The sequence below is a fragment of the Sphaerotilus hippei genome (genome assembly GCF_003201595.1).
Classification (GTDB): Bacteria; Pseudomonadota; Gammaproteobacteria; order Burkholderiales; family Burkholderiaceae_C; genus Sphaerotilus; species Sphaerotilus hippei.
On record NZ_QJJS01000003.1, the window covers coordinates 218,063 to 275,733 of the forward strand.

At 69.5% G+C, this 57,671-nt stretch carries 47 protein-coding genes and 2 tRNA genes (2 of these 49 running past the window's edge); 27 read left to right on the plus strand and 22 right to left on the minus strand.

Going from position 1 to position 57,671, the window contains the following annotated elements:
* From C7444_RS04735 to C7444_RS04765, 7 genes are all read left to right on the plus strand, one after another.
* Positions 1-958: the 3' portion of an aspartate aminotransferase family protein gene (locus C7444_RS04735; RefSeq protein WP_110399679.1), read on the plus strand. It extends 452 nt beyond the left edge of the window; 958 of the gene's 1,410 nt are visible here — the last part of the coding sequence; its start codon lies beyond the left edge, outside the window; the stop codon is at positions 956-958.
* A gap of 28 nt (positions 959-986) precedes the next feature.
* Positions 987-2,486, plus strand: coding sequence for an aldehyde dehydrogenase (locus tag C7444_RS04740; RefSeq protein ID WP_110399680.1), 1,500 nt, complete (start codon positions 987-989; stop codon positions 2,484-2,486).
* Positions 2,487-2,624: 138 nt separating this feature from the next.
* Entirely contained in the window at positions 2,625-3,752 is a 1,128-nt protein-coding gene (locus tag C7444_RS04745; protein WP_110399681.1) for a polyamine ABC transporter substrate-binding protein, read from the plus strand.
* Between the two features lie 30 nt (positions 3,753-3,782).
* On the plus strand, positions 3,783-4,883 hold the full coding sequence (locus C7444_RS04750) for an ABC transporter ATP-binding protein (RefSeq protein ID WP_110399682.1): 1,101 nt from the start codon (positions 3,783-3,785) through the stop codon (positions 4,881-4,883).
* Between the two features lie 10 nt (positions 4,884-4,893).
* Positions 4,894-5,829, plus strand: coding sequence for an ABC transporter permease (locus C7444_RS04755; RefSeq protein ID WP_110399683.1), 936 nt, complete (start codon positions 4,894-4,896; stop codon positions 5,827-5,829).
* Positions 5,826-6,665, plus strand: coding sequence for an ABC transporter permease subunit (locus tag C7444_RS04760; protein WP_110399684.1), 840 nt, complete (start codon positions 5,826-5,828; stop codon positions 6,663-6,665). Before C7444_RS04755 ends, C7444_RS04760 begins: the two co-directional genes overlap by 4 nt.
* Before the next feature lie 132 nt (positions 6,666-6,797).
* Positions 6,798-7,844: a glycosyltransferase family 2 protein gene (locus tag C7444_RS04765; protein ID WP_245909411.1), complete on the plus strand. Its 1,047-nt coding sequence runs from the start codon at positions 6,798-6,800 to the stop codon at positions 7,842-7,844.
* Here C7444_RS04765 and C7444_RS04770 read toward each other — a convergent pair.
* On the minus strand, positions 7,807-8,211 hold the full coding sequence (locus C7444_RS04770; protein WP_110399686.1) for a GtrA family protein: 405 nt from the start codon (positions 8,209-8,211) through the stop codon (positions 7,807-7,809). The two genes, C7444_RS04765 and C7444_RS04770, sit on opposite strands and share 38 nt — an antisense overlap.
* Between C7444_RS04770 and C7444_RS04775 the strand changes: the two genes are divergently transcribed.
* Complete coding sequence (locus C7444_RS04775) at positions 8,210-9,085, plus strand: ChbG/HpnK family deacetylase (RefSeq protein ID WP_110399687.1); 876 nt, start codon at positions 8,210-8,212, stop codon at positions 9,083-9,085. The two genes, C7444_RS04770 and C7444_RS04775, sit on opposite strands and share 2 nt — an antisense overlap.
* Here the strand turns inward: C7444_RS04775 and C7444_RS04780 are convergent.
* The gene (locus C7444_RS04780) at positions 9,045-10,640 is read right to left on the minus strand and encodes a glycosyltransferase family 39 protein (protein WP_110399688.1); all 1,596 of its coding nucleotides are present in this window, start codon (positions 10,638-10,640) and stop codon (positions 9,045-9,047) included. The two genes, C7444_RS04775 and C7444_RS04780, sit on opposite strands and share 41 nt — an antisense overlap.
* Before the next feature lie 57 nt (positions 10,641-10,697).
* On the opposite strand from C7444_RS04780, the gene C7444_RS04785 reads away from it, so the two are divergent.
* Entirely contained in the window at positions 10,698-11,597 is a 900-nt protein-coding gene (locus C7444_RS04785; protein WP_110399689.1) for a DMT family transporter, read from the plus strand.
* Positions 11,598-11,641: 44 nt separating this feature from the next.
* On the opposite strand, the gene dusA is transcribed toward C7444_RS04785, so the two are convergent.
* The 5 genes from dusA to acpS all read right to left on the minus strand — a co-directional run bounded on the left by dusA (position 11,642) and on the right by acpS (position 18,170).
* Positions 11,642-12,601 (minus strand): tRNA dihydrouridine(20/20a) synthase DusA, encoded by a 960-nt coding sequence (gene dusA / locus C7444_RS04790; protein ID WP_110399796.1) that lies wholly within the window; start codon positions 12,599-12,601, stop codon positions 11,642-11,644.
* A 100-nt stretch (positions 12,602-12,701) separates the two neighbouring features.
* Positions 12,702-14,723: an alpha/beta hydrolase family protein gene (locus C7444_RS04795; RefSeq protein WP_110399690.1), complete on the minus strand. Its 2,022-nt coding sequence runs from the start codon at positions 14,721-14,723 to the stop codon at positions 12,702-12,704.
* Positions 14,720-17,380, minus strand: coding sequence for a glycosyl hydrolase 2 galactose-binding domain-containing protein (locus C7444_RS04800; protein ID WP_110399691.1), 2,661 nt, complete (start codon positions 17,378-17,380; stop codon positions 14,720-14,722). The genes C7444_RS04795 and C7444_RS04800 overlap by 4 nt, the downstream gene beginning before the upstream one ends.
* Before the next feature lie 11 nt (positions 17,381-17,391).
* The gene (locus tag C7444_RS04805; RefSeq protein WP_110399692.1) at positions 17,392-17,658 is read right to left on the minus strand and encodes an acyl carrier protein; all 267 of its coding nucleotides are present in this window, start codon (positions 17,656-17,658) and stop codon (positions 17,392-17,394) included.
* A complete protein-coding gene (gene acpS, locus C7444_RS04810) occupies positions 17,655-18,170 on the minus strand; it encodes a holo-ACP synthase (RefSeq protein WP_110399693.1) in 516 nt (171 codons plus the stop codon). The genes C7444_RS04805 and acpS overlap by 4 nt, the downstream gene beginning before the upstream one ends.
* A gap of 209 nt (positions 18,171-18,379) precedes the next feature.
* On the opposite strand from acpS, the gene C7444_RS04815 reads away from it, so the two are divergent.
* The 3 genes from C7444_RS04815 to C7444_RS04825 all read left to right on the plus strand — a co-directional run bounded on the left by C7444_RS04815 (position 18,380) and on the right by C7444_RS04825 (position 21,579).
* Positions 18,380-19,558: an acyl-CoA dehydrogenase family protein gene (locus C7444_RS04815; RefSeq protein ID WP_110399694.1), complete on the plus strand. Its 1,179-nt coding sequence runs from the start codon at positions 18,380-18,382 to the stop codon at positions 19,556-19,558.
* A 67-nt stretch (positions 19,559-19,625) separates the two neighbouring features.
* Positions 19,626-20,546: an amino acid--[acyl-carrier-protein] ligase gene (locus C7444_RS04820; protein ID WP_110399695.1), complete on the plus strand. Its 921-nt coding sequence runs from the start codon at positions 19,626-19,628 to the stop codon at positions 20,544-20,546.
* Positions 20,547-20,553: 7 nt separating this feature from the next.
* Positions 20,554-21,579, plus strand: coding sequence for a DUF1839 family protein (locus C7444_RS04825; RefSeq protein ID WP_110399696.1), 1,026 nt, complete (start codon positions 20,554-20,556; stop codon positions 21,577-21,579).
* 9 nt (positions 21,580-21,588) lie between these two features.
* Here the strand turns inward: C7444_RS04825 and C7444_RS04830 are convergent, their stop codons facing one another.
* The 8 genes from C7444_RS04830 to rimP all read right to left on the minus strand — a co-directional run bounded on the left by C7444_RS04830 (position 21,589) and on the right by rimP (position 32,245).
* The gene (locus C7444_RS04830; RefSeq protein WP_110399697.1) at positions 21,589-22,713 is read right to left on the minus strand and encodes an enoyl-CoA hydratase/isomerase family protein; all 1,125 of its coding nucleotides are present in this window, start codon (positions 22,711-22,713) and stop codon (positions 21,589-21,591) included.
* A gap of 44 nt (positions 22,714-22,757) precedes the next feature.
* Complete coding sequence (locus C7444_RS04835) at positions 22,758-23,684, minus strand: DMT family transporter (RefSeq protein ID WP_110399698.1); 927 nt, start codon at positions 23,682-23,684, stop codon at positions 22,758-22,760.
* Positions 23,685-23,787: 103 nt separating this feature from the next.
* Positions 23,788-25,617, minus strand: a complete 1,830-nt coding sequence (gene typA, locus C7444_RS04840) for a translational GTPase TypA (protein WP_110399699.1) — start codon at positions 25,615-25,617, stop codon at positions 23,788-23,790.
* 63 nt (positions 25,618-25,680) lie between these two features.
* Complete coding sequence (gene truB / locus C7444_RS04845) at positions 25,681-26,703, minus strand: tRNA pseudouridine(55) synthase TruB (protein WP_110399700.1); 1,023 nt, start codon at positions 26,701-26,703, stop codon at positions 25,681-25,683.
* Positions 26,704-26,715: 12 nt separating this feature from the next.
* A complete protein-coding gene (gene rbfA, locus C7444_RS04850) occupies positions 26,716-27,087 on the minus strand; it encodes a 30S ribosome-binding factor RbfA (protein ID WP_110399701.1) in 372 nt (123 codons plus the stop codon).
* A gap of 84 nt (positions 27,088-27,171) precedes the next feature.
* The gene (infB, locus tag C7444_RS04855; RefSeq protein ID WP_110399702.1) at positions 27,172-30,147 is read right to left on the minus strand and encodes a translation initiation factor IF-2; all 2,976 of its coding nucleotides are present in this window, start codon (positions 30,145-30,147) and stop codon (positions 27,172-27,174) included.
* A gap of 50 nt (positions 30,148-30,197) precedes the next feature.
* Positions 30,198-31,676, minus strand: coding sequence for a transcription termination factor NusA (gene nusA / locus C7444_RS04860; protein ID WP_110399703.1), 1,479 nt, complete (start codon positions 31,674-31,676; stop codon positions 30,198-30,200).
* The gene (gene rimP / locus C7444_RS04865) at positions 31,673-32,245 is read right to left on the minus strand and encodes a ribosome maturation factor RimP (protein WP_110399704.1); all 573 of its coding nucleotides are present in this window, start codon (positions 32,243-32,245) and stop codon (positions 31,673-31,675) included. Before rimP ends, nusA begins: the two co-directional genes overlap by 4 nt.
* A 399-nt stretch (positions 32,246-32,644) precedes the next feature.
* Here rimP and fabI point away from each other — a divergent pair, with 399 nt between their 5' ends.
* From fabI to C7444_RS04905, 8 genes are all read left to right on the plus strand, one after another.
* Positions 32,645-33,442 (plus strand): enoyl-ACP reductase FabI, encoded by a 798-nt coding sequence (fabI, locus tag C7444_RS04870; protein ID WP_110399705.1) that lies wholly within the window; start codon positions 32,645-32,647, stop codon positions 33,440-33,442.
* 26 nt (positions 33,443-33,468) lie between these two features.
* A complete protein-coding gene (locus tag C7444_RS04875; RefSeq protein ID WP_110399706.1) occupies positions 33,469-34,164 on the plus strand; it encodes a response regulator transcription factor in 696 nt (231 codons plus the stop codon).
* 22 nt (positions 34,165-34,186) lie between these two features.
* Positions 34,187-35,632: a sensor histidine kinase gene (locus tag C7444_RS04880; protein ID WP_110399707.1), complete on the plus strand. Its 1,446-nt coding sequence runs from the start codon at positions 34,187-34,189 to the stop codon at positions 35,630-35,632.
* A 113-nt stretch (positions 35,633-35,745) separates the two neighbouring features.
* Positions 35,746-37,011 carry an ABC transporter substrate-binding protein gene (locus tag C7444_RS04885; RefSeq protein ID WP_110399797.1) on the plus strand — a complete coding sequence of 422 codons (1,266 nt, stop codon included), beginning with the start codon at positions 35,746-35,748 and terminating at the stop codon, positions 37,009-37,011.
* Between the two features lie 67 nt (positions 37,012-37,078).
* Positions 37,079-37,963, plus strand: a complete 885-nt coding sequence (locus C7444_RS04890) for a carbohydrate ABC transporter permease (protein ID WP_110399708.1) — start codon at positions 37,079-37,081, stop codon at positions 37,961-37,963.
* A gap of 19 nt (positions 37,964-37,982) precedes the next feature.
* Positions 37,983-38,831, plus strand: coding sequence for a carbohydrate ABC transporter permease (locus C7444_RS04895; RefSeq protein ID WP_110399709.1), 849 nt, complete (start codon positions 37,983-37,985; stop codon positions 38,829-38,831).
* A gap of 24 nt (positions 38,832-38,855) precedes the next feature.
* Positions 38,856-39,926: an ABC transporter ATP-binding protein gene (locus tag C7444_RS04900; RefSeq protein WP_110399710.1), complete on the plus strand. Its 1,071-nt coding sequence runs from the start codon at positions 38,856-38,858 to the stop codon at positions 39,924-39,926.
* A 124-nt stretch (positions 39,927-40,050) separates the two neighbouring features.
* Positions 40,051-41,028: a glucokinase gene (locus C7444_RS04905; RefSeq protein ID WP_110399711.1), complete on the plus strand. Its 978-nt coding sequence runs from the start codon at positions 40,051-40,053 to the stop codon at positions 41,026-41,028.
* 42 nt (positions 41,029-41,070) lie between these two features.
* On the opposite strand, the gene ligA is transcribed toward C7444_RS04905, so the two are convergent.
* The 3 genes from ligA to smc form a co-directional block, all read right to left on the minus strand.
* A complete protein-coding gene (gene ligA / locus C7444_RS04910; protein WP_170130632.1) occupies positions 41,071-43,272 on the minus strand; it encodes an NAD-dependent DNA ligase LigA in 2,202 nt (733 codons plus the stop codon).
* 5 nt (positions 43,273-43,277) lie between these two features.
* A complete protein-coding gene (locus tag C7444_RS04915; protein WP_110399712.1) occupies positions 43,278-44,408 on the minus strand; it encodes a cell division protein ZipA C-terminal FtsZ-binding domain-containing protein in 1,131 nt (376 codons plus the stop codon).
* Between the two features lie 105 nt (positions 44,409-44,513).
* Positions 44,514-48,026, minus strand: coding sequence for a chromosome segregation protein SMC (smc, locus tag C7444_RS04920; RefSeq protein ID WP_110399713.1), 3,513 nt, complete (start codon positions 48,024-48,026; stop codon positions 44,514-44,516).
* Between the two features lie 220 nt (positions 48,027-48,246).
* Here smc and dapC point away from each other — a divergent pair, with 220 nt between their 5' ends.
* The 5 genes from dapC to prmB are packed head-to-tail and all read left to right on the plus strand — an operon-like array spanning position 48,247 to position 53,706.
* Positions 48,247-49,470 (plus strand): succinyldiaminopimelate transaminase, encoded by a 1,224-nt coding sequence (dapC, locus tag C7444_RS04925; protein WP_110399714.1) that lies wholly within the window; start codon positions 48,247-48,249, stop codon positions 49,468-49,470.
* 55 nt (positions 49,471-49,525) lie between these two features.
* Entirely contained in the window at positions 49,526-50,359 is an 834-nt protein-coding gene (gene dapD / locus C7444_RS04930; RefSeq protein WP_110399715.1) for a 2,3,4,5-tetrahydropyridine-2,6-dicarboxylate N-succinyltransferase, read from the plus strand.
* Between the two features lie 55 nt (positions 50,360-50,414).
* Positions 50,415-51,662, plus strand: a complete 1,248-nt coding sequence (locus tag C7444_RS04935) for a PilT/PilU family type 4a pilus ATPase (RefSeq protein WP_110399716.1) — start codon at positions 50,415-50,417, stop codon at positions 51,660-51,662.
* An 11-nt stretch (positions 51,663-51,673) separates the two neighbouring features.
* On the plus strand, positions 51,674-52,822 hold the full coding sequence (dapE, locus tag C7444_RS04940) for a succinyl-diaminopimelate desuccinylase (protein WP_110399717.1): 1,149 nt from the start codon (positions 51,674-51,676) through the stop codon (positions 52,820-52,822).
* Positions 52,819-53,706 carry a 50S ribosomal protein L3 N(5)-glutamine methyltransferase gene (gene prmB, locus C7444_RS04945; RefSeq protein ID WP_110399718.1) on the plus strand — a complete coding sequence of 296 codons (888 nt, stop codon included), beginning with the start codon at positions 52,819-52,821 and terminating at the stop codon, positions 53,704-53,706. The genes dapE and prmB overlap by 4 nt, the downstream gene beginning before the upstream one ends.
* A gap of 158 nt (positions 53,707-53,864) precedes the next feature.
* Here the strand turns inward: prmB and C7444_RS04950 are convergent, their stop codons facing one another.
* The 4 genes from C7444_RS04950 to C7444_RS04965 all read right to left on the minus strand — a co-directional run bounded on the left by C7444_RS04950 (position 53,865) and on the right by C7444_RS04965 (position 55,999).
* Positions 53,865-54,653, minus strand: coding sequence for an AcrVA2 family anti-CRISPR protein (locus C7444_RS04950; protein ID WP_146219351.1), 789 nt, complete (start codon positions 54,651-54,653; stop codon positions 53,865-53,867).
* 58 nt (positions 54,654-54,711) lie between these two features.
* A tRNA-Arg gene (locus C7444_RS04955) sits at positions 54,712-54,788 on the minus strand.
* 121 nt (positions 54,789-54,909) lie between these two features.
* Positions 54,910-54,986: transfer RNA gene (locus tag C7444_RS04960), tRNA-Pro, on the minus strand.
* A gap of 62 nt (positions 54,987-55,048) precedes the next feature.
* Complete coding sequence (locus C7444_RS04965; RefSeq protein ID WP_110399720.1) at positions 55,049-55,999, minus strand: carbohydrate kinase family protein; 951 nt, start codon at positions 55,997-55,999, stop codon at positions 55,049-55,051.
* Between the two features lie 302 nt (positions 56,000-56,301).
* Here C7444_RS04965 and C7444_RS04970 point away from each other — a divergent pair, with 302 nt between their 5' ends.
* Positions 56,302-57,306, plus strand: coding sequence for a sugar ABC transporter substrate-binding protein (locus tag C7444_RS04970; protein WP_110399721.1), 1,005 nt, complete (start codon positions 56,302-56,304; stop codon positions 57,304-57,306).
* 170 nt (positions 57,307-57,476) lie between these two features.
* Positions 57,477-57,671 carry the 5' portion of an ABC transporter permease gene (locus tag C7444_RS04975; protein WP_110399722.1) on the plus strand. It continues 765 nt past the right edge of the window, so 195 of the gene's 960 nt are visible here — the first part of the coding sequence; its start codon is at positions 57,477-57,479; its stop codon lies off the right edge, out of view.

The window sequence follows — 57,671 nt, forward strand, 5'->3', positions numbered from 1 at the left end:
CCGCAACAACGCCTACCACGGCTCGACGATGGCGGGCGCCTCGCTGGGCGGCATGAAGTCGATGCACGCCCAGGGCGGCCTGCCCATTCCCGGCATCGTGCACATCGACCAGCCTTATCTGGCGGCCTACCGCCGCCAGCGGCCGGCGGCGGCCGGTCTCGACGAGGAGGAGTTCGGCCTGATCGCCGCCCGCTGGCTCGAGAAGAAGGTGCTCGAGCTCGGGCCGCACCGGGTGGCGGCCTTCATCGGCGAGCCGGTGCAGGGGGCGGGTGGCGTGATCGTGCCCCCGGCGAGCTACTGGCCCGAGATCCAGCGCATCTGCGACCGCTACGACATCCTGCTGGTGTCCGACGAGGTCATCACCGGCTTCGGCCGCACCGGCCACTGGTTCGGCTGCGAGACCCAGGGCTTCCGCCCGGACCTGATGACCTTCGCCAAGGGCGTGACCAGCGGCTACATCCCGCTGGGCGGCGTGATGGTGGGCGAGCGGGTGGCGCGCACGCTGATCGAGCTGGGTGGCGAGTTCGAGCACGGCTACACCTACTCGGGTCATCCGGTGGCCTGCGCGGTGGCCGTCGCCAACCTCCAGCTGATCCGCGAGCAGCGGCTGGTCGAGCGGGTGCACGACGATGTCGGCCCCTACCTGGCCGAGCAGTTCGCCACGCTGGCCGGGCACCCGCTGGTCGGTGACGTGCAGACCAGCGGCCTGATGGGCGCGCTGCTGCTGGTGCGGGAGGCCGCCGGCCAGAGCCCGTTCCGGCCGGACCAGCCGGTGGGCATGGTCTGCCGGGGCCACTGCTTCGCCCAGGGGCTGATCATGCGTGCGGTCGGCGACCGCATGATCGTCGCCCCGCCGCTGATCATCAGCCGGGCCCAGATCGACGAGATGATGGCGCTGATCCGGCACTGCCTGGACCTGACGCTGGCTGACGTCCACAGCCGGGGCTGGCTCGCCTGAGCACGCCGCCCCAGAGGAGAGAGAACCCATGAGCAGCAGCACCCCCGTCGACTGGCACGCCCGGGCGGCCCGCCTCGAGATCGACGCCCGGGCCTTCATCGACGGCCGGCGGGTCGATGCGGCCGACGGCCGGACCTTCGACAAGCACTCGCCGGTCGACCACCGCCGCCTGGCCTCGGTCGCCCGCGGCCAGGCCGAGGACATCGACCGCGCCGTGCGCGCGGCCCGGGCCGCCTTCGACGACGGCCGCTGGGCGCGCCGCACCCCGGCCGCCCGCAAGAAGATCCTGCAGCGCTTCGCCGAGCTGATCCTTTCTGCCCGCGACGAGCTGGCGCTGCTGGAGACGCTGGACATGGGCAAGCCCATCCAGCACGCGCTGTCGGTGGACGTGCCCGCGACCGCACGCTGCATCGCCTGGTACGCGGAGGCGCTCGACAAGGTCTATGGCGAGATCGCCCCCACCGGCCCCCAGGCGCTGGCGCTGATCAGCCGCGAGCCCATGGGCGTGATCGGCGTGATCGTGCCCTGGAACTACCCGATGATCATGGCTGCCTGGAAGCTCGGCCCGGCGCTGGCCACCGGCAATTCGGTGGTGCTCAAGCCCAGCGAGAAGTCCCCGCTGACCGCGCTGCGCCTGGCCGAGCTGGCACTGCAGGCCGGCGTGCCCGCCGGGGTGTTCAACGTGGTGCCGGGCCATGGCCACGAGGCCGGCGAGGCGCTGGCGCTGCACATGGACGTCGACGCGATCGGCTTCACCGGCTCGACCCGGGTGGGGCGGCACATGCTCGAGTGCGCCGGGCGCTCCAACCTCAAGCGCGTCTACAACGAGCTGGGCGGCAAGTCGGCCGTGCTCGTCTTTCCCGACCACCGGGATCCGGCGCTGGCCGCGCGCACCGTGGCGGGCAGCATGTTCTTCAACCAGGGCGAGTCCTGCAACGCACCGTCGCGGGTGCTGGTGCACGAGGACATCGCCGATGACTTCGTGCGCGAGCTGGTCGCCCAGGCGCCCCGCCACGCGCCGGGCGATCCGCTGGATCCGGCCACCGTGATGGGCGCGCTGGTCGACGAGGGGCAGCTGCGCACGGTGCTGGGCTACATCGAGTCGGCCCGCGCCGAAGGCGCGCACTGCGCCGTCGGCGGGCAGCAGGTGCGCATCGACAGCGGCGGCCCCTACGTCGAGCCGACCGTCTTCGATCGGGTCACCCCGGTGATGACCATCGCCCGCGAGGAGATCTTCGGCCCGGTGCTGTCGGTGCTGCGCTTCGCCAGCGAGCAGCAGGCGCTGGCGCTGGCCAACGCCAGCGCCTACGGCCTGCAGGCCAGCGTCTGGACCCACGACCTGAACCGGGCGCACCGCGTGGCACGTGGCTTGCGTGCCGGGACGGTGCACGTCAACCAGTACGACGAGGACGACATCACCGTGCCGTTCGGCGGCTACAAGCAGAGCGGCAACGGGCGCGACAAGTCGCTGCACGCGCTGGACAAGTACACCGAGCTGAAGACGACCTGGCTGCGCCTGGACGACTGAAACCGGATCTTGTGCGCTGTCGCATCGATGTGCTGGTGACTGGCACCATAATTCGCGCCGCCAAGGTGCATCCGCCACGGTGGGCGGGCGCATCGGGTCTGGCTGGAATTCCCCCTTTTTCCTGAAGCAGGAGCACTCATGAAACTGTTGTCGTTGCGGCCCTCCAAGGCGCTGAACCTCGTGGTGGCCGCGATCGCGGCCTTCGGCCCGGCCGCGGTGCAGGCCGAGGAAGAGAAGGTGCTGAACGTGTACAACTGGGCGGACTACATCGCCGAGGACACGATCAAGAACTTCGAGAAGGAGACCGGCATCAAGGTCCGCTACGACAACTTCGACAGCAACGAGGCGCTGCACGCCAAGCTGGTGGCCGGCCGCACGGGCTACGACGTGGTCGTGCCGGGCTCGCACTTCGCCAAGCAGCAGATCGAGGCCGGCCTGCTGATGAAGCTCGACAAGAGCAAGCTGCCCAACCTGAAGAACCTCGACCCCGCCATCCAGGCCCAGCTGGCCAAGATGGACCCGGGCAACGAGCACATCGTCGACTGGATGTGGGGCTACACCACGGTGGGCATCAACGTCGAGCGCGTCAAGAAGGCCCTGGGCGACAAGCCGCTGCCCGACAACGCCTGGGACCTGGTCTTCAAGCCCGAGTACGCGAGCAAGCTCAAGGGCTGCGGCGTGTCCTTCCTCGACACCGCCTCCGAGATCATGCCGATCGCGCTGAAGTACATCGGCAAGGATCCGCACAGCAAGAGCGCCGACGACTACAAGGCCGCCGGCGAGATGCTCAAGGGCATCCGCCCCTACGTGACCCGCTTCTCGGGTTCGGGCTCGGACTACATCGACCAGATGGCCAAGGGCCAGCTGTGCGCGGTGGTGGGCTGGTCGGGCGACATCATGATCGCCAAGGACAAGTCGGCCAAGGCCAAGAAGCCCCAGCAGCTCGAGGTGCTGCTGCCCAAGATGGGCGGCCTGCTGTTCTTCGACGTGATGGCCATCCCGGCGGATGCCAAGCACCCCGAGAACGCGCACAAGTGGATCAACTACATCATGAAGCCCGAGGTGCACGCCTCGCTGACCAACTCGGTCTTCTACGCCAACCCGAACAAGGAAGCGCTGAAGTTCGTCAAGCCCGAGCTGGCCAAGGACCGCGCGGTGTTCCCGGACGCGGCCGGCCTCGCCAGCATGATCCCGCCCGGCACGCCCGACCAGGCCACCCGCAAGCTGCTGACCCGCACCTTCACCAACTTCAAGGCCGGCCGCTGAGCTGACGGCAACGGGAAAGAGAACGCGCACATGAACAAGGCTCTGGAGGATGGTGCCTTCCTGCGGATCGAATCCGTGGTGAAGGAGTTTGGCGATTTCCGGGCGGTCGATCAGGTCAGCCTGAACGTCGCCAAGGGAGAGATCTTCGCCCTGCTGGGATCGTCGGGGTGTGGCAAGAGCACGCTGCTGCGCATGCTCGCCGGCTTCGAGACCCCCACCTCCGGGCGCATCGTGCTCAACGGCGCCGACCTCGCCGGCAAGCCGCCGTACGAACGGCCGGTGAACATGATGTTCCAGTCGTACGCGCTCTTTCCCCACCTGACGGTGTGGGACAACATCGCCTTCGGCCTGCGACGCGACGGCCTGCCCAGGGCCGAGATCGCGCAGCGGGTCGAGGAGATGCTGCGCCTGACGCAGCTGACGAAGTTCGGCCAGCGCAAGCCGCACCAGCTCTCGGGCGGCCAGCAGCAGCGGGTCGCGCTGGCCCGCAGCCTGGCCAAGCGTCCGCAGCTGCTGCTGCTCGACGAGCCGCTGGGCGCGCTCGACAAGAAGCTTCGCGAGGCCACGCAGATCGAGCTGGTCAACATCATCGAGCAGGTCGGCGTGACCTGCGTGATGGTGACGCACGACCAGGAGGAGGCGATGACCATGGCCTCGCGCATCGCGGTGATGAGCGAGGGCCGCTTCGTGCAGGTCGGCAGCCCGGCCGACATCTACGAGACGCCGACCACCTGCTTCGTGGCCGACTTCATCGGCAACGTCAACCTCACCCCCGGGCGCATCACGGTCGACGAGGCCGACCATGTGCACATCGAGTGCGCCGACTTCACCCACTACGTGGGCCACGGCGTGACCGGCTACCTCGGCCAGGCCGTGACGGTGGCCGTGCGGCCCGAGAAGATCTCGCTGAGCGCGGACCAGCCGCCCGGGCCGATGAATCAGGTGCAGGGCACGGTCAAGGAGATGTCCTACTTCGGCGACACCACGCTGTATCACCTCGAGCTGGCCAGCGGTGCGCGCCTCAAGGTCACCTTCGAGAACGACACCCGCAACCACGAAGGGGCGCCGACCTGGGGCGACCGGGTCTGGGCGCACTGGCTGCCGTCGTCCCAGGTCGTGCTGACGCAGTGAGGAGGCCGTGATGAGCCTGACCTCCCGACTGGCCGCCCTGCGCGGGCTGTTCTCCGGACGCAGCCTGCTGATCGGCACGCCCTACCTGTGGCTGCTGCTGTTCTTCCTGCTGCCCTTCCTGATCGTGCTGCGCATCAGCTTCGCGGAGATGGACGGCGCCCGCGTGAGCGACCTGTTCACCTACGCGAACAACGAGCTGTTCATGAAGCTCAAGCTTCAGAACTTCGCGACCATCTTCCAGGACGACCTCTACTGGAGCACCTACGCCCAGTCGCTGATGTATGCGGGCGCGACGACGCTGGTGTGCCTGTTCATCGGTTACCCGTTCGCCTACTTCATGGCCCGCTCGCCCTCGTCGGTGCAGCCGCTGCTGCTGATGGGGGTGATGCTGCCGTTCTGGACCAGCTTCCTGCTGCGGGTCTACGCCTGGAAAGGGCTGCTCGATGCCGACACCGGCTGGGTCGGCCTGTTCCTGAAGGCGCTGCACCTCGACCAGCTGCTGCTGGCCGTGGGGCTGATCCCGGCCGAAGGCCAGTTCATGTACAGCCCCTTCTCCCTGCTGCTGGGCATGGTCTACACCTACCTGCCCTTCATGATCCTGCCGCTGTTCGGCACGCTGTCCAAGCTCGACCTGCGGCTGCTGGAGGCGGCCCAGGACCTGGGCGCGACCCCCTGGCAGGCGTTCTGGCGGGTCACGGTGCCGCTGTCGCGCGGGGGCATCGTCGCCGGCGCCATGCTGGTGTTCATCCCCTGCGTGGGCGAGTACGTGATCCCTGAACTGCTGGGCGGCCCCGAGACGCTGATGATCGGCCGCGTGCTCTGGGACGAGTTCTTCGCCAACAACGACTGGCCGATGGCCTCGAGCGTCGCGGTGGTCATGGTGCTGCTCATCATCGTGCCGCTGGCGATCTTCAACCGCAACCAGTCCAAGGGAGCCGGCCAGTGATCGCCACCCCCGTCGCACGCTGGACCAGCCGGATCTGGCTGAGCCTGGGCTTCCTGTTCCTCTACCTGCCCATCATCGCGCTGGTGGTCTACAGCTTCACCGACTCGCCGGTGCCCAACGTCTGGGCCGGCTTCTCGCTGCGCTGGTATGGCGAGCTGATGGGCGACGAGGACATCCGCCAGGCGCTGTGGCTGTCGCTGCAGGTGGCCGCCGCGTCGGCGACCGGCTCGGTCGTGCTGGGCACGCTGGCGGCGCTGACGCTGGAGCGCCATCCCCGCTTTCGCGGCCGCACGCTGTTCTCCGGCATGGTCAACGCGCCGCTGGTGATGCCCGAGGTCATCGTCGGCCTGTCGCTGCTGCTGATGCTGGTGGCGATGCAGCGCGTCTTCGGCGTGCCCGAGCGCGGGCTGGTGACGATCTGGATCGGCCACATGCTGGTGGGCATGGCCTATGCCACCGTGGTGATCTCGGCCCGGCTGCGTGACCTGAACCCGCAATTCGAGGAAGCCGCCCAGGACCTGGGCGCCCGGCCGGCGCAGGTCTTCTTCCTGGTGACGCTGCCGATGATCGCCCAGTCGCTGCTGGCCGCTTGGCTGCTGACCTTCACGCTGTCGCTGGACGACGTGGTGATGTCGGCCTTCCTGTCCGGCCCGGGCTCGACCACGCTGCCGCTGGTGATCTTCTCGCGCGCCCGGCTGGGGCTGGATCCGACGGTCAACGCGCTGGCCACCGTCGTGATCGCGGTCGTGGCCGTGTTCGTGGTGCTGTCGAGCTACCTGATCGCACGGCGCGAACGCCGGCTCTGGAAAGAGCAGCAGGCCGCGAGCAAGGGCTGACCCACCCTGTTCTGGTAACCGGTCATTTACAAAGCGTGGATTTGTTGTCCAATGCGGGGCCTCGTGTCCCGCTTTGCATGACCGCAAGGTGGCGGACACGAAGGGTTGATGTGTGTTCCCCCCATCCACGACGTGAAGCCTGTGACCGCGAATCCGGATTTTTCCCATGCCGCCCTGGACGAGGAGCAGGCGCGTCGCTGTCGCAGCATCAGCGTGGTCGTGCCCTGCTACAACGAGGCGGCCAACCTCGACCGCCTGCTGCCGCGCCTGATCACCGCCCTGGTCGCGCTCGGGCTGCAGTGGGAGATCCTGCTGATCGACGACGGCAGCCGCGACGACACGGCCCGCGAGCTGACGCGCTGGTCGCAGCGGGTGCCGGGGGTGCGTGCGCTGCTGCTGTCGCGCAACTTCGGCAAGGAGGCGGCGCTGAGCGCGGGCCTGGACCACACCGCCGGCGACGTGGTGGTGCTGATGGATGCCGACCTCCAGCACGAGCCCGAGCTGATCGCGCCGATGCTGCTGCGCTGGCAGGCGGGCATCGACGTGGTCTACGCCCGTCGCAAGGACCGCTCGGACGAGCCGCTCTACAAGCGTGCGTTCACGCGCCTGTTCTACCGGCTGCTCAATGCCACCAGCCGGCGGGTCCACGTGCCGGCCGATGCCGGTGATTTCCGCCTGATGGACCACAAGGTGGTGATGGCGCTGCGGGCCCTGCCCGAGCACAACCGTTTCCTCAAGGGCATGTACGCCTGGGTCGGCTTCCGCTCGGAGGAGCTGCCCTACATGCCTGCCGCACGCACGGCCGGGCGCAGCAGCTACAACCTGCACAACCTCATCAGCCTGTCGCTCAACGGCATGACGTCCTTCACCACCTGGCCGCTGCGGGCTTCGAGCGTGCTGGGCATGGTGATGGCGGCGCTGGGTTTCCTCTACGGGCTCTACCTGATCGTGAGCTACCGGCTGTTCGGCAGCCAGGTGTCGGGCTGGACGACGATCATGGTCTCGCTGATGCTGTTCTGCGGCGTGCAGCTGGTGAGCCTGGGCATCGTCGGCGAGTACCTCGCCCGGGTCTACGAGGAGGTCAAGCGCCGGCCGCTCTACGTCGTGCGCGACAGCCTGGGCCAGGGCCTGGGCAGCGCGGTCACGTCGACGCCCGGAACGCCCACCAGCGGCTCATGACGAAGGTGAACCCCGCCACCAGCACCAGCACCACGGCCAGTGCCAGGTCGTAGCGCACGCCCGGCCACTGCAGCGCGGTGGCATAAGCCGCCTCGTTGAGCAGGAAGCCGGTGGCCGAGACCAGCAGGAAACGTGGCAGCGCCGACCGGCTCGAGCGCTGCCCCCGCGTGGCGGAAAACGTCCAGCGCCGGTGGCCGCCATACGAGACCCCGAAGGCGATCGACCAGCCCAGCACGTTGGCCAGCAGCGGCCGCAGCCCGGCCTGTTCCACCGCCAGCTTCACCACCCCCCAGTGCACCAGCGCCGCCGTGCAGCCGACCACCACGAAGCGCAGCAGCTGCGCCTTGCCCTGACCTGTCTTTTCCATGACCGACATCCTAGCCTCGACGCCCTCCGGCGCCCCTGCGCGCCGCCTCGCCGTGTGCGTGGACGACTACGGCCTGCATGAGGGCATCGACGAGGCCTCGATCGTGCTGGCCCGGCAGGGTCGCGTCAGCGCGATCAGCGTGATGAGCCAGGGGTGCACCTGGCCGGACAGCGCCGCGGCGCTGCGGGCGGTGCACGATCCGGCCCGGCTCGACGTGGGCCTGCACCTGAACCTGACCGAGGCGATGCCCGGCGTGGCCGCCGAGCCGCTGCCCCGGGTCATCCTGCGCAGCCACCTGGGCCTGGGCTCGCTCGACGCGCTGCGCGCGACGGTGCGCCGGCAGCTCGATCGCTTCGAGGATGCCTGGGGGGCGCCACCGGCCCATGTCGACGGGCACCAGCATGTGCACCAGCTGCCCCGGGTGCGTTCGGTGCTGTTCGACGAACTGCAGCGGCGCTACCCCGGGCAGCGCCCCTGGCTGCGTGCCAGCCGGCGGCCGCCGGCCTCGGCCGACCTGCCCGAGCGGCGCAAGGCCGGCATCATCTCGGCCCTGGGCGCGGGCGCGCTGCAGCGCCGGGCCGACCACGAAGGCTGGCCGTGCAACCGGGCCCTGCTGGGGGTGTACGGCTTCGATGCCGATGCCGCGACCTACCGCAGGCTGCTGCAGCGCTGGTGCGCCGCCGCGCAGGACGGCGACCTGCTGATGTGCCATCCCGCGACCCGGACGCCAGCCGATGACGTCATCGGCGAGGCCCGCCGCACCGAGTTCTCGGTCTGGAACGCCGCGGCGACCCCGGCCGATCTGGCGCACTGGGGCATCGTGGTCGAGCCGCTCAGCCGGGTGCTGGCCACGCCTCGCAGCCCTGGGGCATGACGATGAGCCAGTGCAGCGTGTCCAGCGGCCGACGGGCCTGGGAGGGCACCTCGAAGGTGATGGCGCCGCGCACGCCGGCCTCGCCGGTCCAGCGATCCGCCGCCGGCGGTGAGCCCAGGCGCACGAGCACATGGCCCTGCTCGCGCATCGTGCGCGCCTCCAGCCAGGGCGTGTGTTCCAGGGCCTCGTCGACGATGGCCGCGTGCTGGTCACCGTAGATCGACACCAGGCCGGCCTCGAAGCCCGGCCCCCGCACCAGCCGCAGCGGGCAGTCACCGGCCTGCTCACGCCAGGCGGCCTCGACGGCGCGTGCGATGGTGCGCCCCGGATGGAACTGATCGACCCGCGTGCGGTCCGAGTGCACCCGTGACGTCCAGAGCGGCGCGCTGTAGCTCAGTGCCCACAGCAGGTGCAGGCCCAGTGCCACGCCCACCCAGCGACCCCAGCGGACGGACACCGGCGAGCGCCAGCGTGCGGCCACCAGCAGGCACAGGAACTGGAAAGTCTGGATGCCCCAGTGGTCCTGCAGCCGCAGGCCGCCCACCAGCGCGGTGATCAGCACCCCCAGCACCGGCATGCCGACCAGGCCGATCAACCAGGCGCGCAGCAGCGCCGGCCGGTCCGCCGGCGCCAGCGGCGTGGCCCCCGCCACGGGCTGCCGCCGCCACCACAGCGCCATGATCAGCAGGAGCAGCAGCGCGGGAGCCATCATGCGCAGCTGCAGCACGAGGAACTGCAGCACGCTGCCCACCCGCTGCCCGAAGCTCAGCACCACCCCGGACTGGGTCGCGTAGGTCAGCGTCGTCCACTGGTGGTGCGCCACCCACAGCACATGGGGCGCGAAGCTCAGCAGGCACAGGCCCACCGCCAGCAGCGCGCCCCGCCGCTGGGGGGCTGAACGCCATGCGCCGCTCAGGCCCACGGCCACGAGCACCCCGGCCAGCGGCAGCGCCGCCTGGTACTTCGACAGCATCGCCGCCCCGGCCGCCAGGCCGACCAGCACCCACCGCGCCAGCACGGCCCTGGGCCGGGTCTCGTCACAGGCTCGCAGGGCGAGCCAGGCCACCAGCGCCACCGTCAGGATCAGCACCGAGTTGTGGTTGAACAGCTGCGCCTTGCTGGCAAAGCCCTGCTGCAGGCCGCACAGCAGCACCGCCAGGGCCGCCCGCTCCGGACCCAGCAGGCGCACGCCGACCCGCCAGGTCAGCAGCAGCGTCAAGGCCACGCAGGTCGCGCCCAGCACCGAGGGCCAGGCCGGCTGCAGGCCGAACAGCGTGATCAGCCCGGCGAGCAGCCAGGTCGGCAGCGGCGGGTGCTTGGCATAGCCCCACTGCACCTGCTGGGCCCAGGTGAACTGCTCGAAGTGGTCACCGTACTGGGCCGAGTTGACCCCCAGCGCCACGGCGAGCCAGCCCAGCACGATCAGCGCGGCCAGCAGCGGCGGGTGGCTCAGGCGATGAGCGAGCCATGCCGGCGTGGCGCGTGCGGCCGGCTGCGCCTGCAGATCCGGCACCGGCGTGGCCGCGCCGAGCATGCCGAAACGACTACCATTCATCCATCGATCCCCGGGTTCATCTTCACATTGCACAACACTCGATTCTCCGATGTTCACATGACGCCGTGGCTCGCCTACCTCTGCCTCGGGGGGAGCATGGCGCTGGTGGGCAGTTATGTGGGCCTGTCCAAGCTGCTGGTGGGCGTGTTCCCGGTCTTCCTGCTGGCGGGGCTGCGTTTCCTGATCGCCGCGGTGGCGATGGCCGGCTGGGTCCGTCGGCCTGCCGACGAGGCCGCGCTGGGCCGCGGCGACCACGCCCTGGTGTTCCTCGAGAGCTTCCTGGGCAACTTCCTGTTCTCGATCTGCATGCTCTACGGCGTGCAGATGAGCACCGCGCTGGCCGCTGGCGTGATCATGGCGGCGCTGCCCGGCGCGGTGGCGCTGCTGTCACGGCTGGTGCTGGGCGAGCGGCTGGAGGGGCGTGTGCTGGCGGGCATCGGCTGCGCCGTGGCCGGCATCGCGCTGGTGTCCTGGAGCCGCCACCAGCCGGGGGCCGAGGTGCTCGCGCCCGCCGAGGCCCGTCAGGCGCTGCTGGGCAACCTGCTGCTGATCGGCGCGGTGTTCTGCGAGGCCAGTTATGTCGTGATCGGCAAGCGGCTCACCGGCAAGCTCGGCCCGCGGCGCATCAGCTCGCTGGTCAATCTGTGGGGGCTGGCGCTGGTCGCGCCGCTGGCGCTCTGGCAGGCCGTGAGCTTCGATTTCCCGGCCGTGCCGCTGCCCACCTGGACGCTGCTGGTGTTCTACGCGCTGGCGGCCAGCATGATCACCGTCTGGCTGTGGATGACCGGGCTGCGCCAGGTGCCGGCGGCCCGGGCGGGGGTGTTCACCGTGCTGCTGCCGGTGTCGGCGGCGCTGGTCGGCGTGCTGCTGCTGGGCGAGCGCTTCTCGGCAGCGCAGGCCATGGCCTTCGGCCTGGCGATGCTGGGCATCGTGCTGGCCACCTGGCCGCGGCGCTGAACGGGGCACGTCGCGGGGTCGGGCTCAGGCGGGCTCAGGCGGGATCAAGCGGCCTCGGCGGTGCCGGTCCGCGCCAGGCGCAATGCCTCGAACTCGGCGGCCAGCTCGATCGGCGAGCGCTCGCGGTGGCGGTGGTCGGACCAGAACTGGCGCCAGGCCCGCGCGCCGCGCACGCCGTTCCACAACCCCAGCGCATGGCGCATGGCCGTGGGCCACGGGCGCCCGGTGCGGTGCACCGCCTCGAGGTGCTGCACCCAGGCGGCCTGGACCTGCTCGCGATCGATCGCGGGGCCCGGCACGCCGAAGAAACGCCCATCCCAGGCCGCCATCTGCCAGGGCTCGTGGTAGGCCTGTCGACCGACCATCACCCCGTCGACATGCTGCAGATGCAGCGCGATCTCGTCATCGCCGCGGATGCCGCCGTTGAGCACGATGGTGAGCTGCGGGAAATCCCGCTTGAGCCGATGGACCAGCTCGTGGCGCAGCGGCGGGATGTCGCGGTTCTCCTTCGGGCTCAGGCCCTGGAGCCAGGCGTTGCGGGCATGCACGATGAAGACCTCGCAGCCGGCCTCGGCCACCGTGCCGACGAAGTCGCGCACGAAGTCGTAGCGCTCCTCCCGGTCGATGCCGATGCGGTGCTTGACCGTCACCGGCAGGTCGACCGCGTCGCGCATGGCCTTGACGCCGTCGGCCACCAGTGCCGGCTCGGCCATCAGGCAGGCGCCGAACGCGCCCTTCTGCACCCGCTCGCTCGGGCAGCCGCAGTTGAGGTTGACCTCGTCGTAGCCCCAGCGCTGCGCCAGGCGCGCGCAGGCGGCCAGGTCGGCTGGCTCGCTGCCGCCCAGCTGCAGCGCCACGGGGTGCTCGACCGCGTCGAAATCGAGGTGGCGCCCCTGGTCGCCATGCAGCAGCGCGCCGGTGGTCACCATCTCGGTGTAGAGCCGGGTGTGGCGGGTCAGCAGGCGGTGGAAGACCCGGCAGTTCCGATCGGTCCAGTCGAGCATCGGCGCCACGGACAGGCGCCACGGGGACGGGCCGGCCGCCGCCGGGGTGACGGACGCGGCCGTCGGCACAGGGGAATCGTTGAGATCGTTCACCCGCCGATTATCCCGTCCGCTGCAGCCAGCTCTGCACCACCGCGACCAGCTGTTCACGCCGCTCGCGGCGGGTGAAGGTGTGGTCGGCGTCGGTGATGTGCTGGATCTCGAGCCGGCCGAGCCGCTCGAGCGCACGCACCCGCGAGCCGGCCTGCGCGCGCAGCAGGGCCTCGCCCGGGTCGCCGACCGAGAAGACGAAGCGCAGCCGGATGTGGGCGGTGGCGATCGCCTCGAGCCGGCGCCCCAGGTCACGCGAGGAGGTCAGCCCGACGCGGCGCCCGGCGTCGCGCAGCAGGCCGCCGGTGGCCTGGCCCATCTGGCGGCCCAGCACCCGCAGCGGATTGAGCAGGTTGACCTCACCCTGCAGCAGGCGTCGCCACAGCGCTCCGGACCGCCAGAGGCTGCGGTAGCGCTGCATCTCGCCGGCGGCCTGGTGGTCCGACAGGCCGCTGCCCGGCTGCCAGCGGTGGGCATCGCGGAACACCAGCGGGTTGATCGCCAGCACGCCGCTGACCGCGGGCAGCGAGGCCCCGCGCGGATGCACGACCGCATGGGTCCAGCCCGACAGCAGCGCGTGGTAGGCGCCGGAGCACAGGCCGACCAGCTCGACCCGATGCCCGCCGGTGCGCTGGCGCAGGAAATCGACCGCCGAGCGGATCTGCTCGGAGGCCCGTGCCATGTAGACCACCTGCTGGGGCGAGCCGGGCAAGGGCGCGCTCTCGCCCAGCCCGGCCAGGTCGATGCGCAGCACCGTGTGGCCCTGGCGGGCCAGCCGCCGCGCCAGCAGCACGTTCAGGCGCGACGGCCCGGTGTGGCGGGTGGCCCCGGCGTTGAGCAGCAGCACCGCCTGGGGCTGGTGCGCCTTGTGCATCGCGGCCCAGTCCTTCGGTCGTGAGTCGACCACCGGGTGGTCAAACGGTTCGCTGACGACACCAAACAGCACGTGGGCACCGTACTGCAGTCGCACCGCCCGCTCGATGACCTCGCCCATGATGACGGGCTGGGCCTCGCGGGTCAGCGACAGGTCGGCCGCCATCGGAGGCACACGCCGCGCCGGGTCGCGGGGGGGCGTGCGGCCAGCCTTCCGGCTGCGCTCGCGCGCGGTGCAGCACAGGATCGACAGGCGCTGCAGCCACTGCACGCTGGCCCGGCTCCACAGCGCCGGGAACTGGCTCTGGTGCGGGTCCTGCATCATCTCCACGTAACCGGGCAGGCGCAGGTGGTCGACCTGGACCCCGGCCTGCCGCAGCGAGTCGGCCCAGGCGCCGACGCCCTGCGGATCGTCGAGGTCGTTGCGCTCGAGCACCAGCCAGTGACCGACCTTGGTGTCGCGCTCGCGCCGCAGATCGGTGCGCGACAGCAAGGTGGCGGCATCGGCCGACAGCAGCAGCCCGCCTGCCTCGAAATGCGAGCTGGCCGACGGATCGGCCAGGCCGGCGTCCCCGGCCGCGGCCAGCAGGCGCAGCTCGCGCAGGTAGTTGCGGCCCGACAGCACCGGCATCCAGGTGACGACCGCCAGCACGTCGTCGCGTTGCGCCGCCGCCTGCACCGCCAGCAGCGCGCCGGCACGCAGGCCCATCAGCACCACGCGCTCGGTGCCGGCGAGGTCGCACAGCCCGTCGGCGGCCCGGTGCACGCTGCGGGCCCAGCGGCCCAGGGTGTCGGGATCGAACTCGTCCCCACCCGAATCGCCGCAGCCCGGGTAGTCGAAGCGCAGCGTCGGGATGCCGGCCTCGGCCAGCTGGGTGGCCAGCACGCGCAGGCTGGCGTGGCTGCATTCCTCCTCGCGACCGAGCGCGTTGCAGATCAGCACGCCGAACGGTGGCTCGTCGATGTCGGCACGGGCCGACGGATGCCACCAGCCGCTGATGCGCTCCTGCCCGAAGCCGTCCTGAGGCCCCAGGCACACCGGCCCGGGCTGGGTCGCGCCCGGGCCTTCATCGTGGCCGTCGAGCGTGGGATGGATGAAGTCCAGCAGGCTGTCCGAAGGATCTTCGTGCTGCCAGACCACGTCCGGATCGTGGGTCATGTGCCCCCCTTGATGACGACAGGGCCGCTCAGGCCGGGCGCCAGCGCACAGCCCCGCAGCGGCGGGATGCGCTTCGAAGGCGCCAGGTCGATCGCGCGCAGCCGCACCGCACGCGTCTCGCCGGGCGCCAGATGGAAAAATTCGTCGTCGGCCACCCAGCCCGGCACGTCGAAATGGACCGCCGGACACAAGGTCTCGGCCCGCAGCGTCACCTCGGCCACGCCATGGCCGAGCGCCTGCGCGTCGGCCTGCAGCTGCGCGGCTTCCCGGCCCGGCCGCAGCAGCCCGCCCGGGAAGTGCCAGTGTTCGGAGAGGGTCCGGCCGTCGGCGCCGAGCAGCCGGGCGCTCACCGCCTCATGCCCGCGGGGGCCGAAGCGGTGGGCCCAGGTCAGGTCGATCCAGCGGTCCAGGCTGGCGGCCACCGGGATCGCTGCGTGACCATGGGCCGCAAGCTCCAGGTCGATGCCCAGCGACTCGAGCGCCGAGCGCTGGCGCCAGACGTCCAGCCGCAGCCGCGCCTGCAGCGGCTGCGGCCCTTCATTGATCACATGGGCGACCAGTCCGCTGTGGCCTTCGTCGGCCAGCAGCACGGCCTGCGGCTGCAGCACCCGGCGCAGCGCATGGCAGACCGACTTCGGCAGGCCGCGGTCATCGAGCAGGCCCCAGCCGGCGCCCGGGCGCAGGTCGCGCAGCCACCACACCAGCGCGCCGCGGCAGGCGCTGCCTGGCAGGCGCCATTCGGCCATCGCCGCGGCCATGACCTCGGCCGTCGTGATGCGCGACAGCATCAGGTAGCGGTCGTGGTCGCTGTAGCGCAGCGTGCGGGCCGACTCGCCCGACAGCAGCTCGAGGTAATGGTCCCGCACGTCGTCGAAGTCCCAGCCGGCGCCCAGGTCGCGGGGTGAGCCTTCCTTCCAGGCGGGATGGGTCACGCGCACCCCGGTGCCCCCGCGCAGGCGCGACAGCGTCGCCGCCGGCGGCACGTTGGCGAATGCCAGGCACTCGGTGGCAAAACGGGGCGCCAGCCGGCGAGCATCCTCCAGCGGACGCAGGTAGGCCCCGACCGCGTAGGCGCTGGTCGTGCCCGAATCGGGGGCGTGGGGAAAGGCGCCGCCATGGGCGCTCGAGGGCCAGTACGGCGTGCCGGGCAGCACCTCGCCGACCAGCGCCGGCAGGGTCTCGTGGAACAGCGCGGGCTCCCAGTCGGCGCGGGGCGCACCCCACATCGCCGCCTGCTGGCCGACCTCCGAATTGCCGCAGACCAGCACCACGCAGGGGTGGGACTGCCAGTGGCCCAGCTGCTGGCGCGCCTCGGTCTCGACGCTGCGCCGCCAGGCCTCGTCGTCGTGCGGGAAATCCATGTTCGCGAACATGAACTCCTGCCAGACCATCAGCCCGGCCCGGTCGCAGGCGGCGTGGAAGGACGCCTCCTCGTAGACCATCGTGCCGGCCACCCGCACCATGTTCATGCCGGTGGCGCAGACCTGCGCCACCGCCGCCTCATGCTGGTCGGGCGTGGCCCGCAGGCCGACGACATCGAGCGGCGTCCAGCAGGCGCCGCGGCAGAAGACCGGCTGCCCGTTGATGCGCACGCGGAAATCGCCGCCGTCGGTGTCCACCTCCACGCGGCGGAAACCGATGCAGCCCAGGTCGGTGAACGTGACCTGCATGCCGTCGTCGAGTCGCAGCGTCGCCCGGTAGAGCGCCGGCTCGCCGTGGGTGTGAGGCCACCACGGATCGACCACCGGCAGCCGCAGCCGGGTGCGCCAGCACGCGCGGCCCGCCTCGGGTTGCAGCAGCACGCGGGCCACCGGATCCTCCTCGACGAGGGTGTGGCGCTCGCGCGTCAGCAGCAGCTCCACCACCGGGGGCGGAGCGGCACGCAGGTCCGCGCCGCCGGCCTGCAGCGGCACCTCGATGTCCAGCCGACCTTCGGCACCGTCCAGCCAGGCCTGCAGCCGGGCCGGGCCGACCTGCCAGCCGGGCGAGGCGCCCGGCAGCACCAGCCGCACGTCCCGCCAGGCGCCGACCGGCGCGGCCGGGGGTGACCAGCCGGGCGTGCGCCCGAGCACGCTCGTGCGCCACCAGCGCAGCTGCTGGTGCTCGATCATCGGGGCACGCCAGCGCGGCCGCGGCCGGCGCTGCTGCAGCGCCGCGTCCAGCGAACGGGCGACGATCACCAGCCGATGCCGACCCGGGGTCAGCCCGTCCAGCGGCACGGCGTGGGCGACGAACATGTTGCGGCTGTCGAGCAGTCGCCGCCCGTCGAGCCAGACCTCGGCCAGCGTGGCCAGGCCGTCGAGCTCGAGCCGCGCCCCCCCGGCCCCCGCGAGCTCGTCGGCCCGCAGGAACAGGTCGAGCGCCATCCACCAGTCGGCGGCGTCCAGCGCATTGCCCAGCGCCGCGCCGGCCACAGGGGCCGCCGTCATGCGCTGCGCGACCACGCTCCAGTCGGCGCCGGCCGGGGCCAGCCCGCGCAGCATGGCCGCCACCGTGCCCAGGCGATCGACGGCCTGCCAGCCGGTGGCCGGCAGCTCGTCCGGGCCGGCCCACTGCCCGGGCGCCGAGGCGATCAGGCGCCAGGGCGAAGGCTCGCCGTGCTCGTCGACCGAGCCCGGCATCAGGGAAGGCGCCCGCAGCGCCGATGGCTCGCTCACCCGCAGATCCGTCAGGCCGCCTGCAGTTCGAGCACGGCGCCACGGATGGCGGCGATGCTGGCGAACACCGCCCGGTTGAGCATGCTGTCCGGGAACTCGAGGTCAAAACGGCCCTCGAGGGCCAGCATCACGTTGACGCTCGCGTGCGAGCTCATGCCGGCCTGGTAGAGATCGGCGTCGGCGTCGAGCTCGAGCGCGTCCACGCTCAGGCGCGCGTGGGCCTTGAGCACCTCGCGGATGTCGGCGTCGATCGGGGTGTGGTCCTGGACCTGGGTCATCGTGTCGTGCTCTTGAAAAGGGAATGGGAAGGATCGGGGCAACACAGCAGTGTCACGCAGGCCAGCGCGAACGGGCCGTCGTGACTGAGGCTGAGCGAGCAGCTGTACACGCCCAGCGCACGCGCACGCTGCTGCGCGTTGTCATGCAGAGTCAATATCGGCTGTCCGAGCGCATCCCTGACCACCTCGATGGAGGTCCAGGACACCCCCAGATGGGTGAGCCCGAGCGCCTTGATCGCCGCCTCCTTGGCCGCGAAACGGGCGGCCAGCCGGGCCGCCTGCAGATCGACATCCGGTGTGCTCAGGGCATAGTCGATCTCCTGCGGCGTGTAGACCCGGCGCAGGTAACGTTCGCGATTTCCCCCCAAGGCCTGGGCAATGTCGGCCACTCCGGCCAGATCCACGCCGGTGCGCAGCACGGGCAGCAGCAGCTGACGGCGCGGCACACCGGCAGTCGCGGGCGCTCGGGGCCGGACGGTGGCACGTGGCCACAGTGGTCGAAAACGTTGCATCGGGTTGATCTGGACAGGAGTTTGGTTCCGGCTCTGCCGTTATTATTACAAAGCGTTACTTCAGCAGTCGATTGTCTCGTCAACTTGGACCGATTCGGTGTCCGCACCGCATTTTCAGGCCTTCATTGCTCGCTTCAACTGCCGAAGGAAGTGTCATTGCATGTTCTGCATGCCGCCCCGTCACCCCCTTTGCACGAGCGATCGCCCGCATGGACACCCACAGCCGCCCCCACGATTTCCAGCTGATCCTTGAATCGGCCCGCCGCATCGCCGCCGACATCTGCGCGCCCCACGCAGCCGACGTCGACGCCCGTGCGCGCTTTCCGCAGGAAAGCGTGGAGGCGTTCCGGCGCCACGGCCTGCTGTCGGCCGCGGTGCCGGCCAGCCACGGCGGCCCGGGCTGCACGATGCGTCAGCTCGGGCAGCTGTGCGCGATCATCGCCGGGGCCTGCGGCTCCAGCGGCATGGTGCTGGCCATGCACTACAGCCAGCTGGCCTGCCTGGTCCGCCACGGTATCGGTGCGCCGTTCTTCGACACCTACCTGCGCGAACTGGTGCAGCAGCAGTACCTGCTGGCCTCGATCACCTCGGAGGTCGGCACCTTCGGCGACACCCGCTCCAGCCTCTGCGCGGTCGAGCGCGACGGCCAGCGCTTCACGCTGAACAAGGAGGCCACCACCGGCTCCTACTGCGCCCACGCCGACGCCATCCTGGTGACCTGCCGCCGCGACGCCGACGCCCCGGCGAGCGACCAGGTGCTGGTGCTCGTCACCCCCGGCGACTACAGCCTGACCCAGACCACCACCTGGGACACGCTGGGCATGCGCGGCACCTGCAGCCCCGGCTTCCGGCTCGAGTCCAGCGCCTCGGACGTGCAGATCCTGCCCGGCAGCTTCGCCGACAGCGCCTCGCAGAGCATGGTGCCGTACTCGCACATCCTCTGGTCGGCCCTGTGGACGGGCATCGCCACCGACGCGCTGTCCAAGGCCGCCGGTTGCGTGCGGGCGGCCGCCCGCAAGAACCCCGGCGAGGTGCCGGCCACCGCGCGGCCGCTGGCCACCGCGATGCAGGCCCTGCAGTCCATGCGCCACAACTGGCAGGCGGTGGCCGACGAGTTCGACGCGATCGAGGCCCGGGGGGCACGCTCGGAGCTGCTCAAGATGGGCTGGGCGCTGAAGATGAACCACCTCAAGGTGGCCTGCTCGGAGCAGGCCCCGCAGCTGGTGCATCAGGCGCTGCAGATCATCGGCCTGCCGGCGTTCAAGAACGACAGCCCGCTGGCGCTGGGTCGCCACTACCGCGACGCGCTGAGCGCGGCGCTGATGATCGCCAACGAGCGCATCCGCGGCAAGAGCGCGGCGCTGCTGATGGTGCTCAAGGACGAGTGATCCGGCACCCGCGCCGCATCGCCCCGATCGACACCGCCCCCAACGACCTGCGAGGACACCCCTGCCCATGAACGACGCGCCCCGGACCTTCGACATCGAGACCTTCTACCAGTCGCTGGTCGAGCACGGCCTGATCGTGCCCACCGGCATCCGCGGCGGCTACGGCCGCAGCGCGGTGTTCGAGGACATCCTCAACCGCTTCAACGACCTCGTCAGCCGCACGGCGGCCGACGACGGCGCGCAGTGGTTCACCTTCCCGCCCATCGTGCCGCGCACGCTGATCGAGAAGGTCGGCTACATGGACAACTTCCCGCAACTCTCCGGCTCGGTGCACAGCTTCTGCGGCGACGAGGCCGTCGCCAAGGAGATCTCGCGGCGCATCCATGCCGGCGAGCGCTGGGAGGATCTGCTCGACATCACCGAGGTCATGCTGACCCCGGCGGCCTGCTATCCGGTCTACCCGATGTTCTCCGGGCTGCTGCCGCAGGGCGGTCGGCTGGTGACGGTGCTCAACTGGGTCTACCGCCACGAGCCCTCGGACGAGCCGACCCGGCTGCAGTCCTTCCGCATGCGCGAGTTCATCCGGGTGGGCACGCCCGACGAGGTGGTCGCCTGGCGCAACCAGTGGCTCGACCGTGGCCTGGCGCTGCTCGGGAGCCTGGGCCTGCCGGTGGCCAGCGACGTCGCCAGCGATCCGTTCTTCGGCCGCGGCGGGCGTTTCATGGCCGCCAGCCAGAAGGACCAGCGCCTGAAGTTCGAGATCCTCTGCCCGGTCATCTCGCAGGAGAAACCGACGGCGATCTGCTCCTTCAACTGGCACCAGGATCACTTCAGCTCGGCCTTCGGCATCCGCAGCGCCGACCAGCAGATGGCCAGCACGGCCTGCCTGGGCTTCGGGCTGGAGCGGGTGACGCTGGCGCTGCTCAAGCACCACGGCCTGGACCCGAAGACCTGGCCCGCCGAGGTGCGCGCCCAGCTGTGGGGGTGAGGCCGGCATGAGCGACCTGTCCCTGCCCTGCTCCCCCGCACCGGCGGCGGCCGCGCCGCTGTGCGTGATCCCCGGCCTCGACGGCGAGGGCCGGCCGCCTCACGAGCTGCACCGCAGCGAACGTGTCTGGGTGGAGAAGAACTGTTATGCCGACCTGTGGATCGGCCTGCTCGGTGCGCTGGGCCACGAGCCGGCCGCCTGCCTGGGCTTCACGCTGGGGATCGACTTCCTCGGTGACCAGTGGACCTTCTACAAACCTTCGCACGACGACCTGTTCCTGCTCTACGGCATCGACGTGCAGGAGCTGACCGTCTGGCGTCCGCTGATCGAGCATGCGCGCGAGCACCTCGGCGCGGGCCGGCTGATCGCCACCGAGGCCGATGCCTGGTGGCTGCCCGACACCGCCGGCACCGACTACCGCCGCCAGCACACCAAGACCACCGTCGTGCTCAATGCGCTCGACGAGGCCGGCGAGCGCCTGGGCTACTTCCACAACGCCGGCTACCACCAGCTCGAAGGCGAGGACTTCCGGCGGACCTTCGCGCTCGGCCCGGACGCCCCCGCCCCGCTGATGCCCTTCTTCGCCGAGATCATCGATCTGCGCCAGCGGGTCGAGCACGAGGGGCCGGCGCTGCGGCAGCTGGCCCGCGGCCTGCTGCCGAGGGCGCTGCGCCGGCGCCCGGCCGACAACCCGGTCGAGCGTTTCGCGCGGCGCTACCAGCACGACCTGCCCGGGCTGCAGCAGCGCGGACTGGCGCACTACCACGCCTGGGCCTTCGCCGCGACCCGGCAGCTGGGCTCGGCGGCCGAGCTGGCCGCCCATCACCTGCGCTGGCTGGAGGGCGCCCAGACCGGGCCGCTGCATCAGGCCGCCGACGGCTTCCAAGAGGTCGCCACGCTGGCCAAGACCTTCATCCTGAAGGGCGCACGTGCCGTGGCCTCGGGGCGGCCGTTCGCCGATGGCGAGCTGCTCGAGCGCATGAGCGTCGCCTGGTCGGCGGCGATGCAGGCCGTCGACCACCGTCCGGCCTGAACGGCCCGTTCACTCCAGGCTGCGCAGCGGATGCACGTGCGCCGGCCACGGGCTGGTGAAATGGGCCGCCACCATCTCGGGCGTGACGTCGGCGACATGGGTCGGGTTCCAGCGCGGCTGGTGGTCCTTGTCGATGACCAGTGCGCGGATGCCCTCGACCGTCTCGCTGGCCGTGCCTGGGCGCAGGTGGAAGCAGCGCCGCACCAGGTCACGCTCCATGCGCAGGTCCTGGGCCAGCGTCAGGTGGCGGGCCCGCCGGACCAGCTCCAGGCTGACGGCCATCATCAGCGGTGAACGCTTGTTCAGCTGGGCCAGCGTGTGCTGGGCCCAGGGGCTGGCGTCGGCCGACAGCGAGGCCAGGATGTCGACCAGCGTCGCCCGGCTGAAATGGCTGTCGATGGCCTCGCGCTGCAGGGCCAGCTTCTCGAGGCTGGCGGGAATGCCGCTGCCCCGGGCCCGCTCGAGCAGCGCCACCGCGTCGATGAGCGTGGGGTCTGCCAGCCGCGCCACCAGCGTGGGCAGCGTCGCGCTGGCGTGGCACAGGTCGGCCAGTCCGAAGGTGATGGCGTCGGCCGCGCCCAGCGTCTCGCCGGTCAGCGCCAGGTACTCGCCCACATGCCCGGGGCAGCGGGCCAGGAACCAGCCCCCGCCCACGTCGGGAAACAGGCCGATCTGGGTCTCGGGCATCGCCAGCCGGCTGTGTTCGGTGACCACCCGCAGGCTGCAGCCCTGGGCCAGCCCCATGCCCCCGCCCATGCAGATGCCGTCCATCAGCGCGAGGGTCGGCTTGGGGTAGGTGTGCACCAGGTGGTCGAGGGCGTACTCCTCGGTGAAGAAGTCCTCCAGCCGCGGGTCCCCGGCGAGCGCGGCCTGGTGGAAGAAGCGGATGTCCCCGCCGGCGCAGAAGGCCGGCGGCTTGCCCTCGCGCCCGGCCCCTCGCAGCAGCACCGCCAGCACCCGCTCGTCGGCCTGCCAGTGCAGCAGGCAGCTCGTGAGGTCACGCACCATCTCCAGCGACAGCGCGTTGAGCGAGCCGGCGCGGTGCAGCGTGATCACGCCCAGCCGGCCGTTCACCTCGGCCTGGACCTGCCCGTTCGACACCAGACGGGGGCCGTTCACCTGTTCGCTGTTCATCTGTCGTCCTCGTGATGGATCCGGAGGACGATTGTGCCGACGCTTCAGGAGACTTTCATTGACGTGACTGCGGATGCGCCCGCTCGGGTGCTGCCGCTCCACAGCGCCCAGGCCTCGTTGCCTGCCAGCGCGAGCAGCACCAGCGAGCCTCCGCCCACGACCTCGACCGTCGGCGATTCGCTGGTGCCCAGCCAGGTCAGCACCACGCCGAACAGGATCTCCAGCAGGCCCAGCAGCGAGGCCTCGGGGGCCTTGAGCACCCGCCCGGCGGCCACCGCCAGCAGGCAGGGCACGGCCAGCTGCACGACCCCCAGCATGCCGAGCAGGCCGATGTCGTGGGCCGACGCGGCGAACGGCAGCGACAGCGGCAGCGTCACCGCCGTCGAGACCAGCGCCCCCAGCAGCACGGCCGGGGTCATGTCGCTGCGGGTCTCGGGGTGCTGGCGGGCGTTGTGCTGCAGCAGCGTCCACATCGTCGCCCCGGCCACGGGCACGCTCAGCGCCACCAGCGTGCCGATCAGGTCACGCCCGGTGCCCGCCCCGACCTGCGAGCCGTACATCCACGCGATGCCGCCCCCGGCGACCGCGATGGCCAGCCAGGTGCGCAGCGGCAGCCGGTGGCCGAGCGTGACGCGGGCGATCAGCGCGGTGAACAGCGGGGCCAGCGACATCGTGATCAGCACGTTGGCCACCGTGGTCAGCGTCAGCGCCACCATGAAGGAGGTGAACATCACGCTCCAGCACAGCGCCGACAGCCACAGCGTGCGCCCGCCGGCGCGGATCGCCCCCAGCAGGCCGCGCCAGCCCTGGCGGGCGATCATCCAGCCGCCCAGCACCAGGGCGGTCACCGCGCTGCGCCAGAAGGTGACCTCGAAGGTCTGCGCCGATTCGAGGTGTCGTGTCACCACGCCGGCAATGCTCCAGAGCAAGGTGACCAGCAGCATCGTGGCCACCGCTTGACGATGTGTCATGACCGGTTGAGTCTCATCGAGGGTTCAGTGAAAACGGAAAAGGCGGCCCGCGGGCCGCCTTGCTGGAGCGTCAGCGCCCGCCCGAAGGCGGGTGGGCGACGGCTCAGGCGCCGGAACGCGAAGCGCGCTTGCGGTCGTGTTCGCTCAGGTGGCGCTTGCGCACGCGGATCGACTTGGGCGTGATCTCGACCAGCTCGTCGTCATCGATGAAGTCCACGCCGTATTCCAGCGTCAGGTCGATCGGCGGCGTGATCTTGATCGCGTCTTCCTTGCCCGACACGCGGAAGTTGGTCAGCTGCTTGGTGCGCGTGGCGTTGACCACCAGGTCGTTGTCGCGGCTGTGGATGCCCACGATCATGCCTTCGTAGACCGGGTCGTTCGGCTTGACGAACATGCGGCCGCGGTCGTCGAGCTTGCCCAGCGCGTAGGTGAAGATCTCACCGTCGTCCATCGAGATCAGCACGCCGTTCTTGCGGCCGCCGATGTCGCCCTTGTGCGCTTCGTAGCCGTCGAAGATCGACGAGATCAGGCCCGAGCCACGCGTCAGGTTCATGAACTCGTTGGAGAAACCGATCAGGCCACGGGCCGGGATGCGGTATTCCAGGCGCACGCGGCCATGGCCGTCCGGCTCCATGTTCAGCATCTCGCCCTTGCGCAGGCCCAGCGCCTGCATCACGCCGCCCTGGTGGGTTTCTTCCACGTCGGCGGTCACCAGCTCCATCGGCTCCTGCTTCTCGCCGTTGACGTCCTTGAACATCACGCGGGGCTTGGAGACGGCCAGCTCGTAGCCTTCGCGGCGCATGTTCTCCAGCAGGATGGTCAGGTGCAGTTCGCCCCGGCCGCAGACCTCGAAGATGCCGTCTTCGTCGGTTTCCTTCACGCGCAGCGCGACGTTGTGCTGCAGTTCCTTCTGCAGGCGATCCCAGATCTGGCGGCTGGTGACGAACTTGCCTTCACGACCGGCCAGCGGCGAGTTGTTGACGCAGAAGTTCATCGTCAGCGTGGGCTCGTCCACCTTCAGCATCGGCAGCGGCTGGGGGTTGATCGGGTCGGTCACGGTCACGCCGATGTTGACGTCCTCGATGCCGTTGATCAGCACGATGTTGCCCGGACCGGCTTCGGTCACCTGCACGCGGTCCAGACCGTGGAAGGTCAGCACCTGGTTGATGCGGCCCTTGACGGCCTTGCCCTCGGGGCCTTCCATCACGACCACGTCCTGGCCCGGCCGGGCCGTGCCCTGGCTGATGCGGCCCACGCCGATGCGGCCGACGAAGGTCGAGAAGTCCAGCGCCGAGATCTGCAGCTGCAGCGGGGCGGCCGCGTCACCGGACTGGGCCGGCACGTGCTTGAGCACCGTGTTGAACAGGGCCGACATGTCGGGGCCCCACTGCTCACCCGGCGTGCCCTCTTCCAGCGAGGTCCAGCCGTTGATGCCCGAGGCGTAGACCACGGGGAAGTCGAGCTGCTCGTCGGTGGCGCCCAGCTTGTCGAACAGGTCGAAGGCGGCGTTGATCACGGCGTCGGGCTTGGCGCCCGGCTTGTCGACCTTGTTGACCACGACGATGGGCTTCAGGCCCAGGGCCAGCGCCTTCTTGGTCACGAAGCGCGTCTGCGGCATCGGACCTTCCTGCGCGTCGATCAGCAGCACCACGCCGTCGACCATCGACAGCGCGCGCTCGACTTCACCGCCGAAGTCCGCGTGTCCCGGGGTGTCGACGATGTTGATGTGCGTGCCTTCCCAGCTCACGGCGCAGTTCTTGGCCAGGATGGTGATGCCGCGCTCGCGTTCGATGGCGTTGTTGTCCATCACGGTGTCGACGACCTTCTCGTGGTCGGCGAAGGTGCCGGACTGGCGCAGCAGCTGGTCGACCATGGTGGTCTTGCCATGGTCGACGTGGGCGATGATGGCGATGTTACGGATTTGCGTGCTCATGGGCTTGTGGCTCGGGCTCGGGAATGGCGATACGTGATGGAAGGAGGCGACCTTGACGTCGACTCAGGCGGGCGCCATGGCCTGCACTTCCGGTGGACTGAGGAGGCGGTCGGCGATCAGCTCGCCGGCCTCGATGTGGGCACTGCCCAGAAAGGTGCGCTCATCCGGGCCATACACGCGCACATGTGCGGCATCGGGCAACGAGACAAGACGGCGCATGCCGGACAGGAAACGCGCGGCCTCGTCGGCGCGCAGGGACACGGTGGGCCAGTCGGCCAGCAGCACGTCGACCGGCAGCAGCAGCGCGGCACGCTGCTCCTCGCTCATGGCCTCGAGGGCCGCGAGCGTGGTCGAGCCGGCCAGCGTCAGCGGGCCGCTGCAGATGCGCCGCAGCGCCGACAGGTGGGCGCCACAGCCGAGCGCCTGGCCGATGTCATCGGCCAGGGTGCGGATGTAGGTTCCCTTGCTGCAGTGCACGTCGATCACCAGGCGCTCATCCTGCCAGGAGACGATGTCGATCGTGTGCAGGGTGACGCGGCGGGCGACCCGTTCGATGGTCTGGCCGGCACGGGCGTACTCGTAGAGCGCCTTGCCCTGGTGCTTCAGGGCCGAATGCATCGGCGGCATCTGGTCGATCGGGCCGGTGTAGGCCGCGCAGACCCGCTCGATGTCGGCCCGGGTGCAGGTGACCGGACGCTCTTCGGTGACCGGGGTCTCCGCATCGGCGCTGGCCGTGCGCTGGCCCAGCCGCAGCGTCGCGCGATAACCCTTGTCGGCCTCCAGGCTGACCTGGGAAAACTTGGTCGCCGCGCCGAAGCACAGCGGCAGCAGGCCGGTGGCGAGCGGGTCGAGCGTGCCGGTGTGACCGGCCTTCTCGGCGCGCAGCAGCCACTTGGCCTTCTGCAGCGCATCGTTGCTGGACAGCCCGATCGGCTTGTCCAGCAGCAGCACCCCGTGCAGCGCACGGCGCACGATGCGCACGCGCGGCGCACGCGCCTCGCCGCGGCGAGCGCTGCGGGGCGTGTCCTGGGCGGTCGGCTCCGTGTCGGTCACGACAGGGGCGCCGGAAAGCTCGACTAGGCTCATGGATGAATGCGGCTATTCGTCGGAATCGAGCGCACGCGTGGCGTTGGCCCGGGAGATCAGCGCGGAGAGTTCCAGCGCCTTTTCGGTGGTCTTGTCGAAGCGGAAATGCAGCGTCGGCACGGTGTGGATCTGCAGGCGCTTGAACAGGCTGTTGCGCAGGAAACCCGCGGCCTCGTTCAGTCCGATCTCGCACTCGACCGGCTCGCCGACCAGCACCGAGAAGTGGATCGTGGCGTGGGCGTAGTCGGGCGTGACGTTGACGGAATTGAGCGTGACCATGCCCACGCGCGGATCCTTCAGCTCACGGATGAGCTCGGCCACGTCGCGCTGGATCTGATCGGCGACGCGGAACTGGCGGTTCGGCGTGGAACGCTTGTGTCGCATGGATGACCTCGAACAAACAAAGTGGCCCCGACACGGGTCGGGGCCAGCGCAAACCGGTGCGGCCGAGGCCGCACCCGACTCGCATCACAGGGTGCGAGCCACTTCCTTGATCTCGAAGAACTCCAGCTGGTCGCCTTCGGCGATGTCGGTGTAGTTCTTGAGCTTGATGCCGCACTCGAAGCCTTCCTTGACTTCCTTGACATCGTCCTTGAGTCGGCGGATCGAATCGACTTCGCCGGTGTAGATGACGATGTTCTCGCGCAGCAGGCGGAACTTGCAGTTGCGGCGCACCAGACCCGAGGTGACCATCGAGCCGGCGATGGTGCCGATCTTGGTCGCCACGAACACGGTGCGGATCTCCGCGGTGCCCAGGGCCTCTTCGCGCTGCTCCGGAGCCAGCATGCCCGACATCGCCAGACGGATCTCGTCGACCGCGTCGTAGATGATGTTGTAGTAGCGCAGGTCGACACCGTTGTGCTCGGCCAGCTTGCGCGCGCCGGCATCGGCACGCGTGTTGAAGCCGATGATGACCGCCTTCGAAGCCAGCGCCAGGTTGACGTCGGATTCGCTGATGCCACCCACCGCGGCGTGCACGATCTGCACCTTGACCTCGTCGGTCGACAGCTTGAGCAGCGAGGTCGCGAGCGCTTCCTGCGAACCCTGCACGTCGGCCTTGATGATCAGCGGCAGCGTCTGGGCAGCGCCCTGGCCCATGCCCTCGAAGATGTTCTCGAGGTTGGCGGCCTGGCGCTTGTTCAGCGTCACTTCGCGGTACTTGCCCTGACGGAAGGTGGCGATCTCGCGGGCACGACGCTCGTCGGACAGCACCATGAACTCGTCGCCGGCCGAAGGCACCTCGGTGAGGCCCTGGATCTCGACCGGGATGGACGGTCCGGCTTCCTGGCAAGGCTTGCCGTTCTCGTCGAGCATGGCGCGCACGCGGCCGTAGCTCTGGCCCGCCAGCACGGCGTCGCCGCGCTTGAGGGTGCCGGACTGGATCAGCACGGTGGCCACCGGGCCGCGGCCCTTGTCCAGGCGCGCTTCGATCACCAGGCCCTTGGCCAGCGCGACCACCGGAGCCTTCAGCTCCAGCACTTCGGCCTGCAGCAGCACCTGTTCCAGCAGCTCGTCGATGCCCTGGCCGGTCTTGGCCGACACCAGGCAGAACGGCGACTCACCACCGAACTCTTCCGGGATCACGCCTTCGGCGACCAGCTCGCTCTTGACGCGCTCGAGGTTCGAATCGGGCTTGTCGATCTTGTTGATCGCCACCACGATCGGCACGCCGGCCGCCTTGGCGTGGTGGATGGCTTCCTTGGTCTGCGGCATCACGCCGTCGTCGGCGGCCACCACCAGGATGACGATGTCGGTCGCCTTCGCACCACGGGCACGCATGGCGGTGAACGCCTCGTGGCCCGGGGTGTCGAGGAAAGTGATCACGCCACGCTCGGTCTCCACATGGTAGGCACCGATGTGCTGCGTGATGCCGCCGGCTTCGCCCGCGGCCACGCGGGCCGTGCGCACGTAGTCCAGCAGCGAGGTCTTGCCGTGGTCGACGTGACCCATGACGGTGACGACCGGGGGACGAGCCACCGACTCGCCAGCGGTCTCGGCATGTTCTTCCTCGAGGAAGGCGTCCGGATCGTCCAGCTTGGCCGGGAAGGCCTTGTGACCCATCTCTTCCACGAGGATCATCGCGGTTTCCTGGTCCAGCTGCTGGTTGATGGTGACCATCTGACCCAGCTTCATCAACTGCTTGATGACTTCCGAACCCTTGACCGACATCTTGTGGGCCAGATCGGCCACCGAGATGGTCTCGGGAACGTGGACTTCGTAGATCTGGGCCTCGACGGGCGCGACGAAGGTCGACGCGCTCTCGCCACGCGAGTCGCCACGGCGACCACCACGGCCACCCGGCGACTTCCAGCCACCACGGCCGGCATCCGGACGACCCTTGGTGGCGGCGGCGCGCTTCTTGGCGGCGTCATCGGCCCAGCTGGACGACAGCTTCTCGGACTTGACGGCCTTCTTGTCACCCGGCTTGGCCGCGGTGGTGGCGGCAGGCGCCGCACCCGGCGTGCCCGGCTTCGGACGATGGATCGTGCCCTTGATGCCGTCCTTGCCGGCCTGAGCACCCGCAGCGGCGGCGGGGGCCACCGGCTTGGGTTCTTCAGGCTTCTTGGCGATCATCACCTTGCTCTTGCGCGCCATCATGTCGCGGATGGCGGCGGCTTCCGCCTCGGCGGCCTTGCGGCGGCGCTCGAGGTCGCTCTGACGCTGCGCATCGGTGGCCGCCGCATCGGCGGCCTTCACCACACGTACGGCCGCACCGGTGCCGGCGGGACCGCCTGCGGTACTGACGATGCCGGGCGTGGCCGGGCGAGCGGCTGCCGTCGGAGTCGGGGCCGCGCTGCGCGGGGGAACGGCCACGGGGGTGGCCGGAGCGGCTGCTGCCGGTTTCTGTTGTTGTTGAGCGGTGACCACTGCTGCTGCTGCAAGAGCTTCCTGTTCGCGGACTGCTGCGGCTTGCGCTTCGGCGGCCGCACGGGCAGCCGCTTCGCGAGCGACACGTTCGGCTTCTTCGCGGGCGCGGGCTTCACGGGCCTGCTGTTCCTGCTCTTCAGCCACGCGGCGCCGTTCGGCAGCAGCTTCTTCTTCAAGGCGCAGCGCTTGCGCCTCACGTTCGGCTTCTTCCTCGCGCCGCTGGAGCTCGAGGTCCTCGGCGTCGGTTTCAGCCACTTCGGCGCCACCGGCGGCCCCATCACGCTTGACGAAGACACGCTTCTTGCGGACCTCGACCTGGATGGTGCGGGCCTTGCCCGAGGCGTCAGCCTGTTTGATCTCGCTGGTCGATTTTTTCGTCAGCGTGATCTTCTTGCGGTCGGCACTGGTGGTGCCGTGCGCATTGCGCAGGTAGGCGAGCAGGCGTTCCTTGTCGGTCTCGGTGAGCGCGTCACCGGCCGAAGCCTTGTTCACACCTGCGTGTTGGAGTTGCTCGAGCAGTGTCGATGCCGGGCGATTGAGCTCGGCAGCGAACTGAGCAACGGTGGTCACAGCCATGTCGATGATTCCTTGAGACGTGCGTGCAGTGTCGTCGGGCGAGTGCGGTGTCAGACAGCGAACCAGTGTTCGCGCGCTTTCATGATCAGTGCCTTGGCATTCGCCTCGTCGACACCCGTCATCTCGGTCAGTTCGTCCACCGCCAGGTCCGCGAGGTCATCGCGGGTATGGACGCCACCTTCCGCCAGCGCCGCGATCAGTTCGGGCGTCAGGCCCTCCAGATCACGCAGGTCCTGAGAGACTTCTTCCGCCTCTTCTTCCTTGGCGATTTCCATCGTCAGGAGGACGTCCTTGGCACGATTGCGCAATTCTTGCACCGTCTCCTCATCGAAGGCGTCGATCTCCAGAATTTCCTGAAGCGGCACATAGGCCAGCTCTTCCAGACTGGCGAAACCTTCGGCGATCAGGATGTTGGCGACTTCCTCGTCCACGTCGAGCTTCTCGACGAAGAGCTTGCGGATGCCGTCGGACTCCTGAGCCTCCTTGGCGGCCGACTCCTCGGCCGTCATGATGTTGATGCGCCAGCCCGTGAGGTCCGAGGCCAGGCGCACGTTCTGCCCGCCACGTCCGATGGCGATCGCGAGGTTCTCCTCGTCGACCACCACGTCCATCGCGTGCTTCTCTTCGTCGACCACGATCGACTGGACATTGGCCGGCGCCAGGGCGCCGATCACGAACTGGGCCGGATCCTCCGACCACAGCACGATGTCCACCCGCTCGCCGGCGAGTTCATTGGTGACCGCGTTGACACGCGAGCCACGCACCCCGACGCAGGTGCCGATGGGGTCGACCCGCTTGTCGTAGGAGACCACGGCGATCTTGGCGCGCGAACCCGGATCCCGGGCGCAGGTCTTGATCTCCAGCAGGCCCTGCTCGATCTCGGGCACTTCCTGGCGGAAGAGCTCGATCATGAACGACGGCGCGGAGCGCGACAGCAGGATCTGGGGGCCGCGCAGGGTCGAGTCGATCTCGACCATCATGGCCCGCACCCGGTCGCCGCTGCGCAGGTTTTCCTTGGGGATCAGCTCGCTGCGACGCAGACGACCCTCGACCCGGCCACTCTCGATGATCAGGTCACCCTTGTCCAGGCGCTTGACCGTGCCGTTGAAGATCTTCTCGCCGCGCGACAGGAAGTCGTTGAGCAGCTGCTCGCGCTCGGCGTCACGGATCTTCTGCAGGATCACCTGCTTGGCCGCCTGGGCACCGATGCGACCGATCGGCACCGACTCCACCGGCTCCTCGAGGTAGTCGCCCACCTCGATGTCGTCGATCTGTTCCTTGGCTTCGAAGTGCAGGATCTCCGCCTCGGCTTCCTGCAGACCGGCCTCGTCCGGCACGACGTGCCAGCGGCGGAAGGTCTCGTACACGCCGGTGTCGCGGTCGATGGCGACACGGATGTCGACTTCGCCTTCGTACAGCTTCTTGGTGGCCGAGGCCAGCGCCAGTTCGACGGCGCCGAACACCACGTCACGCTCGACGTTCTTCTCACGCGAAATCGCGTCCACCAGCATCAACAGTTCGCGGTTCATTCTTCGTGACCTCCGGATTCCTGAGTCTTGTCGGCCGCGTCTTCCCCGGCGTTCTTGCGTTTCTTCTTGAAGTCCACCAAGGGCACCAGACGGGCCTCACGGATCTCCTCGATCGTGAAGCCGAGCACCTTGTCTTCCTTGCCGTCCTGGAACACCAGCTCGAAGGAATCGGCCTGCGGCGCCGCCTCGCTGTCGGCGGCCGGCTCGGCCAGGCGCAGCAGTCCGCGGTATTTCTTGCGTCCCTGGAAGACGACCTTGAGCGTCAGGTCGATCTCGGAGCCGGCGAAGCGGCGGAAATCCGCCGCCTTGCGCAGGGGTCGATCCAGACCCGGCGAGGACACCTCGAGCCGGCCGTAATCGACGTTGGCCACTTCCAGCACCAGTTGCAGCTGGCGCGTCACCAGTTCGCAGTCGTCGACGGTGATGAACTCGCCGGGACCGCTGGGATAGACCCTCTCAGGCACCCGATCGATGAAAACGCCGAGCAAGCCACCCGGACTGCGCCCGCAATCGACGAGCTCGTAGCCCATCCCGGTCACTGTCTTCTCAACGGCTTGCTGCCAACTCATCGATGCGATTTTCCTGTTCAGTTCAAGACCATTCAGCCGCGCCATCAACAACAACGGCAGCCCAGGCGAGCGCCCGACGCGCACTCCACCCACAGATGGAGCACCGCATCAGGCACAGAAGCCGGCTGCCGCACTTGATATTCTGACCTCACCACCCGCGATTTCCAGCCTTCAAAGCCGGGTCACGAGCATGAAGCAAAAAAGTGAATGAAACGTTTATTCACTTGAAGCGACTTAGCGAATTCGAGATTATCACCCAGAAAGCAGTCTGCAGCAAGGGGCGACTCGACCCGGCCCACCGGACCCGCCTGGCAGGCGGGGCTGCACGAGGGGTGGACGGAACCCGGGCGGCGCGTGAGACAATCCACGACTTCCTCAGTTCCCCGAACCGGAGACTTCATGGGTTTTCTCGCCGGCAAACGCCTTCTGATCACCGGCCTGCTTTCGAATCGTTCGATCGCATATGGCATTGCCCGCGCCTGCAAGCGCGAGGGCGCCGAGCTCGCCTTCAGCTATGTGGGCGAACGCTTCAAGGACCGCATCACCGATTTTGCTGCCGAGTTCGACTCCAGCCTGGTCTTCGACTGTGACGTCGGTGACGACGCCCAGATCGAGCGCCTGTTCAGTGACCTCGGCCAGGTCTGGACCGACGGCTTCGACGGCTTCGTGCACTCGATCGGCTTCGCCCCGCGCGAGGCGATCGCCGGTGACTTCCTCGACGGCCTGAGCCGCGAGTCCTTCCGCATCGCCCACGACATCTCGGCCTACAGCTTCCCGGCACTGGCCAAGGCCGCCCTGCCGCAGCTGCGCAGCAATGCCTCGCTGCTGACGCTGAGCTACCTGGGCGCCATGCGCTTCGTGCCGAACTACAACACGATGGGCCTGGCCAAGGCCTCGCTCGAGGCCAGCGTGCGTTATCTCGCCGCCAACCTCGGCCCGCGCGGCATCCGCGTCAACGGCATCTCGGCCGGCCCGATCCGCACGCTGGCGGCCAGCGGCATCAAGGACTTCGGCAAGCTGCTCAACCTGTTCGCGCAGAACGCGCCGCTGCGCCGCACGGTCACCATCGAGGACGTTGGCAACGTGGCCGCGTTCCTGCTGTCGGACCTGGCCGCGGGCATGACCTCGGAGATCACCTACGTCGACGGCGGCTTCAGCCACGTGATGGTGGGTCAGACCCCGGGCGAGTCGGACTGAGCTCGAGGGCCATGACGCCACCAGTCATGCGCGCCCTGCTCGCCGAGGACGATGCGCTGCTGGCCGACGCGCTGTCGGCCAATCTGCAGTCGGCGGGCTTCGAGGTCGAGGTGGCCACCAACGGGGCGGTGGCCGAATACCTGCTGACCCGCCAGCCCTTCGATGTCGGCATCATCGACCTGGGCCTGCCGCTGGTCGACGGCCTGTCCGTCATCCAGCGGGTCCGCGCGGCCCAGCAGACCCTTCCGCTGCTGATCCTGACGGCACTGGACGGCCTGGAGAACCGGGTCGCCGGCCTGAACGCGGGGGCCGACGACTACCTGACCAAGCCCTTCGACTTCCCGGAGCTCGAAGCCCGCATCCGGGCGGTGCTGCGCCGCACCCACGGACCGGGCGGCACGACCGCCAGCGCCTCGATGGCGGCAGCGATGACCGTGGGCCAGTTGCAGTTCGACCGCGACACCCGCCGCGCCACCGTGGCGGGCCAGCCCGTCGACCTGTCGCCCCGCGAGTGGCTGCTGCTCGACCTGCTGCTGACCCAGCGCCGCAAGGTCATCACCAAGGAGCAGATCGCCCAGGCCTGGTCGACCGAGGTCTCCGAGAGTGGCGGCCCCAGCTCGCTGGAGGTCTACATCCACCGCCTGAGGCGCAAGCTCGAGGGCTCCGGCGTGGGCATCCGCACCGTGCGCGGCCTGGGCTACCTGCTCGAGTCGCAGGACTGAGCGCACGTCGGCACCGGCTCGCATGGACCGCGCCATCGTCAGCGGCGGATCGCTGCGCCGCCAGCTGCTGACCTGGCTGCTGCTGCCCCAGCTCGTGCTGTGGTTCGCGGCGGCCACGGTCAGCTACAACGTCGCGCTGAGCTACGCCCACCAGGCCAATGACCGCAGCCTCTACATGCTGGCCCGGGCGCTGGCCCGGCAGGTCAAGCCCATCGGCAGCGGCCTGCTGATCGACTTTCCGCGCGCGGCCCAGGACATCATCGAGACCGATCCGGACGATCAGGTCTACTACACCGTCAGCTCCCCGCCGGGGCAGTTCATCCTCGGCAACCACAAGCTCTCCGGCCCGCCCGCCGGCTCGCCGCTGCGCGATGACCGGCCCACCTTCTACGACGGCGCCGTCATCGCCCGCGATGGCGTGTCGATCCCGGTCCGCGTGGGCGCGATCGCGCTGGCCTGGGGCGAGGCCGGCAACCAGCAGACCATGATGGTGCAGGTCGCCAAGAGCCGCATCAGCCGCGAGGCCCTGGCCTCGGGCATCCTGCTCGACACGGTGCTGCCGCTGTCGGTGCTGATGCTGATGATGTCGGCGCTGGTCTGGGCGGGGGTGCGCAACGGTCTGGCGCCGCTGACCCGGCTGCGCGATGCGGTCGGCGGGCGAGCGCCCAACAACCTCGCTCCCATCGAGCTCAAGGCCGCGCCGGAGGAGGTCCGTGACCTGGCCGTGGCCCTCAACAGCCTGCTGCTGTCGGTGCACGAGAACGTCGTGGTGCAGCGGCGTTTCATCAGCGACGCCGCCCACCAGCTGCGCACCCCGCTGGCCGGCCTGAAAGGCCAGACCGAACTGGCGCTGAAGGAGGCCGGCGACCCGCTGCTGCGCGCCCGGCTGGAGCGGGTCAACGAAAGCGCGACCCGCAGCGTGCACCTGGTCACCCAGCTGCTCACGCTGGCGCGGGCCGAACCCGAGTCGGTCTCGGCGGTCGGGCGCAGCTGCTTCGACCTGCGCCGCATGGTGCACGAGCTGACCGCCGAACTGGTGCCGCGTGCGCTCGGCCAGGGCGTGGACCTGGGACTGGACGAGGCCGACGGCGACGACGAGACTGCCCTGCCCGTCGAAGGCCAGGCGCTGCTGATCCGCGAGGCGGTCATCAACCTGATCGACAACGCCATCCGCTACGCCGGGCGCCACAGCGAGGTGACGGTGCGGGTGCATGCCGGCGGCCCCGGCCTGGCCGTCGTCGAGGTCGACGACAACGGGCCGGGCCTGCCCGCCGAGCTGCACGAGCGGGTGTTCGAGCGCTTCTTCCGCGCCACGCACGACAGCAGCGGCTGCGGCCTGGGGCTGGCCATCGTGCGCGAGATCGTCGAGCGCCACCGCGGTCGCACCGAGCTGGAGAGCCTGAAACCGCGCGGACTGCGCGCGCGCATCGTGCTGCCGCTGTCGAGCCGGCCGGCGGCCACCCCTTGACCCGGGGGATTGGGGATTTCACCTATCGTTAAGCTATTAATGCATCGTTAATCTTCGGTCACCGTCACCAACAGAGGTGGCGACTTCACCACAACGGAGACCCGATGAACACGATGCAAAAAGCCCCTGCCGCACGCTTTGCCCGCCACCTGATCGCCGCTGCCGCCCTGGTCGGCTTCGCAGGCCTGAGCGTTGCCGGTGAAGTCGAGGTGCTGCACTGGTGGACGGCCGGCGGCGAAGCCAAGGCCGCCAGCGCCCTGAAGGCCACGCTGCAGGCCAAGGGCCACACGTGGAAGGACTTTGCCGTGGCCGGCGGTGGCGGTGACTCGGCCATGACCGTGCTGAAGTCGCGCGTGGTCTCGGGCAACGCCCCGGCCGCCGCCCAGATCAAGGGCCCGTCGCTGCAGGAATGGGCGGCCGAGGGCGTGCTGGCCAACATCGACGACGTGGCCAAGGCCGAGAAGTGGGACAGCCTGCTGCCGCCGGTGGTCGCCAACGTCATGAAGTACAAGGGCAACTACGTCGCCGTGCCGGTCAACGTGCACCGCGTGAACTGGCTGTGGGCCAACCCGGAGGCCTTCAAGAAGGCCGGCGCCAAGGTGCCGGCGACGTGGGACGAGTTCTTTGCCGCCGCCGAGAAGCTGAAGGCCGCGGGCATCATCCCGATCGCCCACGGTGGCCAGAACTGGCAGGACTTCACCACGTTCGAGGCGGTCGCGCTGGGCGTGGGCGGCACCGAGTTCTACAAGAAGGCGCTGGTGCAGCTGGACCAGGGCACGCTCAAGAGCCCGACGATGGAAAAGGTCCTGACCACCTTCAAGAAGGTCAAGGACTACACCGACAAGAACGCCCCGGGCCGCGACTGGAACCTGGCCACCGCGATGGTGATCAAGGGCGAGGCCGGCATGCAGATCATGGGTGACTGGGCCAAGGGCGAGTTCATCGCCGCCGGCAAGGTCCCGGGCAAGGACTTCACCTGCGCCGCCGCTCCGGGCACGGCCAAGGCCTTCACCTTCAACGTCGACTCGTTCGCGATGTTCAAGGTCAAGGGCGATGACAAGGTCAAGGCCCAGAAGGACCTGGCCGCGGCCATCATGTCGCCGGACTTCCAGGAAGTGTTCAACCTGAACAAGGGCTCGATCCCGGTGCGCCTGAACATGAAGATGGACAAGTTCGACGACTGCGCCAAGCTGAGCTCGAACGACTTCGTCGCCACCGCCAAGAGCGGCTCGCTGGTGCCGTCGATCGCCCACGGCATGGCGGTGTCCTCGTCGGCCGAAGGCGCGATCAAGGATGTGGTCAGCCAGTTCTGGAACAGCGACAAGATGAGCGCTGCCGATGCGATGAACAAGATCGCCGCCGCCGCCAAGATGAAGTAAGGCGCTTGCGCACCACAGCCCCCTGGCCACGCGCGCGGGGGGCTTTTTTTTGAGAAACCGACCGCCCATGGCCACCTCCCCCACTGCTCGCAGACTGGACCACTGGCTGCCACGCCTCGTGCTGGCGCCCAGTTTCCTGATCTCGTTCCTCTTCATCTACGGCCTGATCGCCTGGAACGGCTACCTGTCGGTCTCGGCCTCGCGCCTGCTGCCGAACTACGAGTTCGTCGGACTGGCCCAGTACGAGATCCTCTTCGAGAGCGAGCGCTGGATGGTGGCGCTGAAGAACCTGGGCATCTTCAGCGTGCTGTTCATCGGCGTGGGCATGGCCGTGGGCCTGCTGCTGGCCATCCTGCTGGACCAGAAGATCCGGGCCGAAGGGGTGCTGCGCACGATCTACCTCTACCCGATGGCGCTGAGCTTCATCGTCACCGGCACGGCCTGGAAGTGGATCCTCAACCCGGGCCTGGGCATCGAGCACGTGGTGCAGTCCTGGGGCTTCGAGAGCTTCACCTTCGGCTGGCTGGTCGACCCGGACCTGGCGATCTACACCGTGGTCATCGCCGGGGTCTGGCAGAGCGCGGGCTTCGTGATGGCGCTGTTCCTGGCCGGCCTGCGCGGCATCGACGAGTCCATCATCAAGGCCGCCCAGGTCGATGGCGCGAGCCTGCCGCGCATCTACTGGCGCATCCTGATCCCCAGCCTGCGCCCGGTGTTCTTCAGCACGCTGATGGTGCTGGCCCACATCGCGATCAAGAGCTTCGACCTCGTCATGGCGCTGACCGCCGGCGGCCCGGGCTACGCCACGGACGTGCCGGCCACGTTCATGTACTCGATGGCCTTCACCCGCGGCCAGATCGGCCTGGGCGCGGCCTCGGCCACCGTGATGCTGGCGACCATCGCCGCCATCGTCGTGCCCTACCTCTACAGCGAACTGCGCTCGCGCAAGTGATGCGGCACCCGAGAACGTCATGAAAACCCTGCACCGATTCATCATCTGGAGCCTGCTGCTCCTGTTCGCGGCCTTCTTCCTGCTGCCGCTCTACGTGATGCTGGCCACGTCGCTCAAGGACATGGCCGACATCCGCAACGGCAACCTGCTGTCGCTGCCCAGCGCGCTCAACTTCGACGCCTGGGGCAAGGCCTGGTCGACCTCGTGCACCGGCACCGACTGCAGCGGCCTGAAGCCCTACTTCTTCAACTCGCTGATCATGATCGTGCCGGCGGTGGCGATCTCGACCACGCTGGGCGCGCTCAACGGCTACGTGCTGACCAAGTGGCGCTTCAAGGGCAGCGAGCTGCTGTTCTCGCTGATGCTGTTCGGCGTGTTCATGCCGCTGCAGGTCGTGCTGCTGCCGATGTCGCAGGTGCTGGGCTGGATCGGCCTGTCGGACTCGGTCTGGGGCCTGGTCTGCGTGCACGTGCTGATGGGCCTGGCCTCGACCACGCTGTTCTTCCGCAACTACTACATCGGCCTGCCCGACGAGCTGATCAAGGCGGCGATGCTCGACGGTGCCGGCTTCTTCCGCATCTTCTGGCGCATCGTGCTGCCGCTGTCCACGCCCATCCTGGTCGTCACGCTGATCTGGCAGTTCACCAACATCTGGAACGACTTCCTGTTCGGCGTGGTGTTCTCGGGCGCCGACTCCAAGCCGATCACGGTGGGCCTGAACAACCTGGCCAACACCTCGAGTTCGGTCAAGGAATACAACGTCGACATGGCCGCCGCCATGATCGCGGCGCTGCCGACGCTCGCGGTCTACGTGCTGGCCGGCAAGTACTTCGTGCGCGGGCTGACCGCCGGCGCGGTCAAGGGTTAAGAGCAAGAGACTACAGAGGCCATCATGGGTGCACTCTCCATACGCAACGTCCGCAAGAGCTACGGCGACGTCAACATCCTCAAGGGCATCGACCTCGAGATCGACAAGGGCGAATTCCTGATCCTGGTCGGCCCGTCGGGCTGCGGCAAGTCGACGCTGCTGTCGATGATCGCCGGGCTGGACTCGCCCACCTCGGGCCACATCTTCCTGGGCGAGCGCGACATCACGCACGCCCTGCCCAAGGACCGGGACATCGCGATGGTGTTCCAGAGCTACGCGCTCTATCCGAACATGAGCGTGGCCGAGAACATCGCCTTCGCGCTGGAGATGCGCAAGGTGCCCAAGGCCGAGCGCGAGGCCGCCGTGGCGCGCGTGGCCAAGATGCTGCAGATCGAGCACCTGCTCAGCCGCAAGCCGGGCGCGCTGTCGGGCGGCCAGCGTCAGCGCGTGGCCATGGGCCGGGCGCTGGCGCGCGATCCGTCGCTGTTCCTGTTCGACGAGCCGCTGTCCAACCTCGACGCCAAGCTGCGCGTGGAGATGCGCGCCGAGATCAAGCTGCTGCACCAGCGCACGAAGACCACCACCGTCTACGTCACCCACGACCAGGTCGAGGCGATGACGCTGGGCGACCGCATCGCGGTGATGAAGGACGGCGTGGTGCTGCAGTTCGGCACGCCCGACGACATCTACGACCGCCCGGCCACCCGCTTCGTGGCCGAGTTCATCGGCTCGCCGGCGATGAACATGGTCGAGGCCCATCGCGACGCGCACAGCGTGGTCGCCCACGGCGTGACGCTGCCGCTGGACGCCTCGCACGGCGCGGCGCTGGCGGCCCGCGCCGGCACGCGCACGGTGACCTACGGCCTGCGCCCCGAGGCGATCTCGTTCGCCGACAGCGGCATGGGCGCCGAGATCACGATGCTCGAGCCGACCGGCCCGGAAACCTACGCCACGCTGGACACCGCCGTGGGCCCGCTGGTCGCGCGCGTGCCCGGCAAGGTCACGCAGCGGGTGGGCGACCGGCTGCACCTGGCCTGGAGCCCCACCCAGGTCCACCTGTTCGACGGCGAGAACCAGCAGCGCCTCGTCGCCTGAAACCCCCCTGATACCCGAGCAAGGCGCTAGGATGCCGCGGTGTGCGTGAAAACGCATGCGCTGCGCCCCTGGCGCCTTTTTTGCGTCGAGCGATCACACCGAGCTACTTTCTGCCTTCCCCTTCATGACAAACGGTATCCACGGCTCGCCCTATCCGCATCTGGTCGCCGACATCGGCGGCACCAACGCCCGTTTCGGCTGGATCGAACACGCTGGTGCGGAGATCGCCGACGTGATGGCGCTGCCCACGTCGGGCCATCCGACGCTGGCCGACGCCGCCCGCGACTACCTGGCCCGCACCGGCCACCACGGGGCCGCCTCGATGGCCATGGGCATCGCCAACCCGGTCACCGGGGACGAGGTGCGCATGACCAACCACCACTGGGCGTTCTCGATCAGCGCCCTGCAGGCCGAACTCGGCCTGCAGCGGCTGGTGGTGATCAACGATTTCACCGCGCTGGCGCTGTCGCTGCCCTCGCTGCAGGCCGGGCAGCTGCGCCAGGTCGGTGGTGGCAGCGCCCGCGCGAATGCGCCGATCGCGCTGCTGGGCCCGGGCACGGGCCTGGGCGTGTCGGGCCTGCTGCCCAGCGCCGGGCGCTGGGTGCCGCTGTCGGGCGAAGGGGGCCATGTGACGCTGTCGGCCGTCAACGCCCGCGAGGCCGCGCTGATCGACCAGCTGCGTCGCCGCTACGGCCACGCCTCGGCCGAACGTGCCCTCTCGGGGGCCGGTCTGGTGGCACTCTACGATGCGGTCTGCGCGCTCAACGGCCGGGCGCCGGACCCGATGCGCCCGGCCGACGTCAGCGACCGCGGCCTCAACGGCAGCGATCCGGCCTGCGTCGAGGCGCTGGAGCACTTCTGCGCCCTGCTCGGCTCGGTGGCCGGCAACCTCGCGCTGACGCTGGGCGCCCACGGCGGGGTCTACATCGGCGGGGGCATCGTGCCGCGCCTGGGGGCCTTCTTCGACCAGTCGCTGTTCCGCAAGCGTTTCGAGGCCAAGGGCCGTTTCCAGGACTACCTGGCCGCGATGCCGGTGCTGGTGATCAACGCCGAGGTCTCGCCCGCGCTGATGGGCGCGGCCCGCGCGCTCGAACAGGCCTGAGGCCGGGCCGCGCCGGGCCCGCGCGGATCCGGCGCGCGGCCTTCAGGCCGCGTCGTGCGCGGGCGGCTCCACGCCCGCATCCGGCGGGCCGGCCTCGGCAGGCCCGGCCAGCAAGGCCAGCAGGCCCGCCTCGTCGAGCACCGTCAGGCCCAGGTCGCGCGCCTTGTCGAGCTTGCTGCCGGCTTCCTCGCCGGCCACCACGAAGCGGGTCTTCTTCGAGACCGAGCCGCTGACCTTGCCACCCGCGGCCTCGATCAGTGCCTTGGCCTCGTCGCGGCCAAGGGTCGGCAGCGTGCCGGTCAGCACCAGGGTCATGCCCGACAGCGGCCTGGGCGTGTCGTCCTGCACCTGCCCGTCGTGCTCGGGCCAGTGGATGCCGGCCGCCCGCAGCTGCTCGACCACCTCGCGGTTGTGCGGCTGGTCGAAGAAGGTGCGCAGGCTCGTCGCGACGATGGGGCCGACGTCGCGCACCTCCAGCAACTGCTCGATGCTCGCGTCCATCAGCCGGTCGAGCGAGCCGAAATGGCGTGCCATCTCCTTGGCCGTGGCCTCTCCCACGTGGCGGATGCCCAGCGAGAACAGGAAACGCGCCAGCGTGGTCGACTTGCTCTTCTCGAGCGCGGCCACCAGGTTGAGCGCGCTGCGGTCGCCCATGCGCTCGAGCATCGACAGCTTGCCCAGCCCCAGCGTGTAGAGCTCGGGCAAGGTGCGGATCAGGCCGGCGTCCACCAGCTGGTCGACCAGCCGGTCGCCCAGGCCCTCGATGTCCATCATGCGGCGGCTGGCGTAGTGCAGGATGGCCTGCTTGCGCTGCGCGGGGCAGTAGAGCCCGCCCGAGCAGCGCCAGTCGACCTCGCCCTCCTCGCGGGTGATCGTGCTGCCGCAGACCGGGCAGCGGCCCGACAGGCGCCGGTAGAGGTCGAGCGGCTCGCCGACGTCGGCCGGGCGGCGGTCGAGCACCACGCCGACCACCTCGGGGATGACGTCACCGGCGCGGCGCACGATCACCGTGTCGCCCACGCGCACGTCCTTGCGGCGGGCCTCGTCCTCGTTGTGCAGCGTGGCGTTGCTGACCGTCGTGCCACCGACGAACACCGGCTCGAGCTTGGCCACCGGCGTGAGCTTGCCGGTGCGACCGACCTGGATGTCGATGCCCAGCAGGCGGGTCATCTGTTCCTGGGCCGGGTACTTGTGCGCCACCGCCCAGCGCGGCTCGCGGGTGACGAAGCCCAGCCGCTGCTGCAGCGCCAGGCTGTTGACCTTGTAGACCACGCCGTCGATGTCGAAGGGCAGCCGGTCACGCATCGCCCCGATGCGCTGGTGGAAAGCGACCAGCCCGCCCTCGCCCTGGGCGCCGTGCAGCACCGCGCGGTGTTCACACACCGGCAGGCCCAGGCGGGCCAGCAGGTCGAGCAGCTCGCCGTGCGTGGCGGGCAGGTTCAGGCCCTTGAGTTCCCCGACGCCGTAGGCGAAGAAGCTCAGCGGGCGCCGGGCGGCGATGGCCGGGTCGAGCTGGCGCACCGCCCCGGCGGCGGCGTTGCGCGGGTTGACGAAGGTCTTCTCGTTCTTCGTGCCGGCGGCGATCAGCGCCCGCTGGCGCTCGTTGAGGGCCTCGAAGTCGTCGCGGCGCATGTGGACCTCGCCGCGCACTTCCAGCACCTCGGCACGGGCCGCCGTCTCGTCGCCCTGCAGGCGCAGCGGGATCTGGCCGATGGTGCGGATGTTCTGCGTCACGTCCTCGCCGGTCTCGCCGTCACCGCGGGTGGTGGCCCGCACGAGCACGCCCTGCTCATAACGCAGGTTGATCGCCAGGCCGTCGAACTTGAGCTCGGCGGCATATTCGACCGGCGGCGCGTCCTCGCCGAGCTCGAGCTCGCGGCGCACGCGGGCGTCGAAGGCCGCCGCGCCGCTGGCCTCGGTGTCGGTCTCGGTGCGGATGCTGAGCATCGGCACCGCGTGGCGCACCGGGGTGAAGCCGTCGAGCACCTGGCCCATCACGCGCTGCGTGGGCGAATCGACGCAGCGCAGCTCGGGGTGGGCCGCCTCGAGCGCCTGCAGCTCGGCGAACAGCCGGTCGTATCCGGCATCCGGCAGCTCGGGGGCGTCGAGCACGTGGTAGCACCAGGCGTGGTGGTGCAGCAGCCCGCGCAGCTCGGCCGCCCGGGCGGCCGGTCCGTCGGCCGGGCCGGATGAAAAACGGCCCTGGTCAGGGGCCGCGAACAGATCGGAATCGGAAGGCATCATGGACGTCAGCTGAAGAGTCGCCTCGCCGCCGGGCTGCCGGCGGGCAGGCCCCGCTCGGCCAGCGAGGCATAAAGCGCGGACAGGTCCTCGGCGATGCGGGGGAAGGAGGTGTCCTGCAGCGCCCGGCCCTGGTCATCGAAGACCTGGGCATCGAGCGCGATCGACAGGGCCTGGCCGGCAGCGCACCAGGCGTTGAAGCCCTGCTCGCGCGAGGGCGTCTGGGGCACGTCGAACACCAGCGACATCTCGCTGATGCGGGCCTCGCGCGGATCGTCGGCCAGCGCGGCCTGGGCATCGAACTGCAGGGCCAGGATGGGCGGGGCGCCGTCCTGGGCCGACGGCAGCACCATGCGCCCGGCGGTGGCGCCGGCGATGAAGCCGTGGCGGGCGGCATGCTGCTGCACCCAGTTCAGCGGCCAGGGCGTGCGGGCGGTGTGCAGGCGCATCGCCAGCTGCGCATCGTGGTCGTTGGCGAAGGCATCGAGCTCGCGGGCGCGGGCCACCACGTCGAGCATGTCCGGGAAATCGGCGGTCGCGCCGACCGCGTCGGCAAAGGCCTGCACCTTCTGGACGAACTCGGAGTATTCGATCTCGTTGAGCGCGCCCAGCCGGTTGACCAGCTGCACGCCGGCCTGCAGCTCGGTGTACCAGGTCTCGGTGCCGGGGCACTCCCACTCGCCGGTGTCCCGGTTGCGGCCTTCGATCGCGTAGGGCTTGGCCCCGGCACGGCGGGTGGGCGGCAGGTGCGCGATGACGGTCTCGCCCGACACCGGCGCCTCCAGCGACAGGCGGGCCACGGCATCGATGCGGGCATCGATCGGCGGGGCGTGCACCTGCCAGCGGGGCGCGGCGGTGAACGGCACGGGCGCCGGCGCCATCTGCTCGGCGCTGAGCTCGGCGCTGAGCTCGGCGGGCCGCAGGCCCTCGTCCTCGACCGGCTCGGTGCTCTCGAACCGCGGCTCCTGCTGGGGGGCAGGTGCCATCGTCGCCATCGTCGGGGCCAGCGGGGGCGGGCTCGGCAGGGTGTCGGGCTGGAAGCCGCGGCGCCCCTTGCGCTGTTGCCAGGCACCGTGGGCGATGAAGGCAGCCAGCAGCAGCCCGCCCAGGACGGCCAGCCAGAGTTGCAGGGATTTCATGACTGCAGCTCCCTCGTCGCCGCCGGACCGGCGGGAGTGATCGGTATCAAGCCAGGATTGCTCACGCCGTCTTGCTCATTCGTTCTTGTTGCGCATGAATGGACATCATGCCTCAGCCATGGTCATGGCCGCCTCCATGTCGACGGCCACAATGCGCGAAACGCCCTGTTCCTGCATCGTCACGCCGATCAGCTGTTCCGCCATTTCCATGGCGATCTTGTTGTGCGAGATGAACAGGAACTGCGTGCCGCTGGACATCTTCTGCACCAGCCGGGCGTAACGCTCGGTGTTGGCGTCGTCCAGCGGTGCATCGACCTCGTCGAGCAGGCAGAACGGCGCCGGGTTCAGCAGGAAGATGGCGAACACCAGCGCGATCGCCGTCAGTGCCTTCTCGCCACCCGACAGCAGGTGGATGGTGCTGTTCTTCTTGCCCGGCGGCTGGGCCATGACCTGCACGCCGGCGTCGAGGATCTCGTCGCCGGTCATCACCAGCCGGGCCTGGCCGCCGCCGAACAGGCTCGGGAACATCTCGCCGAAACCCTCGTTGACCTGGTCGAAGGTGGCCTTCAGCAGGTCGCGGGTCTCCAGGTCGATCTTGCGGATCGCGTCCTCGAGCGTGGTCATCGCCCGGGTCAGGTCCTCGTTCTGCGCGTCGAGGAAACCCTTGCGCTCGCGGGCGGCCCCGAGTTCGTCGAGCGCGGCCAGGTTAACCGCCCCCAGCGCGGTGATCTCGCGGTTGATGCGGTCGATCTCCGTCTGCAGCCCGTGCAGGCGGACCTGGCCGGACTCGATGCCCCGGGCCAGCGCGGCCAGGTCGACGGCCGCGGCCAGCAGCTGCTCCATGTACTGGGCGCCGCCCAGCTGGGCGGCCTGCTCCTCGAGCTGCAGCCGGGTGATCTCGTCGCGCAGCGGCTGCAGGCTGCGCTCGTGACCCAGGCGCATCTCGTCGGCGCGGCGCAGCTGGATCGACAGCTCGTCGTAGCGGCTGCGCGTGCGGGCCAGCACCGCCTCGCGCTCGAGCCGCAGCGCAAGCGCTTCCTGCAGGCCGTCCTGCGTGGCCGCGTCGTCCAGGCGCGCCAGCTCCTCCTGGAGCTGCTCGGCAAAACGCTCGTTGCCCAGCAGCTGCTGCTGGGCGGTCTCGGTGGCCCGCTGCAGCTCGCCACGGCGTGCCAGCAGCGTGCGGGCGGCGAACTGGGCTTCCTGGGCCCGGCGCTCGAGGCTGCGCTGCTGCTCGCGCGCGTCGGCCAGGCGCCGCTCGGCCTCGATCACCTGGTCCTCCAGCGTGGCGTGGCGCTCCTGCTCCTCGGCCAGCGTGAGGTCGAGCTCCTCGAAGCGGGCCTCGCCGGTCAGGCGACGCTCCTCCAGCTCCTCGAGCTGGGCGTCGATCTCCTCCAGCTCGGCCGTCAGCTGGTCGCGCCTGAGCGTCACCTGCTCGGCCTGCTGCGCCAGGCGCAGCACCTCGACCTGCAGCTGGTGCGCCCGCGTCTGCGTCTCGCCGGCCTCGCGGCGGGCCAGCGTCAGGTGCTGGGCCGCTTCGGTGTAGGCGGCCTCGCTGCGCACCAGCGCGCTGCGCGCCTCGTCGGCCATCAGGGTCTGGGCACGCAGCTGCAGCGTCAGGTTCTCGATCTCATGGGCGCGCGCCAGCATGCCGGCCTGCTCGGAGTCCGGCGCGTGGAAGCTGACCGCATGCGCGCTGACCGCGTGGCCCGCGGGGGTCATGACCACCTCGCCATGCGCCAGACCGGCGCGCAGCGACAGCGCCTCGTCCAGCGTGGCCGCGGTGTAGACCCCCTCGAGCCAGTCGGCCAGCAGCGCCTTCAGGCCGGTGTCCTGCAGCCGCAGCAGGTCGACCAGGCCGGGCAAGGCCGGCGTGCGGGCGGCCGGTGCGCACGCCGGCGGGGTGTAGAAGGCCAGCTTGGCCGGCGGCGCATCGAGCTCGAAGGCCCGCACCGTGTCGATGCGGCCGACCGCCAGCGCGTTCAGGCGCTCGCGCAGCGCCGCCTCGAGGGCGGTCTCCCAGCCCGGCTCGACGTGCAGCCGGGTCCACAGGCCCTTCAGGTCGTCCAGGCCGTGGCGCGCCAGCCAGGGCTTGAGCTTGCCTTCGGTCTGGACCTTCTCCTGCAGCGCCCGCAGCGCCTCCAGCCGGGCCGACAGCTCGGCCTGGCGGGCCGACTCGCCGTTGACCTGCGCCTGCCGGGCACGCCGCTGCTCGTCGAGCTGCGGCACCTGCAGCGACAGCGCCTGCAGCTGCTCGTGGGCGGCCAGCTGCTGCACCTCGGCCTCGCTCATCTGGCTGCGCAGCAGGCTCAGGCGATCGTCGTCGGGGGCCGCCAGCTGGCGGCGCTCGGTGGCCAGGCGCTCGCGGCGCTGCTGCAGGTCGCGGCTGCGCTCGTCGAGGTTGCGCGACTGCGCGGCCAGCAGCTGGATCTGCTGCTGGATCTCCGCGGCCTGGGCCCGCTGGCGGGCGGCCGCCTGGCCACGGGTGCGCAGCAGATCCTCGGCCACCGGCAGCGCCATGGACTGCTCCTCGGCCTGCGCGGCCAGCACCTCGCTCTGCTCCTCGGCCACGAGGATCTGCTCGGCGATGTGCTCGAGCTCGGCGGCGGATTCGTCACGCTTGAGCGCCCACTGCTGGTTCTGCGCGGCCACCTCGGCCAGGCGCCGCTCGGCGCGCTGGCGGCCTTCGACCACGTGGCGGATGCGCTCCTCGAGCCGGCTGACGTCCATCGCCGCCTCGGCCAGCGCGCCCTGGGCCGCGTGCAGCTCGTCATTGGCCTCGTAGTGGGCCTGGCGCACCGACTCGAGCTCGGCCTCGACCTGACGCAGATCGGCCAGGCGGGCCTCGAGCGCCGTCGTGGCCTCGGCCACCGCCAGGCGCACCCGGTCCTGCTCGGTGGTGGCGTCGCGGTGCTTCAGGAACCACAGCTGCTGCAGCTTGAGCGTGCCGCTCTCCTGCAGACGGTGATAACGCGCCGCGACCTCCGCCTGCACCTCCAGGCGCTCGAGCTGGGCGTTGAGCTCGCGCAGGATGTCGTCGACCCGCACCAGGTTCTCGCGGGTGTCGCGCAGGCGCAGCTCGGTCTCGCGGCGCCGCTCCTTGTACTTGGAGACGCCCGCGGCCTCCTCCAGGAACAGGCGCAGCTCTTCCGGGCGGCTTTCGATGATGCGGCTGATCGTGCCCTGGCCGATGATGGCGTAGGCCCGCGGGCCCAGGCCGGTGCCCAGGAACACGTCCTGCACGTCGCGGCGGCGCACCGGCTGGTTGTTGATGAAGTAGCTGCTGGTGCCGTCGCGCGTGAGCACGCGCTTGACGGCGATCTCGCTGAACTGGTTCCACTGGCCGCCGGCGCGCGCGAGCGTGTTGTCGAAGATCAGCTCGACGCTGGAGCGGCTGGCCGGCTTGCGGTTGCCCGAGCCGTTGAAGATGACGTCCTGCATGGACTCGCCACGCAGCTCGCTGGCCTTGCTTTCACCCAGCACCCAGCGCACGGCATCCATGATGTTGGATTTGCCGCAGCCGTTGGGACCGACCACCCCGACCAGCTGGCCCGGCAGCTGGAAATGGGTCGGATCCGCGAAGGATTTGAAGCCCGACAGCTTGATCGAATTCAGTCGCATGAGACATGAACGGCGGCAATCACCGGCCGAAAGCCTGACGAGCGGCTTGAAGTGTGCGCGCCAAGCTGTTGAATAGAGTTGTTTTTATGGCGTTACGGCAAGCCGGCAAACAGCGTGGATGATACCACCCGACCTCGGCGCACCGGACCGGACGGGAGTTTCCTCGTCGATACACCCGAGGGCGAGGAAGCCGGCGCGCCAGGCCGGATAATCACGCCCCATGAATCCCCTGCTGAACCGATTGCAGCCTTATCCGTTCGAACGGCTGCGCCTGCTGATCCGCGACATCACCCCCAACCCCGCGCTGCGCCCCATCAGCCTGGGCATCGGCGAGCCCAAGCACCCGGCACCGGCGCTGCTCAAGGAGACGCTGGCCGCCTCGCTGGACAGCCTGGCGGCCTATCCCGCCACCGCCGGCCTGCCGGTGCTGCGCCAGGCCTGCGCCGACTGGGTGCAGCGCCGCTACGGCGTGACGCTCGACCCGGCCCGCCAGGTGCTGCCGGTCAACGGCTCGCGCGAGGCGCTGTTCGCGCTGGCCCAGACCGTCATCGACCCCACGCGCGACCTCGAGCGCGGCGGCGCGGTGGTGGTCAGCCCCAATCCTTTCTACCAGATCTATGAAGGCGCGGCCTTCCTGTCGGGCGCCACGCCGGTGTTCGCCAACAGCGATCCGGCCCGCAACTTCGCGGCCGACTGGGGCCAGATCGACGAGGCCACCTGGTCACGCACCCAGCTGCTCTACGTCTGCTCGCCGGGCAATCCGGCCGGGGCGGTCTTGCCGCTGGACGAGTGGCGCCAGCTGTTCGAGCTGTCGGACCGGCACGGCTTCGTCATCGCCTCCGACGAGTGCTACTCCGAGATCTACTTCCGCGACGAGGCCCCGCTGGGCGCGCTCGAGGCGGCTCGCAGGCTCGGCCGCGACGACTTCCGCCGGCTCGTCGTGCTGACCAGCCTGTCCAAACGCTCGAACGTGCCGGGCCTGCGCTCGGGCTTCGTCGCCGGGGATGCCCAGGTGCTGCAGGCCTTCCAGCTCTACCGCACCTACCACGGCAGCGCCGTCAACCCGGCGGTGCAGCTGGCCAGCGTCGCCGCCTGGAACGACGAGGCCCACGTGGTCGAGAACCGTGCGCTCTACCGCCGCAAGTTCGACCAGGTCACGCCGATGCTGGCGCGGGTGATGGACGTGCGCCTGCCCGACGCGGGCTTCTACCTCTGGGCCCGCGTGCCCGAGGACGTCTGCGGCGGCTCGGACACCGAGTTCACCCGGCTGCTGCTGGCTCAATACAATGTGGCCGTGCTGCCGGGCAGCTACCTGGCCCGCGAGGCGCACGGCGTGAACCCGGGCGCCGGACGCATCCGCATGGCCCTGGTGGCCGGCGTCGACGAATGCACCGAAGCCGCACAGCGCATCGTCGACTGCATCACCCAGCACCGCAGCCGCTGAGCTCGTCGTCCGAGCCCTGCACCGACTCCCCTTTTTTCCTGTCCAGACTTCCACCATGAGCCAACAACTCCAGCAGATCATCGAAGCCGCCTGGGACGACCGAACCAGCCTGTCCATCACCGCAGCCCCGGCCGAAGTGCGTGAAGCCGTCAGCCACGTGATCGCCGAACTCGACGCCGGCCGCCTGCGCGTGGCCGAACGCCAGGCCGTCGGCCAGTGGCAGGTCAACCAGTGGGTCAAGAAGGCCGTGCTGCTGAGCTTCCGCCTCAACGACAACGTCGTGCAGGGCAGCGGCGACCTGACCTTCTTCGACAAGGTGCCCACCAAGTACGCCGACCTGAGCGACGCCGAACTGCGCGCCACCGGCGTGCGGGTGGTGCCCCCGGCCGTGGCGCGCCGCGGCAGCTTCGTCGCCAAGGGCGCGATCCTGATGCCCTCCTACGTCAACATCGGCGCCTACGTCGATGAAGGCACGATGGTCGACACCTGGGCCACCGTCGGCTCCTGCGCCCAGATCGGCAAGAACGTGCACCTGTCGGGCGGCGTAGGCATCGGTGGCGTGCTCGAGCCGCTGCAGGCCAACCCGACCGTGATCGAGGACAACTGCTTCATCGGCGCCCGCTCCGAGGTGGTCGAGGGCGTGATCGTCGAAGAGCACTCGGTGCTGGGCATGGGCGTGTACCTGGGCCAGAGCACGCCGATCTTCGACCGCGCCACCGGCGAGATCAGCTACGGCCGCGTGCCCAGCGGCTCGGTCGTGGTCAGCGGCAACCTGCCCAAGACGGCGGCCAATGGCGCGGCCTACAGCATGTACGCGGCCATCATCGTCAAGCGGGTCGACGCCCAGACGCGCTCGAAGACCAGCATCAACGAACTGCTGCGCGACTGAGCACGGCCCGGGCGGTGACGCCGCCACGACAGGGACAGGACGAGGAAAACATCCGATGAGCAGTACCCAGAAGAACATGGAACGTGTGCTGCGACTGATGGCGGAGAAACGGGCCTCGGACGTGTTCCTGTCGGCCGGCATGCCGATCCTGATCAAGATCAACGGCCAGATGCTGCAGCTGACCCAGGAGTCGCTGGGTCCGCAGCAGCCACGCCAGCTGCTGGCCGAGATCCTGACCCCCGCGCAGCTCGAGGAGCTCGACGAGACCGGCGAGCTCAACATCGGCCTGCCGATGCCCGACGTGGCGACCTTCCGCCTGTCGGCCTTCAAGCAGCGCGGCACGCTCGCGGCGGTGTTCCGCTGCATGCCCACCGAGATCCCGCAGCTCGACTCGCTGAACCTGCCGGAGTCGCTGAGCACGCTGGCCATGGCCCGGCGTGGCCTGGTGCTGATGGTGGGCGCCACGGGTACCGGCAAGAGCACCACGCTCGCGTCGATGATCCAGCACCGCAACCGCCAGGTCGCGGGCCACATCCTCACCATCGAGGACCCGATCGAGTTCCTGTTCACCAACTACAAGTCGGTGGTCAACCAGCGCGAGGTCGGCCGCGACGTGCAGTCGCTGCAGATCGGCCTGAAGAACGCGATGCGCCAGGCACCGGACTGCCTGTTCATCGGCGAGATCCGCGATCGCCACACCATGAGCGCGGCGCTGTCGTACGCGCTGTCGGGCCACCTGGTGCTGTCGACCATGCACGCCAACAACAGCCACCACGCGCTCAACCGCATCCTGTCGTTCTACACGCCGGAGGCGCGGCCGTCGCTGCTGTCGGACCTGTCCTCGGGCCTGCGTGCCGTCATCTCGCAGCGCCTGCTGCGTTCGGTGCGCGGCGGGCGCGTGCCGGCGGTCGAGGTGCTGTTCAACACCCAGCTGGTGGCCGAGATGATCGACCAGGGCAACTTCGCCGGCGTCAAGGAGGCGATGGAGCGCTCGATGGCCGAGGGCTCGCAGACCTTCGAATCCGACATCGCCCGCCTGATCACCGATGGCCTGGTCACCCGCGAGGAGGGCCTGAGCCACGCCGACTCCCCGACCAACCTGCTGTGGCGGCTGCAGAACAACATGGTCGACCAGAAACGCCAGAGCGAGATCGAGGTCGAGGCCGAACCCGGCCCCTCGTTCACCGAGATCACGCTCGACGTGCACAACAACGGCAAGCCGAGCGCCCAGATGCCCAGCGGCATCGCGCGCCTGACCAGCTTCGCCAGCCGCGCGGCTTCCCCCGGGAAGTCCACGCGCTGAACCTTCATCCCATGCACCTGCCCACCCTCACGCTGCTCGAGCAGCTGATTTCCCGCGCCTCGGTCACCCCGGACGACGCCGGCTGCCAGGACCTGATCACCGCGCGGCTGGAGCCGCTCGGCTTCGCCTGCACCGCCCTGCCCTTCGGCCCGTCCGACGGCGTGGTCAGCAACCTGTGGGCGGTGCGCGATGGCGGCCGACCCGGCCCGACCCTGGTGCTGGCCGGCCACACCGACGTCGTGCCCACCGGACCGCGCGAGCGCTGGACCACCGATCCTTTCGTGCCCAGCCACCGCGACGGCCGGCTCTACGGCCGCGGCAGCGCCGACATGAAGGCCTCGCTGGCGGCCATGGTCGTCGCGGTCGAGGAATTCGTCGCGACCCGGCCGATGCACGCCGGGCGCATCGCCTTCCTGCTGACCAGTGACGAGGAAGGTCCGTCGGTGGATGGCACGGTGCGGGTCTGCGAGTGGCTCGAGGCCCGCGGCGAGACGCTGGACGCCTGCATCGTCGGCGAGCCGACCTCGGTCGAGGTGATCGGCGACATGATCAAGAACGGCCGGCGCGGCTCGCTGTCGGGTCGCCTCGTGGTCGTCGGCAAGCAGGGCCACATCGCCTACCCGCACCTGGCGCGCAACCCGATCGCCGCGGCCATGCCGGCGCTGGCCGAACTGGCCGCGGTGAGCTGGGACGAGGGCAACGAGCATTTCCCGCCCACCAGCTGGCAGATGTCCAACATCCACGCCGGCACCGGCGCGACCAACGTCATCCCCGGCGAGCTGCAGGTCGACTTCAATTTCCGCTTCTCGACCGAATCGACGCCGGAGACGCTGCGCGCGCGCGTGCACGAGGTGCTCGACCGGCATGGCCTGGACTACCGCCTGGACTGGACGCTCAGCGGCCGGCCCTTCCTGACCCGACCCGGCACGCTGCTGGCCGCGCTGGGCGACGCGATCACCACGGTGACCGGCCGGCAGGCCACGCTGTCGACGACCGGCGGCACCTCCGACGGGCGCTTCATCGCCAGGATCTGCCCGCAGGTGGTGGAGTTCGGCCCGGTCAACGCCACCATCCACCAGATCGACGAGCACTGCGAGCTGTCCGCGCTGCAGCCGCTCAAGGACATCTACCTGAACACGCTGAGGAACCTGCTGACATGAACACTGTGCGACTCCTGGTCGACGCCATGGCGCACCAGCTCGACGCCGCGGGCGTGTCCTACGGACACGGCACCGGCAACGCCTTCGACGAAGCCGCCTGGCTGACGCTCTGGAAACTCGGCCTGCCGCTGGACGGCCTGGATGAACTGGCCCAGGCGCCGGTGACCGAAGCCTCGGCCAAGGCGGTGCAGGCGCTGATCGATGAACGCATCCGCAGCCGCAAGCCCGCGGCCTACCTGACGCACGAAGCCTGGCTGCAGGGCGTGCCGTTCTACGTCGATGAACGCAGCATCGTGCCACGCTCCTTCATCGCCGAGCTGCTGGTCGATCCGGAATACGGCGTGGCGCTGGATGCCTGGCTGTCCGACCGCACGCGCCGGGTGCTGGACCTGTGCACCGGCAACGGCAGCCTGGCCATCCTGGCGGCGATGGCGTTTCCCGAGGTCGAGGTCGATGGTGCGGACCTGTCCGAGGCCGCCCTCGAGGTGGCCAAGGTCAATGTGCAGCGCCATCACCTGACCGAGCGCATCACGCTGATGAGCAGCGACGGCCTGGCCTCGGTGCACGGCCCCTACGACCTGATCCTGTGCAATCCTCCGTACGTCAACAGCGAATCGATGCAGTCGCTGCCCCCTGAATACCAGGCCGAGCCGGAACTGGCACTGGCCGGTGGCCGGGATGGCATGGACTTCATCCGGCCGCTGCTGCAGCAGGCCTCGGGCCAGCTGAGCGGCGAAGGCGTGCTGGTGCTGGAGATCGGCCACGAGCGCCACCACTTCGAGAACGCCTTCCCCACCCTCGAGGCGGTCTGGCTGGAAACCAGTGCGGGCGAGGATCAGGTGCTGCTGCTGACCCGCGACGCCCTGCTGCTGGCAGGTTTGTGAGCACAGGACAGGGGCCGGTAGCGGCCCTTGCGCCCCTATTTGGTCAAGACCGAAATCTGGTTGTCAGTCTGCTATGCGGTTAGTCTATTTAATTAGAACGAAAGCTTGGAGATCCACCTGACCGCGAGGCGGTCGCGGTGATGCCGGGGACAGTCGCTTCAGTCGGTGAACGGACCGATCGTCCAGGTCGTGGCTTTTTCAGCGGCGAACAGGCGCGGACCCTTCTTGGTCGGCTTGGGCTGCGGACGGCCGGGCCGGCGCGCTCCGTCGCGGATCCGGTCGGCGTGGGCACAGAGGTGAAGCACCAGGCTGATCACGGGCTCGACCTCGGACTGCAGGATCTCCAGCGGCGCGCCGGCCTGCACCGCTCCAGGCGACAGCATCGCCCGCTTCGCCGGCGCCGTGCTCACGCGCCGGATCGACTCGAGCAGCGGCCACGGCCCCAGGTGCAGCGGCAAGGGCAGCAGCCCCGCCTCGGTGTCGGCGACCAGGCGCAGCTCGGGCGTGTGATCGTTGGCATCGAACTCGAGGTGCACGAACACGCCCTGCAGCGGCTGCTTCATCCACGTCATGCCGGGTGTCTCGAGGTAGACGCACCATTCGGGCAGCCGCAGCAGCAGGTCGTGTCCAATGTCACCCGGCACCGGCGTGGCGCACAGGGCCTCGCGGACCACCGGATCAAATCGATAGACCCCCTGGGTCAGGCGCCAGGCCGCCAGCGCCGCCAGCCGACCGACATCGGCGATCCGGTCCGAAGCGACACGCCCGTCTCTCGCGACCACGGCATAACTCGCCGCCATGGGCAGGAAGCACCAGTCCGGCCATTCACCGACACCGGCGGCACCTCGCATCCGGCGCATGTCATCCAGCCGGGCCCAGCAGTCGGGATAGCGGCGGGCGATGGCAGCAAGGTGTTCGCGGGGACGGCAGGCGGCGGGAGTGGACAAGGGACGGTTCATTTCAGGCCGGAGCCGGTGCTGCTCGCGTGCCAGCTGTCGTTGTGGGTGGCCTGCCCGGAGGGACTCGAACCCCCGACCTGTTGCTTAGAAGGCAACTGCTCTATCCAGTTGAGCTACGGGCAGCAAGACCGGGCCAGCGAGCTCCACGCGCCGATGGCAGCGGCGGGTCACTGGCAGCGGTGGATTATGGCACCAGGCGGAAACGAAAAAGGCCATGAAGATCATGGCCTTATCGCTGAAATCTTGGTCGGGGCGGCGGGATTCGAACTCGCGACCCTCTGCTCCCAAAGCAGATGCGCTACCAGGCTGCGCTACGCCCCGACAAGAGCTCGCTAGTATATATCGAAATCAGGCCACAAGCCAAGGCCTTGGCCAAAATCGCCTCAGACCTGTGCCGGCAGCTCGGCGCGGCGCGGCAGATCGGGGCCGCGGCGGGTGCAGGTGATCGCCGCCGCGCCCGCGGCGAAGGCCGCGATGCGGCGCAGCTCGTCGAGCGTCACGGTGGTGATGCCCTGCGGGTCGAGCTTGCCCAGTTCCTGCAGCGCCACCAGCGTGGCGGCCTGGAAGGTGTCGCCGGCACCGACGGTGTCGAGCACCGTGACCCGGGGGGCCGGCACCTCGACGCGGCCTTCGGTCGTCCAGGCCAGCGCGCCCTCCCCGCCCCGGGTCATCATCACCACCGCGACACCGGCCTGCAGCCACTGCGCGGCCAGATCGTCCGGCGACTGCCCCGGATAGAGGCGCTCGAAGTCCTCGTCGCTGAGCTTGAGCAGGTGGGCGCGCTGGCTCATCCAGACCACCATGTCGCGCCAGACGGCCAGGTCGGGCTCGACGTTCAGGCGCACGTTGGGATCGTAGGAGATGACGCTGCCCGAGCGACGCTGCTCGACCAGGGCTCGCACGGTCGAGCCGATCGGCTCGACCACGCAGGCGTAGGAGCCGAAATGGAAGGCGGCCACGTCGGCCGGCAGCACCGACAGGTGCTCGGGACGCAGTTGCCGGTCCGCCCCGCCGGTGCCGTAGAAGCGGTAGCTGGGCACGCCCCGGGCATCCACGCCCACCAGGCTCAGCGTCGTCGGCGCGTCGCAGCGCACCAGCGCGTCCAGCGAGATGCCCTCCTGGCGGATCGACTGCTCGATGCGGGCGCCCAGGAAGTCGCTGGACAGGCCACCGAAGAACGCCACCGGCGCCCCCAGGCGGGCGATGCCGGCCGCCACGTTCAGCGGCGAGCCGCCGACGACCGCATCCAGGTTCAGTCCGGTGGGCGTGACGCCGTGCTCGAACACGTCCAGCAGGGACTCGCCGCACACCACGAGGGTCTTGTTGTTGGCCATAGCTTGATCAGTTGGTCAGGAAGATTGATTTAGGTAAAAGCCCGCAGGCCCGACAGGTGCGGCTGCATTCGATCAGGCCGGAATGCTCTCACTCTCGATCAGGGTGCGCACTAGGGTAATCACTAAATCCATCTACTTGATTTAAGAAACAGAGCCGTTAGCATACGACCCGTGCCGACAGAAAGGACGGACGAGGCCCCGGACACACGGGTGCATCGAGTCGACCTGATTCCCGCCGGCACGCTGGCGCCGCGAGCGACTGCCGCGCCGGCGGTTCAAGTTCCATCCACGGAGACAATCCAATGAAGCGCCTTACCACCCTGAGCCTGGCTGCCACGCTCGCCTGTGCCGCAACGTTCGCCACCGCCGCCGACCAGCCGGTCATCGGCCTGATCACCAAGACCGAGACCAACCCCTTCTTCGTGAAGATGAAGGAAGGCGCGACCGCCGCCGCCAAGGCCAAGGGTGCCAAGGTGATCGCCGCCGCGGGCAAGGCCGACGGCGACAACGCCGGCCAGGTGACCGCGATGGAGAACATGATCGCCGCCGGCGCCAAGACCATCCTGATCACCCCGAGCGACTCCAAGGCCATCATCCCGGCCATCAAGAAGGCCCAGGCGCAAGGCGTGCAGGTGATCGCGCTGGACAGCCCGACCGACCCGGCCGAAGCCACCGACGCGCTGTTCGCCACCGACAACTACAAGGCCGGCGTGCTGATCGGCCAGTACGCCAAGGCGGCGCTGGGCGGCAAGAAGCCCGTGATCGCCACGCTGGACCTGTTCCCCGGCCACCCGGTGGGCGCGCAGCGTCACAACGGCTTCCTGTCGGGCTACGGCCTGCAGACGCTCGACGCCAAGAGCAACGAGCTGGCCAAGCCGGCTGAAGTGGTCTGCATGGCCGACAGCTTCGGCGACCGCGCCAAGGGCCAGACGGGCATGGAGAACTGCCTGCAGAAGAACCCCAACATCAACGTCGTCTACACCATCAACGAACCCGCTGCCGCCGGTGCCTACAACGCACTGAAGGCCGCCGGCAAGGAGAAGGACGTCGTGATCGTGTCGGTCGACGGCGGCTGCGACGGCATCAAGGACGTGATGGCCGGCAAGATCGCCGCCACCTCGCAGCAGTACCCGCTGCAGATGGCCGCCATGGGCGTCGAGGCCGGCATCGAATACGCCAAGAACGGCAAGAAGGTCAAGGCGGGCTACACCGACACCGGCGTGACCCTGATCGCCGCCAAGCCGGTCGCCGGCGTGGAAAGCAGCGATGCCAAGGTCGGCCTGAACAAGTGCTGGGGCAACAAGTAATCCGGCATTGAACCTGCCGCCGCTGCCCCGGCAGCGGCGGCTCGCCTGCGGCCACGCGGCCGCAGGCGCCTGATCCGAACGGCGCGCTCGACCCGTTCCCCCCACGCCCGCCAGGTTCGACCTGCCCCGTGCCGCGTGCGGACCTCTTCTCCATCCGTCCAAGGACCATCGTGAACACCTTGAAAGACAAGCTGCCACCGATCAGCCAGCTGGGACCGTTCATCGCTCTGGTGATCGCCTGCGCCATCTTCGGCGTGACCACCGACAACTTCTTCACAGGTGCCAACTTCGCGCTGATCCTGCAGCAGGTGATGGTCGTCGGCGTGATCGCCATCGGCCAGACGCTGATCATCCTGACCGCCGGC

Bases quoted from the DNA above. Each gene is read 5' to 3' on its own strand.
- C7444_RS04740 (WP_110399680.1), top strand. From the start codon at position 987: ATGAGCAGCAGCACCCCCGTCGACTGGCACGCCCGGGCGGCCCGCCTC.
- C7444_RS04745 (WP_110399681.1), top strand. From the start codon at position 2,625: ATGAAACTGTTGTCGTTGCGGCCCTCCAAGGCGCTGAACCTCGTGGTG.
- C7444_RS04750 (WP_110399682.1), top strand. From the start codon at position 3,783: ATGAACAAGGCTCTGGAGGATGGTGCCTTCCTGCGGATCGAATCCGTG.
- C7444_RS04755 (WP_110399683.1), top strand. From the start codon at position 4,894: ATGAGCCTGACCTCCCGACTGGCCGCCCTGCGCGGGCTGTTCTCCGGA.
- C7444_RS04775 (WP_110399687.1), top strand. From the start codon at position 8,210: ATGACCGACATCCTAGCCTCGACGCCCTCCGGCGCCCCTGCGCGCCGC.
- C7444_RS04770 (WP_110399686.1), bottom strand. From the start codon at position 8,211: ATGGAAAAGACAGGTCAGGGCAAGGCGCAGCTGCTGCGCTTCGTGGTG.
- C7444_RS04780 (WP_110399688.1), bottom strand. From the start codon at position 10,640: ATGAATGGTAGTCGTTTCGGCATGCTCGGCGCGGCCACGCCGGTGCCG.
- C7444_RS04785 (WP_110399689.1), top strand. From the start codon at position 10,698: ATGACGCCGTGGCTCGCCTACCTCTGCCTCGGGGGGAGCATGGCGCTG.
- dusA (WP_110399796.1), bottom strand. From the start codon at position 12,601: ATGCTCGACTGGACCGATCGGAACTGCCGGGTCTTCCACCGCCTGCTG.
- C7444_RS04795 (WP_110399690.1), bottom strand. From the start codon at position 14,723: ATGACCCACGATCCGGACGTGGTCTGGCAGCACGAAGATCCTTCGGAC.
- C7444_RS04805 (WP_110399692.1), bottom strand. From the start codon at position 17,658: ATGACCCAGGTCCAGGACCACACCCCGATCGACGCCGACATCCGCGAG.
- acpS (WP_110399693.1), bottom strand. From the start codon at position 18,170: ATGCAACGTTTTCGACCACTGTGGCCACGTGCCACCGTCCGGCCCCGA.
- C7444_RS04815 (WP_110399694.1), top strand. From the start codon at position 18,380: ATGGACACCCACAGCCGCCCCCACGATTTCCAGCTGATCCTTGAATCG.
- C7444_RS04820 (WP_110399695.1), top strand. From the start codon at position 19,626: ATGAACGACGCGCCCCGGACCTTCGACATCGAGACCTTCTACCAGTCG.
- C7444_RS04825 (WP_110399696.1), top strand. From the start codon at position 20,554: ATGAGCGACCTGTCCCTGCCCTGCTCCCCCGCACCGGCGGCGGCCGCG.
- C7444_RS04830 (WP_110399697.1), bottom strand. From the start codon at position 22,713: ATGAACAGCGAACAGGTGAACGGCCCCCGTCTGGTGTCGAACGGGCAG.
- C7444_RS04835 (WP_110399698.1), bottom strand. From the start codon at position 23,684: ATGACACATCGTCAAGCGGTGGCCACGATGCTGCTGGTCACCTTGCTC.
- typA (WP_110399699.1), bottom strand. From the start codon at position 25,617: ATGAGCACGCAAATCCGTAACATCGCCATCATCGCCCACGTCGACCAT.
- truB (WP_110399700.1), bottom strand. From the start codon at position 26,703: ATGAGCCTAGTCGAGCTTTCCGGCGCCCCTGTCGTGACCGACACGGAG.
- rbfA (WP_110399701.1), bottom strand. From the start codon at position 27,087: ATGCGACACAAGCGTTCCACGCCGAACCGCCAGTTCCGCGTCGCCGAT.
- infB (WP_110399702.1), bottom strand. From the start codon at position 30,147: ATGGCTGTGACCACCGTTGCTCAGTTCGCTGCCGAGCTCAATCGCCCG.
- nusA (WP_110399703.1), bottom strand. From the start codon at position 31,676: ATGAACCGCGAACTGTTGATGCTGGTGGACGCGATTTCGCGTGAGAAG.
- rimP (WP_110399704.1), bottom strand. From the start codon at position 32,245: ATGAGTTGGCAGCAAGCCGTTGAGAAGACAGTGACCGGGATGGGCTAC.
- fabI (WP_110399705.1), top strand. From the start codon at position 32,645: ATGGGTTTTCTCGCCGGCAAACGCCTTCTGATCACCGGCCTGCTTTCG.
- C7444_RS04875 (WP_110399706.1), top strand. From the start codon at position 33,469: ATGCGCGCCCTGCTCGCCGAGGACGATGCGCTGCTGGCCGACGCGCTG.
- C7444_RS04880 (WP_110399707.1), top strand. From the start codon at position 34,187: ATGGACCGCGCCATCGTCAGCGGCGGATCGCTGCGCCGCCAGCTGCTG.
- C7444_RS04885 (WP_110399797.1), top strand. From the start codon at position 35,746: ATGCAAAAAGCCCCTGCCGCACGCTTTGCCCGCCACCTGATCGCCGCT.
- C7444_RS04890 (WP_110399708.1), top strand. From the start codon at position 37,079: ATGGCCACCTCCCCCACTGCTCGCAGACTGGACCACTGGCTGCCACGC.
- C7444_RS04895 (WP_110399709.1), top strand. From the start codon at position 37,983: ATGAAAACCCTGCACCGATTCATCATCTGGAGCCTGCTGCTCCTGTTC.
- C7444_RS04900 (WP_110399710.1), top strand. From the start codon at position 38,856: ATGGGTGCACTCTCCATACGCAACGTCCGCAAGAGCTACGGCGACGTC.
- C7444_RS04905 (WP_110399711.1), top strand. From the start codon at position 40,051: ATGACAAACGGTATCCACGGCTCGCCCTATCCGCATCTGGTCGCCGAC.
- ligA (WP_170130632.1), bottom strand. From the start codon at position 43,272: ATGATGCCTTCCGATTCCGATCTGTTCGCGGCCCCTGACCAGGGCCGT.
- C7444_RS04915 (WP_110399712.1), bottom strand. From the start codon at position 44,408: ATGAAATCCCTGCAACTCTGGCTGGCCGTCCTGGGCGGGCTGCTGCTG.
- smc (WP_110399713.1), bottom strand. From the start codon at position 48,026: ATGCGACTGAATTCGATCAAGCTGTCGGGCTTCAAATCCTTCGCGGAT.
- dapC (WP_110399714.1), top strand. From the start codon at position 48,247: ATGAATCCCCTGCTGAACCGATTGCAGCCTTATCCGTTCGAACGGCTG.
- dapD (WP_110399715.1), top strand. From the start codon at position 49,526: ATGAGCCAACAACTCCAGCAGATCATCGAAGCCGCCTGGGACGACCGA.
- C7444_RS04935 (WP_110399716.1), top strand. From the start codon at position 50,415: ATGAGCAGTACCCAGAAGAACATGGAACGTGTGCTGCGACTGATGGCG.
- dapE (WP_110399717.1), top strand. From the start codon at position 51,674: ATGCACCTGCCCACCCTCACGCTGCTCGAGCAGCTGATTTCCCGCGCC.
- prmB (WP_110399718.1), top strand. From the start codon at position 52,819: ATGAACACTGTGCGACTCCTGGTCGACGCCATGGCGCACCAGCTCGAC.
- C7444_RS04965 (WP_110399720.1), bottom strand. From the start codon at position 55,999: ATGGCCAACAACAAGACCCTCGTGGTGTGCGGCGAGTCCCTGCTGGAC.
- C7444_RS04970 (WP_110399721.1), top strand. From the start codon at position 56,302: ATGAAGCGCCTTACCACCCTGAGCCTGGCTGCCACGCTCGCCTGTGCC.